At 73.9% G+C, this 48,091-nt stretch carries 37 protein-coding genes, 1 pseudogene and 1 riboswitch; of the genes and pseudogenes, 25 read left to right on the top strand and 13 right to left on the bottom strand.

The genetic code is table 11. From position 1 onward, the window contains the following. Positions 1-464: 464 nt before the first annotated feature. Together ABZX96_RS16520 and ABZX96_RS16515 are read right to left on the bottom strand one after the other, a co-directional pair. Entirely contained in the window at positions 465-1,268 is an 804-nt protein-coding gene (locus tag ABZX96_RS16520) for an NAD(P)H-binding protein (RefSeq protein WP_355544455.1), read from the bottom strand. A gap of 266 nt (positions 1,269-1,534) precedes the next feature. Then, entirely contained in the window at positions 1,535-3,808 is a 2,274-nt protein-coding gene (locus ABZX96_RS16515; protein WP_355544484.1) for a chitinase C-terminal domain-containing protein, read from the bottom strand. A gap of 606 nt (positions 3,809-4,414) precedes the next feature. Beyond that, positions 4,415-4,545, top strand: a riboswitch (FMN riboswitch). A gap of 153 nt (positions 4,546-4,698) precedes the next feature. Between ABZX96_RS16515 and ribD the strand changes: the two genes are divergently transcribed. The 10 genes from ribD (at position 4,699) to ABZX96_RS16465 (ending at position 13,884) form a co-directional block, all read left to right on the top strand. Continuing rightward, positions 4,699-5,844 (top strand): bifunctional diaminohydroxyphosphoribosylaminopyrimidine deaminase/5-amino-6-(5-phosphoribosylamino)uracil reductase RibD, encoded by a 1,146-nt coding sequence (gene ribD / locus ABZX96_RS16510; RefSeq protein WP_355544452.1) that lies wholly within the window; start codon positions 4,699-4,701, stop codon positions 5,842-5,844. A 1-nt stretch (position 5,845) separates the two neighbouring features. Further along, positions 5,846-6,586, top strand: coding sequence for a riboflavin synthase (locus tag ABZX96_RS16505; RefSeq protein WP_355544449.1), 741 nt, complete (start codon positions 5,846-5,848; stop codon positions 6,584-6,586). Further along, a complete protein-coding gene (locus tag ABZX96_RS16500) occupies positions 6,583-7,236 on the top strand; it encodes a nicotinamide mononucleotide transporter family protein (protein ID WP_355544446.1) in 654 nt (217 codons plus the stop codon). The genes ABZX96_RS16505 and ABZX96_RS16500 overlap by 4 nt, the downstream gene beginning before the upstream one ends. Continuing rightward, on the top strand, positions 7,233-8,579 hold the full coding sequence (locus tag ABZX96_RS16495; RefSeq protein WP_355544443.1) for a bifunctional 3,4-dihydroxy-2-butanone-4-phosphate synthase/GTP cyclohydrolase II: 1,347 nt from the start codon (positions 7,233-7,235) through the stop codon (positions 8,577-8,579). Before ABZX96_RS16500 ends, ABZX96_RS16495 begins: the two co-directional genes overlap by 4 nt. 103 nt (positions 8,580-8,682) lie before the next feature. After that, positions 8,683-9,168: a 6,7-dimethyl-8-ribityllumazine synthase gene (ribH, locus tag ABZX96_RS16490; RefSeq protein ID WP_355544440.1), complete on the top strand. Its 486-nt coding sequence runs from the start codon at positions 8,683-8,685 to the stop codon at positions 9,166-9,168. Between the two features lie 108 nt (positions 9,169-9,276). Further along, positions 9,277-9,546, top strand: coding sequence for a phosphoribosyl-ATP diphosphatase (locus ABZX96_RS16485; protein ID WP_355544437.1), 270 nt, complete (start codon positions 9,277-9,279; stop codon positions 9,544-9,546). 62 nt (positions 9,547-9,608) lie between these two features. Next, a complete protein-coding gene (gene hisG / locus ABZX96_RS16480) occupies positions 9,609-10,457 on the top strand; it encodes an ATP phosphoribosyltransferase (protein ID WP_355544434.1) in 849 nt (282 codons plus the stop codon). Between the two features lie 76 nt (positions 10,458-10,533). Then, on the top strand, positions 10,534-10,992 hold the full coding sequence (locus tag ABZX96_RS16475) for a PH domain-containing protein (RefSeq protein WP_355544431.1): 459 nt from the start codon (positions 10,534-10,536) through the stop codon (positions 10,990-10,992). 307 nt (positions 10,993-11,299) lie between these two features. Beyond that, positions 11,300-12,751: a hemolysin family protein gene (locus ABZX96_RS16470; protein ID WP_355544428.1), complete on the top strand. Its 1,452-nt coding sequence runs from the start codon at positions 11,300-11,302 to the stop codon at positions 12,749-12,751. Beyond that, complete coding sequence (locus ABZX96_RS16465; RefSeq protein ID WP_355544425.1) at positions 12,748-13,884, top strand: hemolysin family protein; 1,137 nt, start codon at positions 12,748-12,750, stop codon at positions 13,882-13,884. Before ABZX96_RS16470 ends, ABZX96_RS16465 begins: the two co-directional genes overlap by 4 nt. A 197-nt stretch (positions 13,885-14,081) precedes the next feature. Here ABZX96_RS16465 and ABZX96_RS16460 read toward each other — a convergent pair whose 3' ends face one another. Beyond that, a complete protein-coding gene (locus ABZX96_RS16460; RefSeq protein WP_355544422.1) occupies positions 14,082-15,989 on the bottom strand; it encodes an AAA family ATPase in 1,908 nt (635 codons plus the stop codon). A 475-nt stretch (positions 15,990-16,464) separates the two neighbouring features. Further along, complete coding sequence (locus ABZX96_RS16455) at positions 16,465-17,049, bottom strand: hypothetical protein (RefSeq protein ID WP_355544419.1); 585 nt, start codon at positions 17,047-17,049, stop codon at positions 16,465-16,467. 244 nt (positions 17,050-17,293) lie between these two features. Between ABZX96_RS16455 and ABZX96_RS16450 the strand changes: the two genes are divergently transcribed. From ABZX96_RS16450 to ABZX96_RS16430, 5 genes are all read left to right on the top strand, one after another. Then, positions 17,294-18,658: a peptidase C39 family protein gene (locus tag ABZX96_RS16450; protein ID WP_355544416.1), complete on the top strand. Its 1,365-nt coding sequence runs from the start codon at positions 17,294-17,296 to the stop codon at positions 18,656-18,658. Positions 18,659-19,215: 557 nt separating this feature from the next. After that, complete coding sequence (locus ABZX96_RS16445) at positions 19,216-20,247, top strand: hypothetical protein (protein WP_355544413.1); 1,032 nt, start codon at positions 19,216-19,218, stop codon at positions 20,245-20,247. A 175-nt stretch (positions 20,248-20,422) separates the two neighbouring features. Next, on the top strand, positions 20,423-21,889 hold the full coding sequence (locus ABZX96_RS16440; protein ID WP_355544481.1) for an amino acid permease: 1,467 nt from the start codon (positions 20,423-20,425) through the stop codon (positions 21,887-21,889). Then, on the top strand, positions 21,889-23,391 hold the full coding sequence (locus tag ABZX96_RS16435) for a glutamine synthetase family protein (protein WP_355544410.1): 1,503 nt from the start codon (positions 21,889-21,891) through the stop codon (positions 23,389-23,391). Before ABZX96_RS16440 ends, ABZX96_RS16435 begins: the two co-directional genes overlap by 1 nt. Positions 23,392-23,550: 159 nt before the next feature. Beyond that, on the top strand, positions 23,551-23,970 hold the full coding sequence (locus ABZX96_RS16430; RefSeq protein ID WP_355544407.1) for a DUF2795 domain-containing protein: 420 nt from the start codon (positions 23,551-23,553) through the stop codon (positions 23,968-23,970). Positions 23,971-24,227: 257 nt separating this feature from the next. On the opposite strand, the gene ABZX96_RS16425 is transcribed toward ABZX96_RS16430, so the two are convergent. From ABZX96_RS16425 to ABZX96_RS16400, 6 genes and pseudogenes are all read right to left on the bottom strand, one after another. Beyond that, positions 24,228-24,893: a cysteine hydrolase gene (locus ABZX96_RS16425; RefSeq protein ID WP_355544405.1), complete on the bottom strand. Its 666-nt coding sequence runs from the start codon at positions 24,891-24,893 to the stop codon at positions 24,228-24,230. A 102-nt stretch (positions 24,894-24,995) separates the two neighbouring features. Continuing rightward, entirely contained in the window at positions 24,996-25,691 is a 696-nt protein-coding gene (locus ABZX96_RS16420; RefSeq protein WP_355544479.1) for an HAD-IA family hydrolase, read from the bottom strand. A 312-nt stretch (positions 25,692-26,003) separates the two neighbouring features. Continuing rightward, positions 26,004-26,630, bottom strand: a pseudogene (locus ABZX96_RS16415) (phosphatase PAP2 family protein); the annotation flags it as partial. A gap of 249 nt (positions 26,631-26,879) precedes the next feature. Beyond that, positions 26,880-27,815, bottom strand: a complete 936-nt coding sequence (locus tag ABZX96_RS16410; protein ID WP_355544402.1) for a M56 family metallopeptidase — start codon at positions 27,813-27,815, stop codon at positions 26,880-26,882. A gap of 176 nt (positions 27,816-27,991) precedes the next feature. Next, positions 27,992-28,597 (bottom strand): DUF5134 domain-containing protein, encoded by a 606-nt coding sequence (locus tag ABZX96_RS16405; protein ID WP_355544399.1) that lies wholly within the window; start codon positions 28,595-28,597, stop codon positions 27,992-27,994. A gap of 429 nt (positions 28,598-29,026) precedes the next feature. Next, on the bottom strand, positions 29,027-29,419 hold the full coding sequence (locus ABZX96_RS16400; protein WP_355544396.1) for a VOC family protein: 393 nt from the start codon (positions 29,417-29,419) through the stop codon (positions 29,027-29,029). 150 nt (positions 29,420-29,569) lie between these two features. Here ABZX96_RS16400 and ABZX96_RS16395 point away from each other — a divergent pair, with 150 nt between their 5' ends. Next, a complete protein-coding gene (locus tag ABZX96_RS16395; RefSeq protein ID WP_355544393.1) occupies positions 29,570-30,109 on the top strand; it encodes a GNAT family N-acetyltransferase in 540 nt (179 codons plus the stop codon). Between the two features lie 258 nt (positions 30,110-30,367). Here the strand turns inward: ABZX96_RS16395 and ABZX96_RS16390 are convergent, their stop codons facing one another. After that, a complete protein-coding gene (locus ABZX96_RS16390; RefSeq protein ID WP_355544390.1) occupies positions 30,368-31,051 on the bottom strand; it encodes a glycerophosphodiester phosphodiesterase family protein in 684 nt (227 codons plus the stop codon). 422 nt (positions 31,052-31,473) lie between these two features. Between ABZX96_RS16390 and ABZX96_RS16385 the strand changes: the two genes are divergently transcribed. The 4 genes from ABZX96_RS16385 (at position 31,474) to ABZX96_RS16370 (ending at position 35,800) form a co-directional block, all read left to right on the top strand. Then, a complete protein-coding gene (locus ABZX96_RS16385; protein ID WP_355544387.1) occupies positions 31,474-32,880 on the top strand; it encodes a DUF6421 family protein in 1,407 nt (468 codons plus the stop codon). 148 nt (positions 32,881-33,028) lie between these two features. Then, entirely contained in the window at positions 33,029-33,790 is a 762-nt protein-coding gene (locus tag ABZX96_RS16380) for an SDR family NAD(P)-dependent oxidoreductase (protein ID WP_355544384.1), read from the top strand. Next, complete coding sequence (locus ABZX96_RS16375; RefSeq protein WP_355544476.1) at positions 33,787-34,857, top strand: low specificity L-threonine aldolase; 1,071 nt, start codon at positions 33,787-33,789, stop codon at positions 34,855-34,857. Before ABZX96_RS16380 ends, ABZX96_RS16375 begins: the two co-directional genes overlap by 4 nt. Before the next feature lie 238 nt (positions 34,858-35,095). Next, positions 35,096-35,800, top strand: coding sequence for a phenylalanine--tRNA ligase beta subunit-related protein (locus ABZX96_RS16370; RefSeq protein ID WP_355544381.1), 705 nt, complete (start codon positions 35,096-35,098; stop codon positions 35,798-35,800). 105 nt (positions 35,801-35,905) lie between these two features. Here ABZX96_RS16370 and ABZX96_RS16365 read toward each other — a convergent pair whose 3' ends face one another. Beyond that, complete coding sequence (locus ABZX96_RS16365) at positions 35,906-36,619, bottom strand: lysophospholipid acyltransferase family protein (RefSeq protein ID WP_355544378.1); 714 nt, start codon at positions 36,617-36,619, stop codon at positions 35,906-35,908. A 1,105-nt stretch (positions 36,620-37,724) separates the two neighbouring features. On the opposite strand from ABZX96_RS16365, the gene ABZX96_RS16360 reads away from it, so the two are divergent. From ABZX96_RS16360 to ABZX96_RS16345, 4 genes are all read left to right on the top strand, one after another. Further along, positions 37,725-38,153 (top strand): thioredoxin family protein, encoded by a 429-nt coding sequence (locus tag ABZX96_RS16360; protein ID WP_355544375.1) that lies wholly within the window; start codon positions 37,725-37,727, stop codon positions 38,151-38,153. 290 nt (positions 38,154-38,443) lie between these two features. Next, positions 38,444-38,977 carry a flavin reductase family protein gene (locus ABZX96_RS16355; RefSeq protein WP_355544372.1) on the top strand — a complete coding sequence of 178 codons (534 nt, stop codon included), beginning with the start codon at positions 38,444-38,446 and terminating at the stop codon, positions 38,975-38,977. Positions 38,978-39,293: 316 nt separating this feature from the next. Continuing rightward, a complete protein-coding gene (locus ABZX96_RS16350; RefSeq protein WP_355544369.1) occupies positions 39,294-40,079 on the top strand; it encodes an electron transfer flavoprotein subunit beta/FixA family protein in 786 nt (261 codons plus the stop codon). A 120-nt stretch (positions 40,080-40,199) separates the two neighbouring features. Next, entirely contained in the window at positions 40,200-41,162 is a 963-nt protein-coding gene (locus ABZX96_RS16345; RefSeq protein WP_355544366.1) for an electron transfer flavoprotein subunit alpha/FixB family protein, read from the top strand. A gap of 95 nt (positions 41,163-41,257) precedes the next feature. On the opposite strand, the gene ABZX96_RS16340 is transcribed toward ABZX96_RS16345, so the two are convergent. Beyond that, a complete protein-coding gene (locus tag ABZX96_RS16340; protein WP_355544363.1) occupies positions 41,258-45,766 on the bottom strand; it encodes a helix-turn-helix domain-containing protein in 4,509 nt (1,502 codons plus the stop codon). Positions 45,767-46,124: 358 nt separating this feature from the next. On the opposite strand from ABZX96_RS16340, the gene ABZX96_RS16335 reads away from it, so the two are divergent. Then, positions 46,125-47,408 (top strand): aldolase/citrate lyase family protein, encoded by a 1,284-nt coding sequence (locus ABZX96_RS16335; RefSeq protein ID WP_355544361.1) that lies wholly within the window; start codon positions 46,125-46,127, stop codon positions 47,406-47,408. The last annotated feature ends 683 nt before the right edge of the window (positions 47,409-48,091 follow it).

The raw sequence follows: 48,091 nt of genomic DNA, 5'->3' as shown, positions 1-48,091 counted from the left end.
AATCGCCGGACGGGCTGGGATTTGCGGTCTCGGCTTCGGAGGGTGCCTGTCACTGTGTCCTCAATCGCCGGACGGGCTGGGATTTGCGGTCTCGGCTTCGGAGGGTGCCTGTCACTGTGTCCTCAATCGCCGGACGGGCTGGGATTTGCGGTCTCGGTCTCGAAAGGCGCCCGTCACTGTGTCCTCAATCGCCGGACAGGCTGGGTTTTGCGGGCTCGGCCCAGAAGGTGCTGCCAGCCTCCCAAGATGGCTGCTGAGTCGCGAGTGCGGAGGCTGCGGCTCGTCGCCGCTCCCGTCACTGTGTCCTCAATCGCCGGACAGGCTTGAAGTTTGTGCGGCCCCCGCCCAAAGACCGGCACCCCGGGCGACGCCGACTCCCCTGTGGCCGGCGTCGCCCGGAGCGCGTCAGTGGCCGGGGCGGGCGGCCTTCCGAGAAGGCGAGCGCCCCGCGGCGACGAGACGGCTCACGACGCCCCGACCGCGGCCTCGCGCGGCACCCGTTCCGCCAGGAACTCCTCGTACGTGGTGCGCCCCACCGCACGCTCCGGCGCCAGGTGACCCCCCGCCTGGAACGCCCGGAACGTGGGGCCCGGCAGCCACAGCGGGGCCAGCAGTCGGCGTCGGCCGCCGGCGCGGAGCGTGGCGCGGGCGAGGTCGCGGGCGGTGCGGACCTCCGGGCCGCCCATGTCCGGGACCCGGCCGGAGGGCTCGCCGATCGCCAACTCGGCCATGCGGTCGGCGACCTCGCGCACGTCGATCGGCTGGATCCGGACCCCGGCCGGCACCGGCAGCACCGGCGACCGGGCGCCCGCCTTGACGACCCTCAGCACCAGGTCGTGGAACTGGGTCGTGCGCAGCACCGTCCATCCGGTCTTCGACTCCTCCAGGAGCCGTTCCACTTCGAGCTTGGCCCGGTAGTAGCGGAACGGGACGCGGTCCACCCCGACGATCGAGATGTAGAGCAGGTGCGGCACCTGGGCGGCCTGGGCGGCGGCGAGCAGCCGGCCGGCGGCGGGCACGTCCCCGCCGGTGGGCGTGGAGGCGCAGTGCACGATCACGTCCGCGCCGGTCACCGCCTCGGTCAGCGTCTCGGCGTGCACAGCGGCGTCCTGGCGCAGGTCCGCGGCGAACATCCGCACGCCGGGGCGTGGCGGGGCGGCGTGGGCCCGGCGGCTGAGCGAGCGCACCTCGTGGTCGCCCGTCCGCAGCCGGTCGATCAGGACCCGGCCGAGGGTGCCGGTGCCGCCGGTTACCAGAATCGTTGCCATGGGTTCGACCCCCTGTCGGCTGAGCTTTCCGTCGTCCCGGTATAGGACGAACGGCGCCGTCCCTTTGTGACACGGCGGGCGGCGGCCGTCCCTACGGCGGGCGGCGTATCCGGTTCCGTACGGGAGACATCACGCCAGCACAGGCACGCGGCTTGCCACCGGCCGGGGATCGGACGCGCGGCGCCGCCCCAGGAGAACGACGCCCACCGGACGCGCGGCGCCGCCCTCGTAAGGGCGACGCCGCGCACCGGAAGGACGGAGAAGACTCAGCAGCCTCCCAGGTCCTCCCAGGCTCCCCACTGGCTGCTTCCGGGCTCCTCGCCCTTCGTCCACCACTTGGCCTTCCAGTTGTGGCCCTTGTGGGAGACCTGCGTGCCGCCGGTGTAGGAGGTGGCGGCGTCCCAGGCGGTGACGGTGCAGGTGCCGCCCGGCGGGTTGCCGCCGCCCGGCGGGGTTCCGCCGTCGCCGGGCTTGCCGGGCGTGGTGCCCCGGGCCAGGTCGCCGGCGAGCGCGTACGCCTTGCCGCCCACGGTCACCGTCCAGTTGGAGGGGGTGGAGGTGGGCAGGTAGTAGACGAAGTCCAGCTCGACGGAGGCGCCGGGGGCCAGCGACTGCCAGGCGGGCAGCTTCAGGGAGACGCGGTGGTAGTCGCCCTTGAGGCCGCCGATGTTGTTGCCCGCGGTGTGGTCGCTGCGGACGATCTTCGTGCCGAAGCCGGACTGGTCCTTGGCGTTGCCGGGCGCCGAGGTGGCGTAGTCGAACTGGAACTCCGTGCCGCCGGGCAGCGTCGTCGCCGAGTTGTTGGTGATCTTCAGCTTGGGGCTGATCGGGTAGTTGGAGTCGCCGAGCGCGAACTGCCCGAAGTCCACGCCGATGTCCAGCGTCTCCTTGGGCATGTCGATGGTGGCCCGGGTGGCGCCGTACGGGGTGGCCGACTTGAACTTCTCGTACATGGCCGTGGTGAGCGTGTCACCGGGCTCGTACTGGCCCTTGGCCGCGTTGTAGCCGTAGTCGCCCGCCAGCTCCCAGACCATCGTGCCGCCGATACCCCGGTCGACCACGTAGTCCGCCTTGGCCTTGACCGACTGCTCGTCCTCGGTGGACAGGAAGACCTTCTTCTGCGCGTTCCACAGCCAGGGCGCGACCAGCGTCGAGTCGTACTTGCGCACGTAGGTGCCGGTCAGCTGGGTGTTCGCGGCGAAGCCGTACTGGGAGACGTAGTCGCCGACGACGCCCTTCTCCAGGTTCTTCGCGTGCCACATGGGGTTGGACCCGGCCGGCGACTCCTTGCCGTCGGTGTCCTTGTCGTGCCACAGGTTGTCGATGCCGACGGCGCCGTCGCCGCACTTGGTCAGCCCCGCGCCGGCCGGGCAGGAGGCCGCGGGGGCCTTGCCCCACAGGCCGTCGGTGCCGCCGGTGACGTTCTTGAATCCGCGGGTGTAGTACGGCAGGCCGATGTTGATGCGCCCGGCCGGCATCGAGCCGCGGAAGTAGTGGTAGGCCCAGTCGGTGTTCAGATAACCGATGCCGCCGTATTGGGACGTGGTGTAGACGCCGGCCGAGGCGAGTTCGGCGTCCTTTCCGTCGTCGAAGAGCGAGGCGTTCGGACCGACGTATTCGTTCCAGGCCCCATGAAGGTCGTAGGACATGATGTTGACGTAATCCAGGTACTTCTGCACCTGGAACGTCTCCATGCCGCGCAGCAGATATCCGGAGGACGGCGCGGCGACGGTGAGGAGGTAGTGCCGGCCGTCGGCGGCGCCCGCCCGGTCGAGCTTCTCGCGCAGCGTCTTCATCAGCGCGGCGTAGCCCTTGACGAGCCCGGCGCGGCGGCCGTTGGCGAGCTGGTGGTCCAGCGGGTTGCCGGCGTCCTTCATCGTCGTCGGGTATTCGTAGTCGATGTCGACGCCGTTGAACCCGTACTTCTTGATGAAGTCCACCGCGGAATCGGCGAACGTGTTGATGCCCGCCTGGTTGACCGAGCCGTCGGCGTTGGTGGCCATCGAGTAGAAGCCGCCGGAGTTCACGCGCTTGCCGGAGTCGTCGGTGTATCCGCCGGTCTCGGCCCAGCCGCCCACGGAAATCAGGGACTTGACGTTCGGGTGCTGCTTCTTGAACTTGTTCAGCAGGTTGAAATGGCCCTTGTACGGCAGGGACGGGTCCATTTCGGCGCCCTTGACGCCCGGCCAGGTCATTCCGGTGGCGGCGTTGTTCGCGTTGTCCGAGCCGACCGAGAGTTTGTTGGCGCCGTCGATGTGGCCGAAGGCGTAATTGATGTGGGTGACCTTGTCCCACGGGATGTCGGAGGCGAGGTAGGCGGGGGTGCCGTCCTTGCCGGTGCGCCAGCCGGTGAAGTAGCCGATGACCCGCCGCTGGTGGTCGGCGCCCATCTTCTCGCGGCCCGCGCCGTCGTAGACCGAACAGTAGGGAACGTCCACGCCGGGCGTCTGGTAGAGCCCGTCGGGCCGGCAGGCGGCGTGGTCGGGAGTGGCCGGTTCGGCGGCGTACGAGGCGGTCGCGGGCAGCGTGCCGAGGAGCAGGCCGGCGGTGGCGGTCGCGGTGAGCGCGAGGGCGGATCTGCCGCGGGGGCGGCGCCCGGCGGACGCGGCGCGCCGTGGCGCGGACGGTCCGCGGGTGGGGCGGGACAACACGATCGGTTCCTCCTGGGAGGCTCGACGAGGGGAGAGGTGCTGCGGGTCGTGCGGCGGTGCGGCGGCCGGAGACGAGGTGCCGCACCGCGAGTGACCTGTGCTGCTGGTCGTGCTGTGGGGGTGGCCAGACAGTAAGAGGACTAGACCATTGCGTCAATAGGTCTGAACCAATCCCGTGCCCGCGACCCGAACCCGGCCCGTCCCTCCGATCCGGGCTCGGCCCGTCCCCCCGAGCGGAACGCGCCGGAGCGCCGTGGCGCGTACACGGCACCCACTCCGGCCCCGCGCCGCGTGATCCGGCCCCGCGCCGCGTGATCCGGCCCCGCGCCGCGCGATCCGGTGTCGCGCGGCCCCGCGCACCGCCCGCCCGCCGCCCCGTACGTACGTCCACTACGCCCCGCACCCCCGTGCCTCCGCTCTGTGAGCCAATCCACAGGTGCTCGCTCGCACGGGCGACGATCAGACGTGGCAGACTGAACGGCGTACTGACATACGCAGCGCACTCCGGGGTCGGTGAAAGTCCGAACCGGCGGTTACAGTCCGCGACCCGGCCGCATCCAGCGACCGGTTGAGCAGGTGGAATTCCTGCACCGACGGTTAAAGTCCGGATGGGAGGCAGTGCGCGGCGGACAGGCGTCGGTACACCGTCGCCGGCGGTTCGCCCAGCGTTTTTCCGGGCTTTCCGTACCCCGGCAGCGGTGTCTCCGTTGCCTCGTTTCCGCTCATTCGTCGTTCGTCGACGGCCCCGGAGTCCGTGCCCGAAGAGGCAGGAGGACCCGGTGGCCACCACAGCCCCCGCCGAGACCGCGGCGATGCGCCGGGCGATCGAGCTCGCCGCCCGCGGCCTCGGGCACACCAGCCCCAACCCGGTCGTCGGGTGCGTCGTCCTCGACGCCCAGGGCCGCACCGCGGGGGAGGGCTGGCACCAGCGCGCCGGCGGTCCGCACGCCGAGGTCCACGCCCTGCGCGCGGCCGGCGAGCGGGCGCGCGGCGGCACCGCCGTCGTCACCCTGGAACCCTGTAACCACACCGGCCGCACCGGCCCCTGTGCGCAGGCGCTCCTGGACGCCGGGATCGCCCGGGTCGTCTACGCCGTCGCCGACCCCACCCCCGACGCGACCGGCGGCGCCGCCACCTTGGCCGCGGCCGGCGTCGAGGTGGCGGGCGGGCTGCTCGCCAAGGAGGCGGCGGCCGGGAACGAGGCGTGGCTGACCGCGGCACGGCACCGGCGGCCCTTCGTCCTGTGGAAGTACGCCGCCACCCTCGACGGCCGGATCGCCGCCGCCGACGGCACCAGCCGCTGGATCTCCTCCCCGGAGTCCCGGGCCGACGTCCACCGGCTGCGCGCCGAGGCGGACGCCGTGATCGTCGGCTCCGGCACCGCCCGCGCGGACGACCCGCAGCTCGGCGCCCGGATCGCCGGGCTGGCCGACGCCGAGGTCACCCAGCCGCTGCGGGTCGTGATCGACTCCTCGGCCAGCGCCGTCAAGCCCGGCGCCCGCGTCCTGGACGGCACCGCGCCGACCCTCATCGCCGTCGGCGACCACACCGACGCCACCCACCTGCAGGGCCTCGCGCCCCTCGTCCGGCTGCCGCGGGCCGCGGGCGGCGTCGGGCTGGACATCCCCGCGCTGCTCACCGCGTTGTACGAACGGGACGTCCGCTCCGTACTCCTGGAGGGCGGCCCGACGCTCGCCGGGGCGTTCGTCGCGGCCCGCGCCGTGGACAAGGTCGTCGGCTACCTCGCGCCCGTCCTGCTGGGCGCCGGCCCCACCGCCCTCGGTGACGCCGGAATCACCACCCTCGCGCAGGCGTTGCGCCTGGAGATCACGGACACCGCCCGGTTCGGCCCCGACCTGCGCGTCACCGCCGTCCCCGCCCGCAACGACCTCCCTGACCTGCCTGACCTCCCTGAGGAGAACTGAAGTGTTCACCGGAATCGTCGAAGAACTGGGTGAGGTCGTCGCCGTGGAACACCTCGGCGACCCCTCCGGCTCCACGCCCGCGGACTTCTCCCGCTTCCGACTGCGCGGCCCCCTGGTCACCGAGGGTGCCCAGCACGGCGACTCCATCGCCGTCAACGGCGTGTGCCTGACCGTCGTGGAGACCGGGGACGGCGAGTTCACCGCCGACGTCATGGCCGAGACGCTGCGCCGCTCCAGCCTCGGCGCCCTGACCGCCGGCTCGCGGGTCAACCTCGAACGCCCCATGGAGCTCGGCGGGCGGCTGGGCGGCCACCTCGTCCAGGGCCACGTCGACGGCACCGGCACCATCACCCGGCGCACGCCCGGCGAGCAGTGGGAGATCGTGGAGATCGCGCTGCCCGCCGCCCTGTCCCGCTACGTCGTGGAGAAGGGCTCGATCACCGTCGACGGCGTCAGCCTGACGGTCGTGGACGCGGCCGAGGACCACTTCACCGTCAGCCTCATCCCCACCACCCTCGCCCTGACCACCCTGGGCCTGAAGAAGCCCGGCGACCCGGTCAACCTGGAGGTCGACGTGCTGGCGAAGTACGTCGAGCGGCTGCTGACCGGCGGCGTCCGGCCCGCGGCCGTGCCCGAGGGCCTGGAGGGCGTCGTCGGCGTGCACGCCGAGGTCCGGCCCGCGACGCCCGGGCACGCCGCCGGGGCCCCGTCCGCGCCATCCGTGAAGGAGAACGCCCGGTGAACGCCTTCGACTGGCTCAACGGCGAGGCGTTCAGCGTCTTCCACCAGCACGTCATCTGGTCCGACATGATCGGCAACACCATCGGCCTGGCCGCCCTGGCGCTCGGCTGGCGGCGGTCGATCCTCACCTGGCCCGCCCAGCTCCTGTCCGGCCTGGTCCTCGTCGCCGCCTACCTCTCCGCCCACCTCAGCGGCGGCGTCGGCAAGCAGCTCCTGGTCATCGGCGTGGCGCTGTGGGGCTGGCGGCAGTGGCGGCGCGGCGGCCGGCGCGCCCAGGACGGCTCGCTGGCCATACGGTTCGCCACCTGGCGCGAAAGGGTTGGGCTGCTGGCGGGCACCGCCGTGGGCACCCTCGCCGTCGGCGGGCTGTTCGCCCTGGTCCCCGCGCTGTCCTGGAACCCCTGGCCGGACGCGTACATCTTCGTCGGCACCCTGGCCGCGATGGTCGCCCAGGCCCGCGGACTGGTGGAGTTCTGGTTCGCCTGGCTGCTGGTCGACGTGGTGGGCGTGCCGCTCGCCTTCAGCAGCGGACTGGCCTTCTCCGGCCTCGTCTACGTCGTCTACCTCGCCCTCGTCCTGTGGGGCCTGCGCGACTGGTGGCTGCGCTCGCGTGCGAGCACGCGGCCCGTCCTGGAAGGAGCGGTGGCATGACCGCACTCAAGAGCTGGTACGAGCCCGGGTACTCCGCGTACGAGGGCGGCGCCGGGGACCTGGCGCTGGACCCGGTGGAACGGGCCGTCGCCGACATCGCCGCGGGCCGCCCGGTGGTGGTCGTCGACGACGAGAACCGCGAGAACGAGGGCGACCTCGTCCTCGCAGCCGAGAAGGCCACCCCGGAGATCCTCGCCTTCATGATGAGCGAGTGCCGCGGCCTGATCTGCGCCCCCATGGAGGGCGACGACCTGGACCGGCTGAACCTGCCGCAGATGGTCGAGCAGAACACCGAGTCCATGCGGACCGCGTTCACCGTCACCGTCGACGCCGCCGCCGCGCACGGCGTCACCACCGGCATCTCCGCCGCCGACCGCGCCACGACCCTGCGCCTGCTCGCCTCCGGCGAGTCCGTGCCCGGCGACTTCGTGCGGCCCGGCCACATCTTCCCGCTGCGCGCCCGGCCCGGCGGCGTCCTGGCCCGCAACGGCCACACCGAGGCCGGGGTGGACCTCGCCCGGCTCGCCGGACTGCGCCCCGCCGCCGCCATCGTCGAGATCGCCGGCGAGGACGGCAGGATGCTGCGGCTGCCCGAGCTCGTCCCCTTCGCCCGCAAGCACGGCCTGTCGATCATCTCCATCGAGGACCTGATCGCCCACCGCCGCTCCCTCCAGCTCCGGGACCCGCTCGGTGAGGGCGCGGCCTCCCCTGAACCCACCGTGCGGCGCGAGGCCGAGACCCGGCTGCCCACCGCGCACGGCGAGTTCACCGCGTACGGCTACCGCTCCACCGCGGACGGCGTGGAACACGTCGCCCTGGTGGCGGGGGAGATCGGGGACGGCGAGGACGTGCTGGTCCGGATCCACTCCGAGTGCCTGACCGGGGACGTCTTCCACTCGCTGCGCTGCGACTGCGGCCCGCAGCTCCAGGAGTCGCTGCGCCGGATCGCCGAGGCGGGCCGCGGCGTGGTCATCTACCTGCGGGGCCACGAAGGGCGCGGCATCGGCCTGCTGTCCAAGCTGCGCGCCTACGAGCTCCAGGAGCGCGGCCGGGACACCCTGGACGCCAACCTGGAGCTCGGCCTGCCCGCCGACGCCCGGGACTACGCGGCCGGGGCCCAGATGCTCGCCGACCTCGGCGTGCGCTCGCTGCGCCTGATGACCAACAACCCGGACAAGATCACGGCCCTGTCCGGCCACGGCCTGCGGGTCACCGCCCGCGAGCCGATGCCCGTCCAGGCCGGCGAGCACAACCTGCGGTACCTGCGCACCAAGCGGGACCGGATGGGGCACGACCTGCCCTGGCTGGACGCGGACCGCGCCTCGGCCTGCGGCAGCCAGTAGGCGCACCGGGGCGGGGAGGGGGCGTTCCGGCCTCGTCCCCGTCACGCGGAGCGACGACGCGAGCACCACCGACACCATCAGCACCGCACCACCGAGGAGAAACGTGAGCGGCAAGGGCGCACCCGAACTGTCCGTCAAGAACTGCGGCGACCTGCGCGTGGCCGTCGTGGCGGCCCAATGGCACGAGAAGGTGATGGGCGGCCTGGTCGACGGCGCGCTGCGGGCGCTGAACGAGCTGGGCATCGCCGAGCCGACGCTGCTGCGCGTCCCCGGGAGCTTCGAGCTGCCGGTGGTCGCCAAGGTGCTGGCCGGGCGCGGCTACGACGCGATCGTGGCGCTCGGCGTGGTCATCCGCGGCGGCACGCCGCACTTCGAGTACGTCTGCCAGGGCGTCACGCAGGGGCTGACGCAGGTCTCGGTGGACACCGGCGTCCCGATCGGCTTCGGCGTGCTGACCTGCGACACCGAGGAGCAGGCACTGGACCGCGCGGGCCTGTTCGGCTCCACCGAGGACAAGGGCCACGAGGCGGTCACCGCCGCGGTGGCCACCGCCGTCACCCTGCGGTCGGTCGCCGAGCCCTGGCACTGAGCCCACGGCCCCCGGCGCGGCGGCCCCCTGGGCGTCCGGGCGTGCGGTGTCCGCCATGCGGAGCCGCCGCACGCCGCCCGGGGGCGACCGCGTAGGGTGGTGCACACCATGTCCAAGAAGACGTTCGAGGAGCTGTTCTCCGAGCTCCAGCAGAAGGCCGCCGGCGACCCCGCCACCTCCCGCACCGCCGAGCTGGTCCGGTCCGGCGTGCACGCCATCGGCAAGAAGGTCGTCGAGGAGGCCGCCGAGGTGTGGATGGCCGCCGAGTACGAGTCCGACGAGGCCGCCGCCGAGGAGATCTCCCAGCTCCTGTACCACCTCCAGGTGATGATGGTCGCCAAGGGCCTCACCCTCGACGACGTCTACGCCCACCTCTGAGCACCGCTCGCCCTCCCGCACGACACCAGCCTCACCCCACCTCATCGAAGGAAGTCGCTTCCATGCTGCGCATCGCCCTCCCCAACAAGGGTTCTCTGTCCGAGCCTGCGTCGGCGATGCTCCATGAGGCCGGCTACCGCCAGCGCAAGGACCGCAGGGAACTCGTCCTGGTCGACTCCGACAACGAGGTCGAGTTCTTCTTCCTGCGCCCGCGCGACATCGCCGTCTACGTCGGGTCCGGCAAGCTGGACATCGGCATCACCGGCCGCGACCTGCTGCTCGACTCCGGCGCCGAGGCCGAGGAGATCATGCAGCTCGGCTTCGCCGGCTCCACCTTCCGCTACGCCACCCGCCCCGGCACCGCCAAGGACGTCAGCGAGTTCGGCGGCATGACGGTCGCCACCTCCTTCTCCGGCCTGGTCACCGCGCACCTCGCCGAGCACGGCGTCCAGGCGTCCGTGGTGCACCTGGACGGCGCCGTGGAGACCGCGATCCAGCTCGGCGTCGCCGAGATCATCGCGGACGTCGTGGAGACCGGCACCACCCTGCGCAACGCGGGCCTGGAGATCATCGGCGAGCCGATCCTGAAGTCCGAGGCGGTCGTCATCCGCCGCACCGGCGCCCCCGCCGACGACCCCAAGGTGCGGCAGTTCCTGCGCCGCATGCAGGGCGTCCTGGTGGCCCGCCGCTACGTGATGATGGACTACGACATCCGCGTCGAGCACGTCGAGAAGGCGGTCGCGCTGACCCCGGGCCTGGAGTCCCCGACCGTCTCGCCGCTGCACCACGAGGGCTGGGTCGCGGTCCGCTCGATGGTCCCGTCCAAGGACGCGCAGCGCATCATGGACGAGCTCTACGAGCTGGGCGCCCGCGCGATCCTCACCACGAACATCCACGCCTGCCGCCTCTGACCCCCCGACCGTTCCGGCGGACGCGTACGGGGACCCGTACGCGTCCGCGCGACGAAGACCACGGAAGACCGACGACGTGTCCGCTCCCGCCCCCGTGCCCGCCCTCCCGGTGACCTTCCGCCCGACCCGTACCCGGGCCGTGCTCTACGGCGTCGGCCTCGCCCAGCTCGCCGCCCTCACGGCCATCGCGCTGGCGCTGCCGGCGCTCAGCGGGGGCGAGCGGATCAGCTTCGTGATGACCGGGCTGATCGTCCTCGGCGTGCTCCTGCTGCTCAGCCGCCCCAAGGTGGTCGCCCGGCAGGACGGCCTCACCGTGGTGAACCTCACCACCAAGCGCGAGCTGGCCTGGGCCCAGGTGCTGCGGGTCAACCTGCGCGTCGGCGACCCGTGGGTGCACCTCGACCTCGCCGACGGCACCAGCCTGCCCGCCATGGGCATCCAGCCCGGCATCGCCAAGGACCAGGCCATCCGGGACGCCCGCGCGCTGCGCGCCCTCGCCGAGCGGCACGGCACGGGGCAGGACACCGGGCGCTGACGGGTCTCCGGGGGAGGCATCGGCCCTCCGAGATCCGAGATCCGGGACCCGGCGGCCCGTGGGGAACCGGGCCCGTGAGCGCCGCACGGCGCCCCACCAGGCAGCGGCGCGCCCGCTCCGTGGACGAACGACCCTGCCGCCGCGCCGCGCCCCCTGTTTACTCTGGTGACCGGAGCGCGCCCGCGCCCCGGCCCGCCACGGGCCCCCTGCGACCTGAGGAGTGACTCCCTCCGGCAATGGACGGATCGTCCTGTAGTACCTGCGCCGCCCCTCCCGCGGAACCCCCGCATAGCCCGGAGGCGGCGGCATGACCGCCACACTGCTGCTGCTCGCGGCGGCGTTCGTCCTCATCCTGGCCAACGGTTTCTTCGTCGCCGCCGAGTTCGGTCTCGTGACCGTCGAGCGGTCCCAGGCCGAACGCGCCGCGGCCGAGGGCGACCGGCGCGCCCGCACCGTCGTGACCGCCCTGCGCGAACTCTCCTTCCAGCTCTCCGGCACCCAGCTCGGCATCACCATCACCTCCCTGGTCGTGGGCATGCTCGCCGAGCCGGCGCTCGCGAACCTGCTGTCCGGGCCGCTGACCGCCGTCGGCCTGCCGGACGGCGCGGTGCCCGGCGCGGCCGTCGTCATCGGCATGCTGCTGGCCTCCGCGATCCAGATGGTCATCGGTGAGCTGGTGCCCAAGAACTGGGCGGTGTCCCGGCCGCTCCAGGTCGCGCGCTTCGTCGCCGGCCCGCAGAACGCCTTCTCGCGCTTCTTCCGGCCGGTGATCTCCCTGCTCAACCGGGTCGCCAACCGGCTCGTACGGGGCCTGGGCGTGGAGCCGACCGACGAGCTGGCCTCCGCCCGCACCCCCGGCGAGCTGGTCTCGCTCGCCCGCCACTCGGCGCTGGCCGGGGCGATCGAGCAGGACACCGCGGACCTGTTCGTGCGCACCCTCTCGCTCGGCGGGCTGACCGCCGAGAACGTGATGACCCCGCGCGTGCGGGTCAGCGCCCTCCAGGTCACCGCGACCGCCGAGGACGTGGTGAACCTGACCCGGGCCACCGGCCTGTCCCGCTTCCCCGTCTACCAGACGCGGATCGACGAGGTGGTCGGCATGGTCCACCTCAAGGACGCGCTGGCCGTCCCGGCGCACGAGCGGCTGCGCACCCCGGTCAGCCGGATCGCGGTGCCGCCGCTGCTGGTGCCCGAGACGCTGCCGGTGCAGCCGCTCCTGGAGCGGCTGCGCAGCGAGCAGCCGATCGCCGTGGTCGTGGACGAGTACGGCGGCACCGCCGGGGTGGTCACCCTGGAGGACATCGTCGAGGAACTCGTCGGCGAGGTCCGCGACGAGCACGACCACGCCCACCTGCCCGAACTGGGCCCGGCCCCCGCCGAGGACGGCCGCCCCGCGTGGGACGCCGACGGCGGCTGCCGGGTCGACGTGCTGCGGCGCATCGGCCTGGTCGCGCCCGAGGGCCCGTACGAGACGGTGGCGGGACTGGTGGCCCACACCCTGGGCCGCATCCCCGCGCCCGGCGACACCGCCGAGCTCGACGGCTGGCGGCTGCGGGTCCGGCTGGTCTCCCACCACCGCGCCGAACGGGTCCGCATCGTGCGGACGACGGACGTGGCGGGGGAGCCGGGGGGCCCGTCCGGGCCGCCGGTCAGCGCACTCGTCCCGGAGCCGGCCGCGGACGCCGCGTACGGAACCGTCACGGCGATCGACGTGACGCCGGCCGCCACCGTCACCACGGCCGTGGAGGTGGCCCGATGACGCTGCTCCAGCTCCTGTTCGCGGTGGCCCTCGTCCTGATCAACGGGTTCTTCGTGGGCGCGGAATTCGCGCTGGTCTCCGTGCGGCGCAGCCAGATCGAGCCGCTGGCCCACGAGGGCTCCAAGCGGGCCCGCAAGGTCCTGTACGGCCTGGAGAACCTGCCCCGCATGATGGCCGCGGCGCAGTTCGGGATCACGGTGTGCTCCCTGACCCTCGGCGCGGTCGCCGAGCCGACGGTCGCCCGCCTCCTGGAACCCGTCTTCCAGGCGCTGCGCCTGCCCGAGCCGCTGATCCACCCGCTCGGCTACGCCATCGCCCTGGCCTCCGTGGTGTTCCTGCACCTGGTGATCGGCGAGATGGTGCCGAAGAACCTGGCGATGGCGGCGCCGGAGAAGACCGCGCTGTGGTTCAGCCCCGGCCTGGTCGCCTTCGCCCGCCTGTGCCGCCCGGTCACCGCGCTCCTGGGCGCCTGCGCCCGCGGCGTGCTGCGCCTGTTCCGGGTCGAGCCGAAGGACGAGGTCGAGGCGGTCTACACCAGTGAACAGCTCACCCACCTGGTCGCCGACTCGGGCCAGGCCGGACTGCTCGGCCCCGCCGAACAGGAACGGCTGCTGTCCGACGCCCTGGAACTGGGCAGCCGCCCGGTCACGGACGTCCTGCTGGACCCGGCGGGCCTGGTGACCGTCGGCCCCTCGGCCACCCCCCGGCAGATCGAGGAGCTGACCGTGCGCACCGGTTACTCCCGCTTCCCGGTCCGCGCGCCCGGCGGGGCGTACATGGGATACCTGCACGTCAAGGACGTGCTGGAGCTGGAGGACGGCGACCGCGCCGTGCCCCAGCAGATCTGGCACCCGATGACGACGCTGCGCGCCGAGCTGCCCTTGGACGACGCCCTGACGGCGATGCGGCGCTCCGCGTCCCACCTCGCCGCGGTGGCCGACGCGGAGGGCCGGGTCCTGGGGCTCGTCGCCCTGGAGGACGTGCTGGAGATGCTGGTCGGCGAGGTCCGCGACCCGGCCCACCGCCGCGGGCCCGCCCGCCGCGTCCCGCGCGTCGGCGCCTCCGGCGACCGGATCACCCCGCCGCGCGCCGCCCCCGGCCGGCCGGCGGGGGAGCGGGCGATGGCGGGGTGAGGGCGCTCCTACGGACGCCAAGATAACCAGCGAAACCGGGGCCCGGCCCGGTCGGACATCAAGCGTCCGATCGGGCCGGGCCCCGGCGCGTACGCAAGAGACCGGGCCCCGGCGCGTGCGAGAGAGCGGTCCCCGGGCCGTACGAAGACAGGGTCAACGCCTCCGCCCACCGGCCGGAACCACCCGCACCACCCGGCTCACCCCTCGAACCCCAGCGGCGGCGCCTGCGGGTCCGTCCCCGTGGCGGGTCCGCGGCCGGACAGCACCTCGCCGTACGCCTGCATCAGGTCGGGCAGCCGCAGGGTGGCCAGGTCGTCCCGGGAGGGCGTGCCGGCCCAGGTGGACAGCCGCAGGTCGCGGTAGGCGCAGCTCTTCTCGTACAGCGTGCGCAGGAAGCGGCCGTTGCCGAGCTCGTCGATCCAGCCCTGCTCGACGACGTGGCCGCTGATGCTGCCGAGTTCCTCCAGGGCCTCCTCGTCCCAGCGGTCGCCGTTCTCGGCGGCCAGCACCTCGCCGATGGCGGTCAGTTCGGTGGGGCGGTAGCTGGGGAAGTCGACGCGGGTGGTGAAGCGGGAGGACAGGCCCGGGTTGGCGGCGAGCAGGCGGTCCATCCCGGCGGGGTAGCCGGCGAGGATGACGACGAGGCGGTCGCGGTTGTCCTCGGCGCGCTTGAGCAGGACCTGCAGGGCCTCGTCGCCGTACGCGTCGCCCTTGCTGTAGCCGGAGTTGGACAGGCTGTAGGCCTCGTCCACGAAGAGCACCCCGCCGAGCGCGGAGTCGATCAGTTCGTTGGCCTTGACGGCGGTCTGGCCCAGGAACTCGCCCACCAGATCGGAGCGCTGCGCCTCGACGAGGTGGTCACCGCCGAGCAGCCCGAGGGCGTAGAAGACCCGGCCGAGTATCCGGGCCACCGTGGTCTTGCCGGTGCCGGACGGGCCGGAGAAGACGAAGTGTCGTTTCGGCGGCTGCACCGGGAGCCCCTGGCCCGCCCGCAGCCGCGCCATCCGCAGCTGCGCCGACAGCGCCCGCACCTGGCGCTTGACCGGTTCCAGGCCGACCATCCGCTCCAGCTCCGCCAGCGCCTGGGCCAGCAGCACCGGGTCGGCGGGGCCCGATGGTGGTCCGCCGGGGCCGCGGGCGGCCGGGGCCCGCTGCCGTACGGACGGCTCCGGGACGGCCGGCACGCCGGTGGCCGGCTCGCCGTCGTCCGCCGGGTCCGGGCCGGCCAGCAGCTCGCGCCCGTCGACCGGGTCCAGCGGGGGGAACGGGTCGAGGTCGCCGCCGGCCTCCTGGGCCGGGCCGGAGGCCGAGACCGCGGCGAAGTCCGCGCCCTCCTCCAGGCCGTCGCCCTCGGCGATGGCCGCGAGCCGGGCCGCGGTGTCCATGAACGCCGGGTCCACCCGGTGTACCGCGCGGTACAGGGGCAGCGCGGCGGCGGTGCGGCCGGTGCCCTCGTGGGCGCGGGCGAGCCAGTAACGCAGCTCCTTGCGCTGCGGCTGTTCGCTGCGGCAGCGCATCAGCGCGGCGGACAGCAGCGGCTCGGCCTGCCCGTACATCTCCAGCCGGACCCGGGCCATGCCCCCGAAGAGGCCGGACTCGATGCCCAGCAGCGGATCCTCGTGCAGCGGTTCGGTGTGGCGGACGAGCTGGTCCCAGTCCTTGACGAGGTAGGCGCGGCAGGCGTGCAGGAAACGGACCTGCGGGTCGGTGTCCACCGGCGGGCAGGCGGCCAGCGCCCGGTCCAGTTCGGCGACGTGGCGCCCGTCGAGCCAGTGGGAGGCGTGCGCCAGCAGCAGGTCGCGCCGGGTCTCCAGGACGGGCTGCACCCACCAGCCCAGCCAGTACCAGGAATTGAGGGTGCGTCGGTAGCGGGCGCGCTGTTCGCCGAAGCGGTCGCGGTGCTGGTGCATCCGCAGCAGCGCGGTGGTGGTGTCCGCGCGCAGCGCGTGCAGGCCGAGCCAGGCGTCGGCCATCGTGGGGTCCATCCGTACCGCGGCCCGGAACTCCTCCTCGGCCTGCGCGTACGCGCCCACGGTGTAGGCGTCGACCGCGCGCAGCCAGGCGAGTTCGGCCGGGGCGTGCGGGCCCTGCGTGCCGAAATCCATCACGTCCCCCCAAAAAACGTCCCCCGTGGAGTGCCGCCGGGCGAAAGTGCCCGGCCGCAGCCTGTCCGAACCGTCGTCAAAAACCAGGGAGTTGTGCCCCGTGCCGTGCGGTTCGCGTCCTTCGGTGGCACAGACTCGCATCGTACCTGCGGTATCGGCGCGGGCCGAAGAGGGGCGCAGCAGGGGGCGTACGGGGCGCGGCGCGGCGCGACGGCGCGAACGGGGCGGTGACCCACGGTGAGGGGTGAGGGGCGCGGACGCGGGAAGAGGGCGCCCGGCGCAGAACGAAGCCCCCGATCACGGGGGAACAACCGGGGGCTTCGCGTCTGCGGGCGGTCCGTCAGAACCGCACATTGAGAACGTAAGTCCTGTACGCCTCCGAGGTCAAGCGGAGTCGGGGCACTCGGCGGGACCCTGTCGGCGACGGCCTGCGGATCGGCGGCACTTGGTCACGCACAGTGATGGTCGGGGGAGATCAATCGCTCCCAGCGGGCCCCACTCGTACCTCGTACCCCTTGTCTCTCTGCGACACCAGGAGATCGGCGTACGGACGGGACGGATCCGCGGCGAAGTGCCGGCGCTCCGACGGGATCCAGCCATTCCAGAACGTGGCCAGGTCCGGTCCGTCCCGAAGTCGGCCCCTTTCCCAGGAATGTTCGCACGGCAGTTCCATCCACAGCAGGCACGCCAGGTGCGGACGCACCGCGCGGCGCCCGGCGCCGACCCCCTCCACGAGGACCACGGGCGCGGCCGGCACCTCCCGCCGCGACGTGAAGGCCCGGCGTACCCAGTTGTACACCGCGTACCGCGCGGTCTCGCCCCGGCCCAGCGGTTCGAGGACCTGCGTGCGGAACCGGCCGGTCCACGCGAACAGCTCCTCGTGCGTGGCGAGGTCGTCCAGGCGCACCACCGGGGCGCCGCCGAGCGCCGCGGCCAGCCGGCGCGCGAAGGTGCTCTTGCCCGACCCGGCGTGCCCGTCGACCGCCACCAGCCGCACTGGGCCGCAGGACGGCGGCAGGGCGCGCAGGCGGGCGGCGAGGGCGGTCAGGTCGTGGTCCACCGCGCCAGCCTACGTCAGTGGTCCACACCAATATTCATGGCGCGGCGCGCGTCCGACCGCTGGCCGAAGCGCGGGGCAGCGGGCATGGTTGAGCCACCGCTTCCGGCCCGACAACCGAATGGTCCGCGACGCGCCGGTACGGGAACGCCCGCCGGCCGTTTCGGACCACACCGCCGCACCCCGCACGTCCCACGTCATCCGGTACCCGATCACCGTCACCGCTTCCGACTGGGGGATCTCCACCATGACCAGATCCGCGCCCCGGCGCTCCGTCCTGGCCGCCGCGCTCGCCGTCGCGGCGGGCACCGCCACCCCCCTGGCCCACGCCTCCCCCGGCCCCCGTACGCCGCCCCCGCACGCAGGAGGCGGCAAGGGCGTGGTCGAGTACCACGCCTGGACCACCGCCGCCGACTGGCGGCAGGGCACCGGGGACGGCGTCCAGGTGGAGAACGGCGCCCGCCCCGGCGTCGTCATCGACCGCCCGGCCGGCACCCAGGAGTACCGCGACCCGCACACCGGCACCACGGCCACCTGGGAGTACGCCACCTGGACCAGCCCCGCCCACCCGCTCCGGGTCCCGGCGACCGAGGCGGTGGCCTCCTGGAACGCGGCCACCCCCGCCGGCACCTGGATCGCCGTCGAGCTGCGCGGCACCTACAGCGACGGCGGGCGCACGCCCTGGTACGTCATGGGCCGGTGGGCCGCGGGGGACGGCGACATCCGCCGCACCTCCGTCGACGACCAGAAGGACGGCAAGAGCAGCATCTCCACCGACACCTTCGCCATCGACGCGCCCGCGAGCGGCCTGCGGCTGGCCTCGTACGAGCTGCGGCTCACCCTCTACCGCAGGCCCGGCACCCCGCTCACGCCCAAGGTGTGGCGGGTCGGCGCCATGGGCTCCGACGTGCCCGACCGGTTCGAGGTGCCGGCCTCCGCGCCGGGCGTGGCGACCGGCCGCGAGCTGGCCGTGCCGCGCTACTCGCAGGAGATCCACAAGGGCCAGTACCCGGAGTACGACAACGGGGGAGAGGCGTGGTGCAGCCCCACCTCCTCCCAGATGATCATCGAGTTCTGGGGCCGCCGGCCGTCCCGCGAGGACCTGGCCTGGGTCAACCCCGCCTACGCCGACCCGCAGGTCTGCCACGCCGCCCGCTTCACCTTCGACTACCAGTACGCGGGCTGCGGCAACTGGCCCTTCAACGCGGCCTATGCGACGACGTATCCGGAGATGCAGGCACTCGTCACCCGCCTCCAGTCGCTGACCGACGTGGAAAGGCTCATCCACGCGGGCATCCCCGTCATCACCTCGCAGTCCTTCCTGAAGTCCGAATTGGACGGCGCCGGTTACGGCACGGCCGGGCACCTGATGACGGTCATCGGCTTCACCAAGTCCGGGGACGTCGTCGCCAACGACCCGGCCGCGCCCAGCAACGCCGCGGTCCGCCGCGTCTACAAACGCCGCCAGTTCGAGAACATCTGGCTGCGGACGAAACGCCGCAATGCCTCCGGACAGGTCGTCGGCGGCACCGGCGGAGTGTGCTACCTCTACTTCCCGACCCGCATCACCCCGGCTCAGCGCAGTGCGCTGGCGGCGGTGGGGGTGCGCTGAGAACGCCGTGAGCGGCCTCCGGCAGCGCCACCGCCGGGGGCCGCACACCATGGCGCCGGGGAATTCCCCGAAGCGGCAGCGGAAAACGGACCGCTTTCGCGTGGGGCGCGCGATCGGCCGTCCCCGCGTTCCGCCGGAGCTTTTTCAGGAAAGCTGTGAAATTTCCGCAGGATTTCACCGGGCGCGCGGCAACCGCCCGGCGTGTGCCGTGCCGCGGCGCGTCCGGTGCCAAGTCACATCGAAAACAAGCCAGTTGCCGGAAACAATTCAAGAACTGGACCAAGGGGCTCCACGTCGCGTATCTCTTACCGGGCAGCTTTCCCCACGGCGTCGGTGCGGACGGGTGTCCGCCGCACCGCCGCGAGCCTGTAGCGACCGAGGATCCTGATGACGTTCAGCTCGGAGGCGCCCCCCGGGTGCCCGTCCTCCGGCCCGTCCGCCCGCGGGGGCGCGCGGCCGGACCGCTCCCTGTGCCCCGCTGGAGCGCACCCCGGACCCGCCCCCGGCCGCCGCCGACGCCCCGCGCCCCGCGCGGCGGTGCGCGGCGGGGTGTGGTGATGCGGGGCAGACGGTCCCCGTCGGGCGGTGAGGAGTTCCGGCCGGTCTTCCACCCGGCGGGCTTCGACGCGGAACTGCGTCTGGTGCTGGAGGATCTGCGGGTGGGGCGCTGGATGTCCACCCGCGACCTGCTCGCCCGGACGAGCACCCACTGGGCGCTGCGCACCTCCCGTTCGCAGGTGCTGGCGGCGGTGGCGGCCGGGTCCAACGTGGTGCACACCTGGCTCGCGGAGGAACCGGGCAACCCCGACGCGCAGATGATGCGCGCCCGCGTCGCGGTGGCGCGCGCCCTTCAGGCGCACGGCCAAGGGCACCACGGCGCCGCCGAACTGGCACGCGAGGCCCGGAGATTGAGCCGACTGGCGGCCCAGCACGCCCCCGACGACCCGGTGCCGTGGGTCGGCCTGCTGGCCCTCGCCCAGCTCGACGTCCGCCGCGAACTGCCCGAACACCAGCAGCGCCCCTGGGAACCGATGCTGCCGGCGGGCCCCTGGGGACTGCTGTACGAGATCTACGTCCGGGACCGGTACAACCGCGAGGCGTACCACCGGATGCTCCAGTTCCTCCACGCGCTGCCCGGCACCTCCCCCGCCGCCGCCCTGGACTTCTCCCGCTGGGTCGTCTCCTGGGCCCCCGAGCGCTCCCCGCTGCGCGTGCTGCCGCTGTACGCGTGCGTCGAGCACTACCAGCGGCGCCGCGCACAGCAGGGCACCGACCCGCTGCTGCACCGGCAGTGGGCCCGGGAGCCGATCGTCCACGACATCGACCGGGCCATGAGCTGGTTCGAGCGCACCGATCCGGCCGGGCAGTCGGTGCTGGACCTGCACCACCTGGCGCACGCCCTGTGGGCGGGCGAGCGATTCGCCGCCGCGGCGCGGGTGTTCACCGCACTCGGCCCGCACGGCACCCGCCTGCCGTGGGCGTACATGACCGACGACGCGCGCCCGGAGGCCGCGACCGAGGTCTTCCTGAAGGCCCGCGCGCAGTGCCTGGCCGCGTCCGCCACCGACGCCCACCGCGGCGGCCCCTGACACACCGCCCCGCCCGCGACGCGTCACACGGCGTTCCGTAGCATCGCCGCCGCGTGCCCACCCCTGATCCCCCGTCCGTCACTGCTCCATCGGAGGTTCCCTGGTGTCCCGTGCGACCCGCTCCGGGCGTGCCGTCCCCCAGCACGCCCACGGTCCCGAGGCCGACGACGCGTTCCTGCGCCGGCTCGGCTACAAGCCGGTACTCACCCGCCGCATGGGGCCGTTCGGCAACTTCGCCATCAGCTTCAGCGTCATCTCCGTGCTCTCCGGCTGCATGACGCTCTACGGCTTCGGCCTGACCACCGGCGGCCCGGCCGTCATGATGTGGGGCTGGATCGTCGTCGGCTTCATGGTCATGTTCATCGGCGCCGGGCTCGCCGAGGTGACCAGCGCCTACCCGACGTCCGGCGCCCTGTACTTCATGGCCGACCAGCTCGGCGGGCGGCGCTGGGGCTGGTACACCGGCTGGCTCAACCTGCTCGGCCTGCTCGGCGCCATCGCCGGAATCGACTACGGCGCCGCCCTGTTCACCGGCGCCTTCCTCAACCTCCAGTGGGGCTTCGATCCCACGCCCGGCTCGCTCATGGTGATCTACCTGATCATCCTGTGCCTGCACGGCACGCTGAACCTCTTCGGCGTCCGGCTGGTGAGCATCCTGACGTCCATCAGCGTGTGGTGGCATCTGGCCGGCGTGGTGCTCATCGTCGGCGTGCTGTGGCTGGTGCCCTCGCACCACCAGTCGGCCTCGTTCGTCTTCGGCGAGTTCGTCAACAACACCGGCTGGTCCAGCTCGGTGTACGTGGTCCTGATCGGCCTGCTGCTCGCCCAGTACACCTTCAGCGGTTACGACGCCTCCGCGCACCTCTCCGAGGAGACCACCCAGGCGCAGACCAGCGCCGCCCGCGGCATCGTGCGCGCCATAGGCTGGTCGTGGGTCGCCGGGTTCGTGCTGCTCATGGGCCTGACCTTCGCCATCCAGGACTACGCGGGCACCCTGGAGAGCGCCACCAACGTGCCGCCCGCCCAGATCTTCCTCGACGCGCTGGGCGTGGGCGGCGCCAAGGCGCTGCTGCTCGTGGTGATCGTGGCCCAGCTCTTCTGCGGCAACGCCGAGGTGGCCGCCACCTCCCGGATGGTCTTCGCCTTCAGCCGGGACGGCGCGCTGCCCGGCTCCCGGCTGTGGCGCCGGGTCTCCCGCCGCAACGGCACCCCCACCCGCGCCGTGCTCCTGACGGTCGTGGTCGCCGCCGTCCTCGTCCTGCCCTCCCTGTACTCCGCCACCGCGTACGCCGCGGTGACCTCCATCAACGTCATCGGCATCACCCCCGCCTACGCCATCCCGATCTTCCTGCGGCTGCGCGCCCGCGACCGGTTCCGGCCCGGGCCCTGGAACCTCGGGCGCTGGGGCGTGCCGATCGGCGTGGTCGCGGTGGTGTGGGTGGCCTTCGTGACCGTCCTGTTCTGCCTGCCGCAGAGCCACCCCGTCTCGCTGGAGAACTTCAACTACGCGCCGGTCGCGCTGGTCGTGGTGCTCGTGCTGGCCAGCGTTTGGTGGGTGGTTGCCGGACGCCGCAAGTACGAGATCCCGCTCGCCCAGACCAGCGACCCCGAGATGGCCAAGTACGAACAGGAGATCGTGTGATGCACCGTTCCGCCCGGACCGACGGCCTTCCGGGGGCGTCCTCCAACGGCGTCTCCCGCGACGGCCACGCGGAGACCGCCCCCCGGACCGACGGCGTCCCCGGGGCGCCCTCCAACGGTCATGTGGAGCCCCGTGTCCGGGCGGCCCGCGCGGCCGGGCCGCTCACCCTCGCCGAGCTGCGCCGGGAGGTCGCCGCGGGCCGGATCGACACCGTCCGCGTCGCCGTCACCGACGCGCAGGGCCGCCTCAAGGGCAAGCTGTACGACGCCGGGCACTTCCTGGAGCAGGTCGCCGACGGCGGCGCCGAGGTGTGCGCGTACGTCCTCGCCACCGACGTCGACATGCGTCCCCTGGACGGCTTCGCCCTCGCCTCCTGGTCCAGCGGCTACCAGGACCTGCGCGTCCGCCCCGACCCGCGCACCATCCGACGGCTCCCCTGGCAGCCCGGCACCGCCCTCGTCCACGCCGACGCCGTGACCGAGGACGGGCGGCCGGTGACGGTCGCACCACGGCAGATGCTGCACCACCAGCTCGCCCGGCTCGCCGCACTCGGGCTGTCCGTCAAGGCCGGGCTGGAGACGGAGTTCGTGCTCTACAAGGGCCGGTACGGCGAGCTGGCCGAGACCGGCTACCACGGCCTGCGCCCGGTGACGGAGGAGAACCTCGACTACGCCCTGGACCACGATCCCGTCCAGGACGCCTACCTGCGCGACCTGGCCGTGGCGCTGGCCGGCGCCGGGCTGCCCGTCGAGGCCGTCAAGACCGAGTCCGCGCCCGGCCAGGTGGAGATCACCTTCCCCTACGGGGACGCGCTCGCGGCCTGCGACGCGCACCCGCTCCTCAAGCACGCCGCCCGCACCGTCGGCGCCCGCGCGGGCCTCGCCCCCACCTTCATGGCCGCCCCGGAAACCGGCCTCGGCAACGGCCTCCACCTGCACGTCTCCCTCTGGCGCGAGGACCGTCCCGTCCTCGCCGACCCGGACGGCACCCCCTCCGCCCTGGCCCGCCAGGCGATCGCCGGACTCCTGGACCTCCTCCCGGACCTCGCGCCCCTCTACGCGCCGAACACCAACTCCTACAAGCGCTTCGCCCCCGACTCCTTCGCCCCGACCCGGCTGGCCTGGGGGATGGACAACCGCACTTGCGCCGTCCGGGTCGTCGGCCACGGCGACGGGCTCCACCTGGAGGTCCGCGTCCCCGGCGCGGACGCCAACCCGTACCTGGCGCTGTCCGCGGCGCTGGCCGCCGTCCTCCACGGCATCGAACGCGACCTGCGCCCTCCGGCCCCCTACGAGGGCAGCGCCTACCGGGCCGACGAGGTGCCCCGCATCCCGGCCACCCTCGACGACGCCGTGCGCGCCTTCGCGGCGAGCGAGGCGGCGGCCGGGGCGCTCGGCCCGGAGGTCGTCGCGCACTACGCCCACCTCGGACGGATCGAGCTGGACGTGCAGCGGCGGACGGTGACGGACGCCGAGCGGGCGCGGTGGTTCGCACGGGCGTGAGCGGGGCGTGAGCACGGGGTGAGCCGCCCCGGGGCGGCCCTCGGGCGGCCCCGGGTCCCGCTCCCCGGGACCGGTGTGGAGCGAACCCACAGGGGTACCCGGACGGGGACTCTGTGACCGCCGCCCCGGCCGGAGCGCCGGAATGGCTGGAGGACGACCATGACGATCCACGGACGTGACAAGACGGGCCCGCTGCGCGACGACGAGGCCAAGCGGGAACTCCAGGGTGAGCTGAAGGCCAACCGCTCCCTGCGGGTCGAGGAGGCGCACGAGCTCCAGCCCCCCGGCGAGGACCAGCCCCGGGCGGAACGCTCGCCCGAGACCGCCATGACCGGCGGCACCCCGCCCGGCATGACCGGCGAGGACGTCCAGCTCCGCAGCGAGATGGCCCGCCATCTCGGCCCCGGCACCTACCCGGCCAAGCGCTCCGCCGTCCTGCGCACCCTGAAGCAGAACAACGCCCCGGACCGGCTGCTGGACCTGGCCGAACAGCTCCCGGAGCACCGCAAGTACGCCAACGTGCAGGAGATCGTCCAGGCGCTGGGGCGGGGGACGGAGGATCACCGGCATCGGACGTGAATCCGGTGGGGCCGCTTCCGCTTCGTGGGGTCGGTGCGAGGGCCCGTCCACCGGCATCGGACGTGAATCCGGTGGGGCCGCTTCCGCTTCGCGGGGCCGGGGCGGGGCCCGCCCACTGGCACCGGACGTGAAGCTGATGGAGCCGTTCCCGCTTCGTGAGGTGGGCGCGGGGGCCCGCCCGCGCGTCGCGTTCGGTGCGGACCGGAAGGGGGCCCGCGCCGCGTTCGGCTCGCGCCGGGACGGAACCCGCGCCGCGTTCAGCCCGCGGCGGAACCGCTCGGCGGTCGGGCGCCCACCGCCGAGCGGAACTCTTCCGCCGTCGCCAGCAGGGCGTCGCCCGCGAAGGCGAGCGCCGCGAGCGACCGCTCCCCGGCGGCGGCGTCTCCCGTGCCGCAGGCGTCCGTGATCACGACGGGTACGTAGCCGAGGTCCGCGGCGTGCCGCACGGTCGGCTCGATGCCGATCTCCAGGGCCACGCCGACGACGGCGACCGCGGCGATCCCGCAGTCCCGCAGCGCGATGTCCAGCCACGTCCCCTCGAACGCCGACATGGTGATCTTGTCGACCACGGCCTCCCGCCCGGTCGGCCGCACTTCCGGGATCAACTGGGACTGCGGGGCGTCCGCGGGGAACGGCGAGACCACCTCGGCCGCCCGCTCCCGCCCCTGCCACCCGCGCCACATGCGGAGCTGACCGGCGCCCATGAGGGAGGTCGGCAGGGTGACGTGCCGCAGGAAGAACGTCCGGACCCCGGCCGCGCGGGCGGTGTCCAGCACCTCCCGCACACGGGCCACGACCCGCTCCCGTTCGGGAATCTGGCCCAGGATCCCGACCTGCATGTCGTACACCAGCAGCGCGAGCCGCTCCGGTACGCACGCCTCTTCCAACGACCGCGGTACGGCAAGCCCGAATCGCTCGTCCACGGCAGCGACGGTACTCCGCGCCCCGACGGGCGCACACCGGTTCGGCGCGGGCGCGGGCAAGTGGCGGGCGGGGTTCCCCTCGGGAGGACCGCCGCGCGGCGGTCAGGTCACCAGATCCAGCACCGGGCGCAGCCCGTCGGGCCGTTCCCCGGCCGGCAGCGGGTCGACCAGGAGGAAACCGCAGCCCAGCGCCGTGGCCCCGCCGTCGGCCCGCTGGTCGTCGCCCACCATCAGGACCTCGTGCGGAGCGAGCCCGAGTTTGTGGCACGCCATCTCGAACAGCCTCGGGTCGGGCTTCTGGATGCCGTGCTCGAAGGACAGGACGTACGCGTCGACGTAACGGTCCAGGTCGTGCGCCCGGAAGAGGGGCCGCAGATCCCAGCCGATGTTGCTCACCACCCCGACGCGCGTGCCGCGCCGCCGCAGCGCGCTCAGCACCTCGACGGTGTCCGGGTACGGCGTCCAGGCGTCCGGCGACAGGTGCCGGTCGTACAGCGCGTCGTACAACGCGTCGTCGGGCAGCGGGACTTGGCGCGCCAGGGAGGTGTACAGCTCGCGGTGGCGGGCCGCGGAGCGGTCCCGGTTCTCCCACAGCTCGGCCAGTTCGCCGGGCATCCGGGCCGGTGAGGAGCCGCCGGGGAGCGCCCCGGCGCGGGCCAGCTCGCGCGCGCGGAGCGCGAACTCGGCGTCGTCCATGGCGGTCCCGGTGGCGGCCAGCGCCGCCCGCAGCCAGGATTCGGGACTCTCGATCCGCAGCAGAGTGCCGGAGAAGTCGAACAGCACGCCCTTGGTCGTCATGCCGCCATCCTGTCCCGGGCGGCGGTCGTCATGCGTCCGGGAGGCGGGGAGACGGTGGCCGCTCTCGCGGTGGCCGCTCTCGCGGGGGCCGCCGGGCCGGGGCCGGTGGCGCGCCGGGCCGGTGGGAGGGCGGCCGGGGGCGGTGGCCCCGTCGTCCCGCGGGCACTCGGCGGGCGCCGCGCCCCGGTCGTCCGCGTTCGCGGCGGACGAGCCGCTGGTGGATGCGCCGCTGGCGGACGAGCCTGCGGCGTCCGGGGCCCTTCGCGCGGTCGCCGCCCTTCCCGCCGGGCGCCCGCGCTCGTACAAGAACACCGCGGCCGTCGTCAGGGCCACGCCCAGCAGCCACCCGGCCACCACGTCGCTGAGCCAGTGCACCCCCAGGAACACCCGCGTGAAGCCGACACCGACCACGGAGACCACGGTCACGGCCAGGGCGCCCCGCCGCCACGCCGGGGGCGCTCCGCGCAGCCGCAGCAGCCACAGGACGAGGCCGCCCGCGACCGCGGCCGTCAGCGCGTGCCCGGACGGGAAGGCGGCGTACTGGGCGGTGTCCACCGGGTCCGGCCAACTCGGCCGATTCCGGCCCACCATGGCCTTCATCGTCTGCTGGAGCGCCGTGCCGACCGCCGCCGTCCCCGCCACCCACAGGGCGAGCCGTCGCTCGCCGCGCCACAGCAGCCACCCGACGGCAACGGCCAGCAGCGTCCGCAGGGTCCACGGGTCCCACACCCAGTCCGACAGCAGCCGGTTCACGCGCGTCCAGCCGGGGGCGGCGAGGGCCGCGCGGTGCAGGGCGTCCGCCACCGCCCGGTCCCACGCCAGCAGCGGCCCCCACCTCGCCACGACCAGCACCAGCAGCAGCCCGGCCAGCCCGGCGCACACCCCGCCGGCGACGAGCGGGCCGCCTCGCGCCCCTGAGGGCCGCCCGGCTCCTCGCATGCGTCCCGGGCGTGGAGCACCCGAGGCACGCGGTGAACGGGGCGCGCGTAACGGGCCGGAGGAGCCGGGGGACGGGCCCGGACCGGGCGCGAGGCGGCCGGGGCGGTCGGCCGGGCCGGGACGGGGGGAGGGGCGCGACGTCGGTGCCATCCCCCGATCCTCGTCGACGTCCCTGCCCCGGGCCATGCCGCGAACGGGATACGGGCGAAGCCCGGGCGGCGTGGAGCGGGAGGGGCGCGGTGGGCCGGGTCAGGTCAGCGCGTTCAGCCCCGGACCGAACGTCACCAGCAGCGGCACCACCGGCACCAGCGCCGCCACCGCCGTCATCCGCAGCCGTCGGCCGGGCGTCAGGCGGGGTGCCGGTTCCAGGAGGCGGTGCACCCGCTGCGGCACCTGCGCGGACGTCGTCGGGCACGGGCCGAAGACGCCGCTGTCCTCGTTGAGTTCGACCAGGGCGAGGGCGATCGCCAGCCGGCCGAAGCGGCGGGAGGCCGCGTCGTCCGCCGCCAGCTCCACCAGCCGGTGCACCTGGTCGCGGAACGCCGCGAAGACCGGGACCTGCGGGAAACCGGCGGCGAGCGCGGACGCGCAGTGCAGCAGGAGGTCGTGCCGGGCCCGCGCGTGGCCCTGCTCGTGCGCGATCAGCGCGTCGAGCTGACGGCCGTTCAGCCGCCGCAACGCCGCGGTGGTGACGACCAGTTGGGGGGACGGCCCGGGCAGCCACCAGGCTTGGGGGCGGTCCCCTTCCAGGACGACCAGCCGGTCGCCGGAACGCTCCTCGCCGGGCAGCCGCGGCGAGCGCCGCAGCAGGTCCGCGCGCCGTCGGCGGCGACGGACCCGCGCGCCGTGGACCTCGCGGACCAGCATCCCGGCCGTCCACACGCCGCCGCAGGCCAGCACCACGGCCACCGGCCCGGCCCACGGCTCGTAGGCGGTCAGCGCGTACGCGTCGACGACGGCGTTGGGCGCGCCCTCGAAGAGGTGCCCGCGCACCGTGTCCCACGCGGCGGCGGCGCTCAGCGACATGGCGAGCACACAGCACAGCAGGACACCGGCCACCACGCACTGCCAGACCCACAGACCGAGTACCGGTTCACGGTCGGGCCACTGGGCGCGGGCCATCAGGCGCGGCGCCATGGCCGCGGCCAGCACGCCGAGCGTGATCAGCGCGAAGGGGACCATCATGGGCGTCAGCCTATGAGCGCACCGTCACCCGTAGGGGGAATCCGCACCGGAAGTGATATACACCACCGCCGGACGGCGGGAGCGCCGGGCGCCGGTCGGCGCGCGCTCTCCTCGGGCCATCGGCTGGTGTCGCGCTCTCTCCGGTGGCCCGCCGGGCCTCCGGCCGCCGCCTCCCCTCACAGCGTCAGCAGCATCGCGAACATGCCGATGCCCATCGCCACCCGGCACGCCCCCACCACCTCGGGACGGGCGCGGCGCCCGCCTTCGTACGCTGCCATGCGCACACCACCCCGTCCCCGTCCCCGTTTCGGCTCCGGCGCGCAGCCGACCGCCGCACCGTCCCGAACGGGCACCAGCCGCACCCCCGCCACCACCGCGAACACCGCGTAGTACGCGAGCAGCAGACCGGTCAGCGCGGGCGCTCCGCCCGGTGCGGCCGGGGAGGAGTGCGCGTGTTCCGCGCCTCCGGCCGCCGGGTGGGCCATCGCCAGGGTCATGTAGACCATGGCCGCCGCGCCCACCGCGTGATGCGCGTGCCGCCGCGCCACCGCCCACAGCCCCGCCGCCCCGAAGACCACCGCGTACACCCAGGACGACCACGCGGGCAGGGACGACGCGGAACCGGGCGCCGCCATCACGGCCATCCCGAGCCCCATCAGCGCCTCGCCGCGCGCCTCGCGGCGCTGCCCGGTCGTCCCCGTCCGCGCCCGCGACAGGCAGTACGCGCCCGCCCCCGCGCACAGCACCACCAGCGCCCAGCCGACCCACGGCGGTCCGTGCACGGAGCACCTCCCAAGAGCGCCGTACGGATCTCTACGGCGGTACGGCCGCCGGCCGGTGCGCGCGCAGGAGCCGTCAGGGGTCCGTACGGAGCCGCGCGATCCACGCGGCCGTGCGTTCCGACCCATGGGGACGGCGCACGGGCGATTCCGTACGCCTGGAGGATGCCCGGCGCGCGGGGCCTCTGCACGCGGGGCACCGCGGCAATGGGGGAGGGGGAACGGTGCAAGGGGGAAACGGGACGCGTAAGGAAGGGACAGCCGGCACCGCCTCACAGGGGAACGGCCCGTGCCCGAGGCCGTCCCCGAGCAACGACCTGCGCCCGGCACGGCCCCTCAAGGGAGCAGCCCGCTCCCGCCCCGCAGAAAGCGCGACCGGCACCGTCTCGGAGATACCGGGGACGCGCCGCCGCTCCCCCCGGAACCCTCCGCTCAGATCCCCGGCCGGTACCGCAGCGGATGTTCGGCGGGGACCTCGGTGAGAACGATCCGGTGACCGTCCGGATCGGCGATCCACATCTCGATCAGGCCCCACGGCTCCTTGACCGGCGGGCGCAGCACCCGGACGCCGTGCGCCGCCAGCTCCTCGTGCGCCCGGGCGACGTCCGCGACCTGGAGCCACAGCTCCAGCGTGGCGGTCGGCGGCACGTCGGCGCGGCCGGAGACCTCCAGGAAGCCGCCGCCGAGGAAGTACACCGTGCCGCGCCCGGGACCGGTCCCGAACTCCCGGTAGATCTCCAGGCCCAGCGCTTCCCCGTAGAACGCGCGGGACCGCTCGGGGTCGCGCGGCCGTACCAGGACCCTGCTGCTCAGTACATGCACCATGCGGGGACCCTACGCCGAGGCACCCCGGGGCGCCGGGGGACCGGCCGGCCACCGATGGGGCGCGAGGGGCCGGGCTTGTTAGCCTCCCTTCCCGGGCCGCGTTCGGCGGCCTGCCACCGCCCCGCCCTTCCGGAGAGGACCCCGTCCGCCATGTCCACCACCGAGCTGACCTTCCGCGCCGCCACCAAGGACGACATTCCCGGTCTGGTGGAGCTCGTCGAGAGCGCCTACCGCGGAGAGGCGAGCCGGGTCGGCTGGACGACCGAGGCGGACCTGCTGGACGGGCAGCGCACCGACCCGGAGGGCGTGGCGGCCGTCGTCGGCGACCCGAACAGCCTGCTGCTGATCGCCGAGCGGGACGGCGTCCTCATAGCCTGCTGCCACCTGGAGCACCGGGGCGACCACGCGTACTTCGGGATGTTCGCCGTGCGGCCCGCCCTCCAGGGCGGCGGCCTGGGCAAGGTGATGCTGGCCGAGGCGGAGCGGACCGCGCGCGCCACGTGGGGGGTCCGCGAGATGCACATGACGGTGATCAGGCAGCGGGACGAGCTCATCGCCTACTACGAGCGCCGCGGCTACACGCGGACCGGCAAGATGAGCCCCTTCCCGTACGGGGACGAGCGGTTCGGCGTGCCGCGCCGCGACGACCTGGAGTTCGAACTGCTGACGAAGGCCATCGCCGCGGCGTAGCCGACGGCCGGGGCGGTCGGGAACGACGTCGGAACGCTCGGGGCGGTCGGGAACGACGTCGGAACGCTCGGGGCGGTCGGGAGCGAAGCCGGAATGGCCGGGGCGGTCGGGAGCCACCCAAGGTGACCGGGGCGGCCGGGAGCCACCCCACGCGACCGGGGCGGCCGAGAGCGCATCCAAGACGACCGGGACGGCCGGGAAGCCCGCAGGCCGCGCGGCCCGCGCGGGCCCCCGACCGCGTCCCCGCACCCCTGCCCCTCACGCCGTGAACCGCACCGCCCGCCGGATCTCCGGGAAGTCCGTCACCGCGCCGTCCAGCCCCAGCCCGCGGGCGAGCCGGAGGTGGTCGTGCGTGTTGACGGTCCAGCCCCAGACCTTCAGGCCCGCGGCGTGGGCGCGTTCCACCAGTTCCAGGGTGAGGCGGCGCAGGTTCAGGGAGAGGGCGCCGGCGCCGACGGCCCGCGCCCGTTCCACCACGTCGGTGCCGTAGCGCTCGGCGACCAGCGCCGTCGGCACGCCCGGCAGCAGCTTGCCGATCGCGGCCAGCGCCTCGTCGTGGAAGGAGATGACGTCCACGCGGCCGGTCAGGTCGCGGGTGCGCACCACCTCCGCCAGCGCCCGCGCCGCCGCCACGTCCTTGATCTCGGCCTGGAGGGGGGCCTGTACCGCGTCGGCCACCTCTTCGAAGACGGGGATGCGTTCGCCCTGGCCCGCGTCCAGTTCGCGCAGTTCGGCCAGGGTCCGGTCGGCGATCGGGCCGGTGCCGTCGGTCGTCCGGTCCACGTCCGCGTCGTGCATCACCACGAGCGCGCCGTCCTTGCTCAGGTGCAGGTCCAGCTCGATGACGTCGACGCCCTCGCGTTCGGCGCGTACGAACGAGCGCAGGGTGTTCTCCGGTTCCACGCCCATGAGCCCGCGGTGTCCGATGGTGAGGAAGGACAAGGCTGCCTCGCTTCTGTCGTCGGCTGTGGTCGTCGGCTCGCGCCGGCCGCCGGCGCTCTCGGAGCCGACGGTGGCCGCACGAAACGGCGCACAGCCTAATGGCCGGGACCCCTTACCCAGCGGACCTCGGACGGCGCTTCGGCCGGAACCATACGGACGCTCGACCGGCGGGCGGCGGGGGCCGCCGCGGGGGCCGTCCGCACGGGTGCGCCCGATACGCGCGGGCCCGTCCGGCGCCCCCTCGCGGTCGCTCCGATTTCCCGCCGCGTTGGCCAGGAAATGACGAATACGGCGCGACTGACAGGAAAAATGTTCGCCGATGTCGGGGATTGACAGAAAGATTTTCGCCTGGGCCCCTTGAGGGCGCTGATCTCCGCTGGTTACCGTGTGCCCACCACACGATCTCCTGCCGGAGGGTAGTCATGACGGAAATTCTTTCGCCTGTGGATGCCCACAGGGGCACCGCGACCGCGGAACGTGTGGTCGCGCACCCGGCGTGGCCCGTACTGAAGGACGCGATCGAGACCATCCGGCCCTGGCAGACCAAGGACGGCTCGATCGACTTCGACGTGGACGGCGCGCCCGACGGCGGCGCGGTCCGCCGCGAGGTGGAGCGCGCGATCGGCGCCATCGAGGAACTGGCGCCGCTGCTGCCGCACAACGCGGCCTACCACCGGGCCCTGGTGGCCGACCTGCGCCGGTGGGCCGACGGCGGCTTCCAGGTGCCCGACTTCCTCGACTCGCTGCTCGCCTTCCAGCCCGCCCGGCAGCGCGCCGACGGCCTCCAGCACCTCGTCGTCTTCCCGATGTACACCCAGAACGGCAACCCCGACCGCAACTTCGAGGCGGTCGTGCTGCGCATGGTGTGGCCGGACTGGCTGGCCGAGCTGGAGCGCACCCGCTACGACAACCCGCTCTTCTGCGGCATCACCTTCGAGGACTTCACCGCCGGCTACGACACCAACTCCGCGGTCCTCTTCCCGGAGACCATCGCCGTCCGCGAGGCGCCCGACCGCTTCACCTGGGGCGCGATCTTCTGCGACCGGGAGGCCGCGCGGTTCCGCCGGGTCAGCGAGGCCGCCGTCGAGGTGCTGGGCGTCGAACTCCCCGGCGACATCCGGGACATGCTCGCCGACCAGCAGCGCTGCCAGGAGGCGTTCGTCCTGTGGGACATGGTCCACGACCGCACCCACAGCCACGGTGACCTGCCCTTCGACCCCTTCATGATCAAGCAGCGGCAGCCGTTCTGGATGTACGGCCTGGAGGAGCTGCGCTGCGACCTCACCGCCTTCAAGGAGGCGGTGAAGCTGGAGGCCGAGGGCGTCCGGCAGGCGCGTGACGTGCAGTACGCGGTGATCTTCGACCGGATGTTCCGCTTCCCCGTCACCGGCGACCGGGTGCGCAACTACGACGGCCTGGGCGGCCAGTTGCTCTTCGCCTACCTCCACCAGCACGACGTGGTGCGCTGGACGGACAACACCCTGCGCATCGACTGGGAACGCGCCCCCCAGGTCACCAACCAGCTCTGCGGCGAGATCGAGCGGCTGTACCGCGAGGGCATCGACCGGCCCAAGCTCGTCCACTGGTTCGCCGCGTACGAGCTCGTCTCCACCTACCTCGCCCCACACCCCGGCTCGGTGTGGGCCAAGGGCCCCGATGCCCTGGACCTGTCCCTGCCGCCGCGCAAGCTGGTGGACGAGGTGCTGCCGGACGAGTTCCCGCTGAGCATGTTCTACGAGGCGCTCGCCAAGAAGCTCAAGACGGTGATCGCCTCCACCAAGGGCATCACCGCCCGCGACGAGGCCCCAGGGGCCCTGGCCACGGCGTGAGGACCGCGGGGGAGACCGGAAGCGGGACCGTCCGGGAGACTGACGGGCGCACCGCCCGTCAGGACCCGGGGCCCGCGGCCGGGCTCCCGGGGACGGGGCACGCCGAACGGACCCGGACGCAGACGTCCGGGAGGACGAGGAGGCACACATGACTACTTCCCAGGGCGGCCAGGGGCCGCTGGAGGGCGCCGTCGTCGCGGTGGCCGGCGCCGCCGGACCGGCCGGGCGCGCGGTGCTGCTGCGGCTGGCCGAGGCCGGAGCCGTCGTGGTCGGCGCGGACGCCGACGCGGCGCGGCTGGCCGAGGCGGTGGACGCGGCCCGCTACGCGCACGGCGGCGCCACCGTCACCGGCGACACGGTCGACCTGCTCGACCTCGCGGCGACCCGGGAGTGGGCGAGCCGGACGGAGAAGGAGTACGGGCGCATCGACGGCCTGGTCCACCTGGTGGGCGGCTGGCGCGGCTCGGCGTCCTTCGCCGAGACCGACCTCGCCGACTGGGACCTCCTGGACAAACTGCTCGTCCGCACCCTTCAGCACACCTCGCTGGCCTTCCAGGCCCCCCTGGAGCGCTCCGGCAACGGCCGTTTCGTCCTGGTCAGCGCCGCGGGCGCGAGCAAGCCGACGGCCGGGAACGCCGCCTACGCCGCCGCCAAGTCGGCCGCCGAGGCGTGGACCCTGGCCCTGGGGGACGCGTTCCGCAAGGCCGGAGGGGAGTCCGGGCCGCGGGCCGCGGCTGCGATCCTGGTCGTGAAGGCGCTCGTCAACGACCAGATGCGCGCCGAACGACCGAAAGCCAAGTTCGCGGGCTTCACGGACGTGACGGAACTGGCCACGGCCATCACGGGCGTCTGGGACCGGCCCGCCGGAGAAGTGAATGGACAGCGCCTGTGGCTGACTCCCGAGCCGTGAGCACGGACAAGACGGACGCCAAGCGTCACCACGACCCCCAGGTGCGCGGCTTCGCCAGCGACAACTACGCGGGCGCGCACCCGGAGGTGCTGGCGGCGCTGGCGCTCGCCAACGGCGGCCACCAGATCGCCTACGGCGAGGACGCCTACACCGAGCACCTCCAGCGCGTCATCCGCAGCCACTTCGGCCAGCGCGCCGAGGCGTTCCCGGTCTTCAACGGGACCGGCGCCAACGTGGTGGCCCTCCAAGCCGTGACCGACCGCTGGGGAGCGGTGATATCCGCCGACACCGCGCACATTCACGTCGACGAGTGCGGCGCGCCCGAGCGGGTGGGCGGCCTGAAGCTGCTCACCGTGCCGACCGAGGACGGCAAGCTCACCCCCGAGCTGATCGACCGGCAGGCGTACGGCTGGGACGACGAGCACCGCGCCATGCCGCAGGTCGTCTCGATCGCCCAGAACACCGAGCTGGGCACCGTCTACACGCCCGACGAGATCCGCGCGCTGTGCGAGCACGCCCATGACCGGGGCATGTGGGTGCACCTGGACGGGGCCCGGCTCGCCAACGCGGCGGCGTCGCTGGACGTGCCGATGCGGGCGTTCACCAACGCGGCCGGGGTGGACATCGTCTCCCTGGGCGGGACGAAGAACGGCGCGGTGTTCGGCGAGGCCGTGGTGGTGCTCAACCCCGACGCCGTGCGGGCCATGAAGCACCTGCGCAAGCTGTCCATGCAGCTGGCGTCCAAGATGCGGTTCGTCTCGGTGCAGTTCGAAGCGCTGCTGGCCAAGGACCTGTGGCTGCGCAACGCCCGGCACGCCAACACCATGGCCCAGCGGCTGGCCGCCGGCGTCCGCGAGATCGACGGCGTGGAGATCCTGCACCCTGTGCAGGCCAATGCGGTCTTCGCGCGGCTCCCGCACGACGTCAGCGAGCGGCTGCAGAAGCGCTACCGCTTCTACTTCTGGGACGAGGCCGCCGGCGACGTGCGCTGGATGTGCTCCTTCGACACGACGGAGGAGGACGTGGACGGCTTCCTGAAGGCCCTGCGGGAGGAGCTGGGCCGGTAACGGTCCCTTCTCGCGTGTGCCGACCGCCCGGCCGGGGTGCTCCCCGGCCGGGCGGTGGTGTGTGGGGCCCGGGGCGGACGGTAGTCCACTGCACTGCACTGAGTAGTCGTGTTTGCTGAACCGCGCCGGGTCGTGCTCCAATGCCTGGGCGAGGCCGTCGCGCGGCCTCCGGCCACGCGGCGACACACGACCCCGTGGCATCGGCCGTCCACCACCCACCGACCCGAGGCACGCCGCGATGACCTTCACCTTGCACATCTCCGATGACGTCCGCGCCCTCGCGCCCGGCTTCGGCTACATCGCCGTCGAGGCGTACGGACTGACCAACGGACCCAGTGACCAGGCCGGTTCCGACCTCCTGGACGCGGCGGCCCGCCGCCTCGCCGAGCGGCTGGACGGCGGCGCCCTCCAGGACGACCCGCACATCGCCGCCTGGCGCGCCGCGTACACCGCCTTCGGCACCAAGCCCTCCCGCACCCGCAACTCCGCCGAGGCGCTGGCCAAGCGCGCCCTCGCGGACGGCGGGCTGCCCCGCATCAACCGCCTGGTGGACCTCTACAACGCGATCAGCGTCGCGCACCTCATCCCCGTGGGCGGCGAGGACCTGGACCGCATCCAGGGCTCGATGCGGCTGCTGCGCGCCCAGGGCGACGAACCGTTCGAGACCGCCGCGGGCGGCGAGGAGGTCGTGGAGCACCCCGAGCCCGGCGAGGTGGTCTGGTGCGACGACCGGGGCGTCACCTGCCGCCGCTGGAACTGGCGCCAGGGCGTCCGCACCCGCCTGACCGACACCTCCGTCAACGCCCTGTTCCTGCTGGAGCGGATGGCCCCGATGACGCCCGCCGACCTGACCGCCGCCGCCGAGGAACTGGCGGAAAACCTGCGCAAGGCCTGCCCGGACGCCCGGGTCGAGGTCGGCGAGCCGTGGTTCGCGACGAGCTGACGCGATGACGAGGGGACGCGCCGACGCTGACGAGGCGACGCGCTGAGGGGGCGGGGCCACGCCGCGACCCCGCCCCCTCTCACGTCCGCTCGGCGGGCGCCTCTCTCACGCGGGCGTCCCCGGCGCCGGTGCGGTGCCGCCGAGGTGGGCCGGGACCCACCAGGTGTCGTCCGGGCCCTTGGGGCGCACGGGGTACGCGCGCTGCGCGGCCTCCAGCAGTTCCTGCACGCGGGTCCGCAGCCGGTCGGTGATCTTCTCCGTCTGCTCGTCCGGGTCGGCCTCCATCGGCTCGCCCACCCGGATCGTGATCGGGAAGTGGTTGCGGCCCAGGTCGCGCTTGTGGCCCTTGGTCCACAGCCGCTGGGTGCCCCACAGCGCCATCGGCAGCAGCGGCACGCCCGCCTCCTGCGCCAGCCGCGCCGCACCCGACTTGAAGGTCTTGAGCGTGAACGACTCGGAGATCGTCGCCTCCGGGAAGACGCCGATGATCTCGCCGGAACGCAGCGCGCTCAGGGCGTGCCGGTACGCGTGCACGCCCTGGGTCCGGTCCACCGGAATGTGCTTCATCGCGCGCATCAGCGGCCCGGACACCTTGTGCCGGAACACCGACTCCTTCGCCATGAAGCGCACCAACCGCTTGGCGGGCCGCGCCGCCAGGCCGCAGAAGATGAAGTCCAGGTAGCCGATGTGGTTGCTCACCAGCACCGCGCCGCCCTTGCGGGGAATGTTGTCGGCTCCGGCGATGTCGAACTTCAGGTCCAACGCCTTGAAGGCGGCGCGCACGGCGCCGATGACGGGCGGGTAGACCAGTTCTGCCATGTCGGGGGAACCCCTTTTCTCTGCCTGGGGAGGGTTCTCCCGGCCGGAAAGTTACGCAGCCGTAGGTTATGCGGCTTTCGGGAGATCGTGCCCGATCGGAGGCCCGGGGGCCACCGAGAGGGACGCCCTGGCCGGGAGATTCTCATCACGTCACCCCTCAACACCACCCCTGCCCCGCACGCCCGGGCACACTCCACGTGTTCCCGGACATCTTCCCTGGCCCGGGTACGGCCCGGGCGGCCGGGGTCCGCGGCGTTCACGCCGGTTCTCCTGCGCCCGGGCCGTGTCCGAACGTTTTGGGGAGTCAACGTCTCCCGTGAGCGCTGTGGGCGGCGGCCCGGCAATATCCCCCGGACCGTGTCCGAACGTCCCCGGGAATCAACGCACCCCCGCGCGCGTTATGGGCGGCGACCCGCCACATCAAGCCCGTCCGGCGTTTGAGGACAACGCCCCCGGCGTTCACCGGCACCGAAGATCACCCGCCACCCGCCCCTGAGCCCGCACACCTGCCCCCGAACCGCGTCCGTACGGCCAGGGGACCAACGCACCTGTGGGCGCCATGGGCGGCGACCCGGCAACATCCCCCGGACCGTATCCGGACGTCCCCGGGAATCAACGCACCCCCGCGCGCGTTATGGGCGGCGACCCGGCAAAATCCAGCCCGTCCGGCGTTTGAGGACAACGCCTCCGGCGTTCACCGGCACCGAAGATCACCCGCCACCCGCCCCTGAGCCCGCACCGAACCGCGTCCGTACGGCCAGGGGACCAACGCACCCGTGGGCGCCATGGGCGGCGGCCCGGCAACATCCCCCGGACCGCCTCCGAACGTCCCCGGGAATCAACGCACCCCCGCGCGCGTTATGGGCGGCGACCCGGCAAAATCCAGCCCGTCCGGCGTTTGAGGACAACGCCCCCGGCGTTCACCGGCACCAAAAGATCACCCGCCCACGAGCCCACCCCCGCACTCCCCAGGGCGCCCTCAAACGCCGGACAGGCTGGATACGCGGGGGCAGGACCGCCCCACGGGCCATCAGGCACCCTGCGGACGACACAGAACGGCGGCGGCGCGCCCCTTCCGGACGCGCCAGGACGAGGAAGGCGAACGGTGCGCGGCGACGAGGACGCGACACGGCGAGACGACGCGCGAGCGGACGACGGCCGACCACCGCGACCGGTGGGGCCGAGTGAACCCGGGCCGGGTGAACCCGGGCCGGGGGGCACCGCGACCCGCCTCGCCGAGGCCGCCGCCGGACAGCTCGGGCCGCGAGCGACCCTGGTGCAGTTCTCCACCGCCTTCTGCCAGCCCTGCCGGGCCACCCGCCGCACCCTCGCGGAGGTCGCGGACATGGTGGACGGCGTGACCCACCTGGAGATCGACGCCGAGGCGCACCTCGACCTCGTACGGGACCTGCGGATCGCGCGCACCCCGACGGTCCTGGTGCTCGACGCGGACGGCACGGTCGTGCGCCGGGCGGCCGGGATGCCCCGGAAGGTGGACGTCATCGCGGCGCTGGGGGCGGCCGTCCGTGATTGATCTCCCAGTTGCCGGACCGCCCTTGACCCGGCCCACCCGGTCTCGTCAGGCTGACGCAATGCGCCCTGGACCAGGAATCCTTCTGTACGGACGCGCCCATGTGGACTTCGCGCGCACCGCGAGCGCGTGCTGTCCGGGCGAATGAGCACCGACGACAGCAGTACGGCCGGGCCCCTGGGCCCCGCCGTCACCGCGGCAGCCGCCCTTCGCGCGAACGACGCCACGGTGACGCGGGCCCCGGCCGCCGGCCGCCCCGCTCCGGCTCGTTCCCCACGCAGAAGGACAACTCCATGACGGTCCCCTCCGACCTTTCCACGGCGGTTCCCTCCTCCGGCCTCGGCACCCCCCGGCTCGCCGGTTCCGACCTGCTGCGCTCCGTCTTCCGGCGGCACGCCGCGGGCGTCGCCGTGATCACCGCGCCCGGCCCGCGGCCGGTCGGCTTCACCGCCACCTCCCTCACCTCCGTCGCCGCCGAACCGCCGCTCCTCTCCTTCGGCATCAGTACGGGCGCCTCCAGTTGGCCCGCGGTCTCCGAGGCCACCCACGTCGGCGTGCACATATTGGCCGAGCACCAGCGGGAACTGGCCGCCACCTTCGCGCGCAGCGGCGCCGACCGGTTCGCCGCGCCCACCTCGTGGCGCACGGGGCCGCACGGGGTGCCGGTGCTGGACGGCGTCCTGGCGTGGCTGGTGTGCGCGGTGGTGGCCCGTGTGCCGGCCGGTGACCACCGGATCGTGCTGGGCCGCGCGGTGGTCGGCGACCTTCCGGAGGAGGGCCGTCCGCTCCTCTACCACCAGGGAGGTTTCACCGCCCTGCGCGACTGAACGTTCCTTCGACTCTCCCGCCCTGCGGCGTCCAGCGCGCCGCGGGGCGTCGGCTCCGTAAGGCGAACCCGGCCGGGAACGGGCTCCCACGCAGGCCGGGGCGGTCGGCCGGTGATCCGGGCCGTTGGCAAGGTCACAGTTCGGCGACCTTGCTTCCGGGGAAGGTCATGGGTGTACTGACGAGTAATATTCCGGTCGGTCGCGGGGAACGCATCCGCCCGGGAGCCGACCCGACGGGCGCCTATGCTGCCCCCACAAGGCAGTTGCCGCCGACGGACGGCAGTTCGCAAGAGACGAAGCAGGTAGGAGAGCCGGCGTGAGCCTGAGGATCGTTGTCTGTGTGAAGTACGTGCCCGACGCCACCGGCGACCGGCACTTCGCCGAGGACCTGACCGTCGACCGCGACGACGTGGACGGCCTGCTCTCGGAGCTCGACGAGTACGCGGTCGAGCAGGCCCTGCAGATCAAGGAAGCGGCCGACGACGCCGAGATCACGGTCCTGACCGTCGGCCCCGAGGACGCCACCGACGCGCTGCGCAAGGCGCTGTCCATGGGCGCCGACAAGGCCGTCCACGTCGAGGACGACGACCTGCACGGCACCGACGCGCTGGGCACCTCCCTGGTGCTCGCCAAGGCCATCGAGCACACCGGCTACGACCTGGTCGTGTGCGGCATGGCCTCCACCGACGGCTCCATGGGTGTGCTGCCCGCGCTGCTCGCCGAGCGGCTGGGCGTACCGCAGGCCACCCTGCTCTCCGAGGTCTCCGTCGAGGACGGCGTCGTCAAGGGCCGCCGTGACGGCGACACCGCCAGCGAGCAGCTTGAGGCGTCGCTGCCGGCCGTGATCTCGGTGACCGACCAGTCCGGCGAGGCCCGTTACCCGTCCTTCAAGGGCATCATGGCCGCCAAGAAGAAGCCGGTGGAGACGCTGGACCTGGACGACCTGGACATCGACGCGGACGAGGTCGGCCTCGACGGCGCCTGGACGAAGGTCGACGACGCGACCGAGCGCCCGGCCCGTACGGCCGGCACCGTCGTCAAGGACGAGGGCGAGGGCGCCAAGCAGCTCGCCGAGTTCCTCGCGGGCCAGAAGTTCATCTGAGTCCGCAGGACGGGCCACCCGCCGGTCCCGGCCCGTCGAGCGGGCCGGACACCGACCCCGGGCCCGCCGACTCGCCCGAGCATTCCCACCGCCGTCATTTTTCCGCAGGAGAGCGATCCCATGGCTGAAGTCCTTGTCTACGTCGACCACGTGGACGGCGCCGTCCGCAAGCCCACCCTCGAACTGCTCACCCTCGCCCGCCGGATCGGCGAGCCGGTCGCCGTCCACCTCGGCGCCGGCGTGGACACCGCCGCCCCCGTCCTCGCCGAGCACGGCGCGGTGAAGGTCCTGGCCGCCGACGCCCCGGAGTTCACCGAGTACCTGGTCGCGCCGAAGGTCGACGCCCTCCAGGCCGCGTACGAGGCCGTCTCCCCGGCCGCCGTGCTGCTGCCGTCCTCCGCCGAGGGCAAGGAGATCGCGGCCCGCCTCGCGGTCCGTGTCGGCTCCGGCATCATCACCGACGCCGTCGACCTGGAGGCCGGCGACGAGGGACCGGTGGCCACCCAGTCCGTCTTCGCGGCGTCCTTCACCACCAAGTCCCGCGTCACCAAGGGCACCCCGGTCATCACCGTCAAGCCCAACTCCGCCGCGCCCGAGGCCGCCCCGGCCGCCGGCACGGTCGAGCAGCTCGCGGTGACGATCGCCGACGCCTCCAAGGGCACCAAGATCGTCTCGCGCACGCCGCGCGAGTCGACCGGCCGCCCGGAGCTGACCGAGGCCGCGATCGTGGTCTCCGGTGGCCGCGGCGTCAACGGCGCCGAGAACTTCGCGATCGTCGAGGCGCTGGCGGACTCGCTGGGCGCCGCGGTCGGCGCCTCCCGCGCCGCCGTGGACGCCGGCTGGTACCCGCACACCAACCAGGTCGGCCAGACCGGCAAATCGGTCTCGCCGCAGCTCTACATCGCGGCGGGGATCTCCGGCGCGATCCAGCACCGCGCCGGTATGCAGACCTCGAAGACCATCGTCGCCATCAACAAGGACGCCGAGGCGCCGATCTTCGACCTGGTCGACTACGGCGTGGTCGGCGACCTGTTCGAGGTCGTCCCGGCCCTCACCGAAGAGGTCAAGACCCGCAAGGGCTGAGCCACCGGGTCAGGACACCACCGACACCACCGACGCCCCGCACGTGCTCGCGTGCGGGGCGTCGGCGTGTGGTCGGGAGGACGATCCGGGCTCCGTCAGGTCGGTCGCAGCGGGCCCCCGGACGTGGACCGGCAGGACGGCCGGTAGCCCACGTCGGGGAGCAGTTCGTGCCAGCGGGCCGGGCCGATCTGCCCGACCAGCGGGCAGATGCGGGCGGCGACGTGGTCGGCGTCCAGGTCCCACAGCCGCACCGCGCCGTCCGCGCCGGTGCTGGCCAGCGTCCGGCCGTCCGGCGCGAAGGCCACCGACCACACCACGTCGGTGTGACCGGACAGCGTGGCCACGGGGGCGCGCCGCTCCGCGTCCCAGACCCGCACGGTGTGGTCGAACCCGACCGTGGCCAGCAGCGGCCCGCGGGGCGCGAAGACGACGCCGCGCACCGAGCCCGCGTGGCCGTGCAGCACACCCGTGCACTTCCGGGTGCGCGTGTCCCACAGGCGCACCGTCCGGTCGTTGCCCGCGGTGGCGATGGTGCGGCCGTCCGGACCGAACGCCACCCCCCACACCGCTCCCGTATGGCCGCGCAGCACCGCGAGCGGGCGGTGGCGCACCACGTCCCACAGGCGCACCGTGCGGTCGTCGCCCGCGCTCGCCAGCACCTTCCCGTCCGGGCTGAACGCCACCGCGTTGACGAAGTCGTCGTGGCCCGGCAGAACGGCCGACTGGCGCCGCCGGGTCAGGTCCCACAGCCGTACGGTCCGGTCGTCGCTCGCGCTCGCCGCCTGCCGCCCGTCGGGCGAGACGGCCACCGCGAACACCGCGCCCCGGTGCCCGCGCAGCACCCCCATCCGCTTACGGCGCGCGACGTCCCACACGTCGACGGTCCGGTCGGAGCCCGCGGTGACGAGCGTCCGGCCGCCCGGGCCGAAGGCCAGGCCGCGCACCGCCCCGTGGACGCGCAGCGGCGGGCCCAGCTCGGCCCGGCTCTCCGTGTCCCAGAAGCGGACCGAGCCGTCCACGCCGGCGGCGGCCAGCGTCCGGCCGCCGGGCGCGTACGCGACGGCGGAACGGCCGGAGACGGGGCGGGCGGTCAGGGCGGAACCGGCCGGGTTCCACAGCGCGATCGTCCGGTCGAAGCTGCCGGTCGCCAGCCGCCGGCCGTCGGGCGTGAAGGCGACCGCGAGCACGTAGTCGCTGTGCCCGCTGAACGTCGCGACGGGGCGGTGGGTGGCGACCTCCCACAGGCGCGCGGTGCCGTCCCCGCCGGCGGAGGCCAGGGTGTGGCCGTCGGGCGCGAAGGCCAGGGAGTTGATGTCGTCGCTGTGGCCGGTGAGGGTGGCCAGGGGGAGCACGGTGGGGGAACGGCGTTCCGCGCTGCCGGGAGCCCGGCCCGGGGCGTGGTTCATCTCGTACGTGGAGTACAGCGTCACCGCCCGGTCCGCGCCCCCCGCCGCCAGCAGCCGGCTGTCCGGACTGAAGGCCACGATGACGGTGGCGTCGCCGTGCCCGGTCAGGTCCGCCACCACCGCGCCGTCCGTCGTGCGCCACACCCGGACCCGCCCGTTGGCGTCCCCCCGCGCCAGCAGCCGCCCGTCCGGACTGAACGCGACCTGCCCGGTGTCGCCCCCGCCCCGCCCGGCAAACGTCCCCACCACCCGCCGCCGTTCCACGTCCCACACCCGCACACTGCCCCCGGCTCCGCTCACGGCGAGCAGGGGGCGGTAGGAGGGCGAGCGGTCACCAGCCGCCGGACCGTCGGCCGGAACGGGCCAGGGCGTCCCGGCGAGACCGGCAGGCGAACCGGCGTGGCCGAGGGGCGGACCGGTGTGGCCAACGGGCGGGCCGGTGTGATCGGCGGCCAAGTCGGCGTGCCCGGACGGAGAATCGGCCTGATCGGACGGAGAACCGGCCTGGTGGGTGGCCGGTTCGGCGCGCCCGGCAGGCGTCCCGGCACGACCGGCGGTCAGCTCGGCGTGTACGGCAGGCGCACCCGGCGCGGGCGCCGGCCGGGCCGCGGGCCCCGTCCTGTGGGCCGTCCCCGTGTCCCGCGCGGTGCGCGGCTCGGCCCGGAAGGTGTCCGGGATCGCACGGTCCGGGGATGCCGGGCCCGGGCCGGGCGCTCGTCCCCCGAGCAGGTGCGGCACCGCCCGCGGCGGGGCGAACGCCACCGTCCCGCCCGCGCCGTTGCCGGGGAGGACGGCCACGGGAGCGGTCCGGCCGGGGCGCCAGATCCGGGCGACGCCCTGCGAGGTGCCCGCGGCCAGGAGGCGGCCGTCGGGGCTGAAGTCGACGCCGCGGACGCGCCCGGGACCGGCGGGCAGCACGGCCGGGGAGGCGGGGTGCCGGGTCTCCGCGTCCCACAGGCGCACCGTGCCGTCCGAACTGCCGCTGGCCAGCAGCCGCCCGTCCGGCGCGAAGTCCACGGCGTTGACCGGCTCCCGGTGGCCCGTCAGGCGCCCGGCGAACGGCTGCGCCTGAGTGCTGAGCAGCGCGCTGCGGGACGCCGCCGTGCGGCGCAGGCGGTAGGACTCGGCGGCGAGCAGTATGGCGGCCTCGGGCTGGCCGTCCGCCACCTGGGCGGAGCGGGCGGCGAGTTCGCTGGAGAGCGCGTCCCGCCGTTCGTTCACGGCGGTGTGCCACTGCTGGACCGCCAGCACCCCGGCCGCCAGCGCCAGCACCAGCAGCACCGCCAGCACGCCGGCCACCCTGCGGCGGCGCCGGGCCTGGCGGCGTTCGGCGCGCGCCGCGGCCTCCTCCCGGTCCTGCGAGGCGCGCAGGAACTCCTCCTCCAGGGGGCTCAGTCCGGCCCGGTGCCCCTGCTGCCCGGCCCATTCGCGGGCCACCGCCAGCCGTGTGCCCCGGTAGAGCCCGGCCGCCTCCCGCCCCTCCCGCTTCCAGGCGCCGGCCGCCTCCGAGAGCCGCTGGTGGATCAGCAGTCCGGCGCGGTCCGCGCGGATCCAGCCGCGCAGCCGGGGCCAGGCGTGCAGCAGTGCCTCGTGGGCGATCTCGACGGTGTCCGCGTCCCGGGTGAGCAGCCGGGCGCGGACGAAGACGTCGATGATGGCGGAGGTCTTCTCGGGGTCGGGCAGGTGCTCCAGGAGGCGGTCGTAGGGGACGCGGCGGCGCGTCTCGCCCGCGATCTCGCCGATCTGGACGAGCCTCAGCAGCACTTGGCGGGCGGTGTCCTGCTCGGCCGGGTCCAGCCGGTCGTGGACGCGTTCGGCGGTGGTGGCGACGGCGCCGTGCAGCCCGCCGGTGAGGCGGTAGCCGGCGACGGTCAGGGTGCGGCCCTGGCGCTGCTGCCAGGTGGCGAGCAGGGCGTGGGCGAGCAGCGGCAGCGCGCCGCCGACCGGCTCACCGCCCTCGCGGATGCCCAGGTCGGCCAGGAGCAGTTCCTCCAGGCCGGGTTCCAGTTCCAGGGCCGCTTCCTGGGCGGGCCGGGTGATCGCCGCCCGCAGCTCCGGCAGGGCCATGGGCTGGAGGGCGAAGACGCCGTCCGAGAGCGCCGGGACGAGCGCGGGGTGGTCGATGCACTGGCCGTAGAAGTCGGCCCGTACGCCGATGACGACGGCGCACGGGGCGCGCCGGGCGGCGGCGCACAGCGCCCCGATGAAGGCGCGCCGCTCCCGGGCGTCCTCGCAGACGGTGAAGACCTCCTCGAACTGGTCCACCACCAGCACCAGTCGGGCGCGCGAGCCGAGCGCCGTGCGGACGGCGGCGGCGCAGCGGCCGGGCGTCTCGGCCAGGTCGGCGGCCAGCCGCTCGGCCTCGCGTTGGCGCGGGGTGGGCGGGGGCGGGGCCAGGGGAGCGGGAGGGGGCTGCTCGGGGGGCTGCCGACCGGTGGAGCGGACGGCGTGCGGGGGCACTTGGGCGTCTTCGCGGGATGCCGACGGAGAAGGGGCGGGCGGGGCTTCGTCCGTCTGGGGAGTGGCGGGGACGGGCGGGACTTCGCCGCTCGTGGCCGTGGCGCGTCCCGGCTCGTCGTTGGGGTGCCCACTCCGGGGTCCCGGGGGCCGGGGCCGCCGCGCGCCGTCCGAGGGCCCGGGACGGTCCGGCCGCCCCGGCGGGTCGGCCGCCTCCGGCGCGTCCGACAGCCCCGTCAACGCCTCCGCCAGGACCGTCAACGGGCGGGCGCCCGGCGTCAGGACGCGGGCGGGCCAGTGGCGGGAGCCGGGCAGCGCGCCGGATCCCAGCGCGGGCAGCAGCCCGGCCTTCAGGAGGGAGGACTTGCCGGCTCCGGACGGCGCCGCGACGACGAGCGGGCCGCTGCCGCTCTCCAGGCGCTCGGCGAGCCGGCCGACCAACGTGGCGGTGGCGCGCTCGCGGCCGAAGAACCAGCGGGCGTCCTCGGGGGCGTACGCGGCCAGCCCCCGGTAGGGGCAGTCGTCGCCCGGGGCGCGCGCGGCGACGAGCCGGACCAGCGCGCCGCCCGCCTCCAGCGCCTGGTCGCAGATGCGGGCGACCTCGGCCGACGGGGGCTTCTCGCCGTTCTCGATCTTGCTCAGGTACCCCTTGCTGTAGTGCGCCAGACGGGAGAGCGCGGAGAGTGACACCCCCTTCTCCCGCCGGAGGCGCCGTAGTTCGTCCCCGAAGTCCGTGGCCACGCAGCCCCCTGCCGCCTCGATCGTCCGCGTCGGTGATCTCTTCTCGTACGCGCTGGCGATGGTAGGGAGGGCCGGCCGTGCCGGTACGCCGGATGGTCGGAAACCCACCGGAATTGGTGACACGCGGTGACGCCTACTGAGAGGGCCCCGCCGGGGCGTCCGGACCGCTTGACCGGGCGTTCTCGGGGAGCGTTGCGGTCGTCCGGGGGGAGACCCCGCTCCGGACGGGTGTTGACCTGCGAACTCGACCGGACTAGCTTCGCTATGCGGATTGTTGATTCCGTGAAGCGGAAAGTTTCTTGGTTCCGCGAAGCAGAAAGTGCCCGCGATACGGGCGTGATCCCAGGGAGGGTGTCGAATGGGTCAGCACGAGACGGTGGCGACGAGCCTCGCGGCCACGGTACGCGAGGAGATCGGGGCCGGCCTCGCGGAGGTGGACGCGGAGCTGGCGCGCCGCTACCCGGGCGACCCCGGCACCCGTCAGCCCGTGCACACGGTCTACGTCCCCGGCGACGTCTTCGCCGCCGACACCGTCCGCTCCTGGGGCGACCAGGCGCTGGCCGCCCTGGACGAGCACGCCCCCGACGCCGGCGCGCTCGCGTCCGTCCTCGGCATCCCGGACGAGCTCGCCGGCCCCGTCTACGAGCGGGTGCGCGCCAAGCTGGAGCGCGAGCCCGTCGAGGACCTGCGCGTCGACTTCGAGGACGGCTACGGGGCGCGCTCCGACGCCGAGGAGGACGAGGCCGCGGCCCGCGCCGCCGCCGTGATCGCCGCCGCCTACAAGGACGGCACCGCCGCCCCGTACATGGGCATCCGCATGAAGTGCATGGAGGCCGCCGTCCGCGACCGCGGCATCCGCACCCTGGACGTCTTCCTCACCGGCCTGATGGAGGCCGGCGGCCTGCCCGACGGGCTGGTGCTGACGCTGCCCAAGGTCACCTACGCGGAGCAGGTCACCGCGATGGTGCGGCTGCTGGAGGCGTTCGAGAAGGCGCGCGGTCTGGAGGCCGGCCGGATCGGGTTCGAGATCCAGATCGAGACCACCCAGTCCATCCTGGGCGCAGACGGCCGGGCCACCGTCGCCCGCATGATCGAGGCCGCCGAGGGCCGGGCCACCTCCCTGCACTACGGCACCTTCGACTACAGCGCCTCCTGCGGCGTCAGCGCCGCCCACCAGTCCCTGGACCACCCGGTGGCCGACCACGCCAAGGCCGTCATGCAGGTCGCCGCCGCCGGCACCGGCGTCCGGCTCTCCGACGGTTCCACCAACGTCCTGCCGATCGGCCCGACCGCCCAGGTGCACGACGCCTGGCGGCTGCACCACGGGCTCGTCCGCCGCTCGCTGGCCCGCGCCTACTACCAGGGCTGGGACATGCACCCGGGCCACCTGCCCACCCGGTACGCCGCCGTCTACGCCTTCTACCGCGAGGGCCTGGAGTCGGCCGCCGCGCGGCTGGCCGCCTACGTCGCCAAGACCGCCGGCGACGTGGCCGACGAGCCCGCCAGCGCCAAGGCGCTCGCCGGCTACCTGCTGCGCGGCCTGGACTGCGGCGCCGTCGACGCCGACGAGGCCGCCCGCCTCACCGGTCTGACCCGCGCCGATCTCGATGCGCTGGCGGGGCGGCCGGTGAAGGGCGCCTGAGCGGGCCGCTTACGTGTGACGCCGTACCTCCGCGTGCGTACGGGCGGGGGCCGGGTGCCCCTGCCCGTACGGGCCCTGCCCGATCAAGCGCGTCCGGGGCGGCCGGTGGGCGGCGGCCCGCCCAATCCAGCCCGCCCGGCGCTTGATGACAACGCCCCCGGCGTTCACCGGTACCGAAGATCACCCGCCGCCCGCCCATGAGCCCGTACCCGCGCTCGCCGGGGTGTCCTCAAACGCCGGACGGGCTGGAAACGGCGGCCCGGCCCCCGGAGCCCGGGTGTGCCCGGCTGCGGCTCGTTGCCGCTCCTGTCACCGTGTCCTCAAGCGCCGGACGGGCTGGGGTGGTGGCTCGGTGTGAAGGGTGTGGGTCCCGACGACACCTGCGGTAGCGCAACTGCGGCTCGTCGTGGCTGCCGTTACTGCGTCCTCAAGCGCCGGACGGGCTGGGGTGGTGGCTCGGTGTGAAGGGTGTGGGTCCCGACGACACCTGCGGTAGCGCAACTGCGGCTCGTCGTGGCTGCCGTTACTGCGTCCTCAAGCGCCGGACGGGCTGGGGTGGTGGCTCGGTGTGAAGGGTGTGGGTCCCGGCCGCACCTGGGGCAGCGCGACTGCGGTTCGTTGCGGCTTCTGTCACGGTGTCCTCAAGCGCCGGACGGGCTGGGGGTGGCGGCCTGGCCTGAAGG

Origin of the sequence: Streptomyces sp. NPDC003077 (assembly GCF_040611095.1) — a bacterium.
GTDB lineage: Bacteria > Actinomycetota > Actinomycetes > Streptomycetales > Streptomycetaceae > Streptomyces.
This window is presented reverse-complemented; position numbering and strand designations above follow the sequence as displayed.

Bases quoted from the DNA above. Each gene is read 5' to 3' on its own strand.
- ABZX96_RS16520 (WP_355544455.1), bottom strand. From the start codon at position 1,268: ATGGCAACGATTCTGGTAACCGGCGGCACCGGCACCCTCGGCCGGGTC.
- ABZX96_RS16495 (WP_355544443.1), top strand. From the start codon at position 7,233: ATGACCGCACTCAAGAGCTGGTACGAGCCCGGGTACTCCGCGTACGAG.
- ABZX96_RS16485 (WP_355544437.1), top strand. From the start codon at position 9,277: ATGTCCAAGAAGACGTTCGAGGAGCTGTTCTCCGAGCTCCAGCAGAAG.
- hisG (WP_355544434.1), top strand. From the start codon at position 9,609: ATGCTGCGCATCGCCCTCCCCAACAAGGGTTCTCTGTCCGAGCCTGCG.
- ABZX96_RS16470 (WP_355544428.1), top strand. From the start codon at position 11,300: ATGACCGCCACACTGCTGCTGCTCGCGGCGGCGTTCGTCCTCATCCTG.
- ABZX96_RS16465 (WP_355544425.1), top strand. From the start codon at position 12,748: ATGACGCTGCTCCAGCTCCTGTTCGCGGTGGCCCTCGTCCTGATCAAC.
- ABZX96_RS16460 (WP_355544422.1), bottom strand. From the start codon at position 15,989: ATGGATTTCGGCACGCAGGGCCCGCACGCCCCGGCCGAACTCGCCTGG.
- ABZX96_RS16450 (WP_355544416.1), top strand. From the start codon at position 17,294: ATGACCAGATCCGCGCCCCGGCGCTCCGTCCTGGCCGCCGCGCTCGCC.
- ABZX96_RS16445 (WP_355544413.1), top strand. From the start codon at position 19,216: ATGCGGGGCAGACGGTCCCCGTCGGGCGGTGAGGAGTTCCGGCCGGTC.
- ABZX96_RS16435 (WP_355544410.1), top strand. From the start codon at position 21,889: ATGCACCGTTCCGCCCGGACCGACGGCCTTCCGGGGGCGTCCTCCAAC.
- ABZX96_RS16430 (WP_355544407.1), top strand. From the start codon at position 23,551: ATGACGATCCACGGACGTGACAAGACGGGCCCGCTGCGCGACGACGAG.
- ABZX96_RS16420 (WP_355544479.1), bottom strand. From the start codon at position 25,691: ATGACGACCAAGGGCGTGCTGTTCGACTTCTCCGGCACTCTGCTGCGG.
- ABZX96_RS16410 (WP_355544402.1), bottom strand. From the start codon at position 27,815: ATGATGGTCCCCTTCGCGCTGATCACGCTCGGCGTGCTGGCCGCGGCC.
- ABZX96_RS16400 (WP_355544396.1), bottom strand. From the start codon at position 29,419: ATGGTGCATGTACTGAGCAGCAGGGTCCTGGTACGGCCGCGCGACCCC.
- ABZX96_RS16395 (WP_355544393.1), top strand. From the start codon at position 29,570: ATGTCCACCACCGAGCTGACCTTCCGCGCCGCCACCAAGGACGACATT.
- ABZX96_RS16385 (WP_355544387.1), top strand. From the start codon at position 31,474: ATGACGGAAATTCTTTCGCCTGTGGATGCCCACAGGGGCACCGCGACC.
- ABZX96_RS16380 (WP_355544384.1), top strand. From the start codon at position 33,029: ATGACTACTTCCCAGGGCGGCCAGGGGCCGCTGGAGGGCGCCGTCGTC.
- ABZX96_RS16370 (WP_355544381.1), top strand. From the start codon at position 35,096: ATGACCTTCACCTTGCACATCTCCGATGACGTCCGCGCCCTCGCGCCC.
- ABZX96_RS16365 (WP_355544378.1), bottom strand. From the start codon at position 36,619: ATGGCAGAACTGGTCTACCCGCCCGTCATCGGCGCCGTGCGCGCCGCC.
- ABZX96_RS16355 (WP_355544372.1), top strand. From the start codon at position 38,444: ATGACGGTCCCCTCCGACCTTTCCACGGCGGTTCCCTCCTCCGGCCTC.
- ABZX96_RS16345 (WP_355544366.1), top strand. From the start codon at position 40,200: ATGGCTGAAGTCCTTGTCTACGTCGACCACGTGGACGGCGCCGTCCGC.
- ABZX96_RS16335 (WP_355544361.1), top strand. From the start codon at position 46,125: ATGGGTCAGCACGAGACGGTGGCGACGAGCCTCGCGGCCACGGTACGC.